The sequence below is a fragment of the Lentzea sp. NPDC006480 genome, from assembly GCF_040611995.1.
Taxonomy (GTDB): domain Bacteria; phylum Actinomycetota; class Actinomycetes; order Mycobacteriales; family Pseudonocardiaceae; genus Lentzea.
Genome location: NZ_JBEXPJ010000011.1, coordinates 1 through 55,425 on the forward strand (window position 1 = coordinate 1; position 55,425 = coordinate 55,425).

The following is a 55,425-nucleotide window of genomic DNA, read 5'->3' on the forward strand; positions in this document are numbered from 1 at the left end:
TTGAAAACTCCCCTCATCAACCGCGCAACACTCGTGGGTTCGCGGCAGCAGGTGGGGCGCGGAGTCGACTTGAGTCTGACTTGAGCGCCTTCCCCCTACGATCGTTCCATGGGGATTCGACGCTTGTTCTGCACGATCTTCGCGGTCGTCCTGATGTCGGCGGGCATCGGGACGGCGCACGCTGGGGAGCAGCAGTTGTTGTACTACAACCACGCCTGGGGCACGTTCGACCGCGCGACGGCCGACGCGGTCGAGCACTCCAGCTACCTCAAGGAGTTCGCGAACTTCGAGGTGCGCACCACGACCGGCGCCGACGGCAAGGTGTGGACCGGCCGCTACCTGCGCGGCAAGGAGACCTACCTGGAGGTCTTCGGGATCGGTGACGTGCCCGGTCAGGACGGGGAGCTCGGCTCGGCGGGCCTCGGGCTCTCGACCGAACGCGACGGTGGCATCGACGAGCTGAAGGCCAGGTTGCGCGCCGCGGGTTCGACGCCGATCGAGTTCCTGCAGACCCGCGACTTCGGGGACGGCAAGCCGGTGCCGTGGTTCGACGCGGTGTTCCTCGACGACACCTACGACCGCTTCGGCGCCTGGGCCATGGAGTACCGCGACGAGTACCTCAACGACCCGCGCAGCAAGGTGGGGCCCGCGCGGTTCCCCGGTGACGTCAGCCGGGACCGCTACCTGCCGGACACCTACCAGGACCGGCTGATGCGCAACATCTCGCTGATCCGCATTGCCGTCACCGCGGGCGACCTCGGGGACACCATGCCGCTGTTGCGGGCGGGCGGCTTCGCGGTGCGAACCGATCCGGGTGGTGTCACGGCGGCAAAGGGCGGCACGACGATCCGGTTCGACCAGGTCGCGATGGGACAGACCGGGCTCAAGCGGGTGGAGTTCGACCTGAACCACGTGGTGCGGCGGCATGTGGAGCAGCTGGGCACGTCGACGCTGGTCGTGGGCCCCGGCAAGCGCGCGGTCTGGACTTTCTGACACAGTCGGCTTCATGGCGTTGGTCGGGCGGGAACGGGACGAGGAACGACTGGCGGTCCTGGCGGCGTCCGGTGGCTGTCTGCAGGTCGTGGGTGAGCCGGGGGTCGGCAAGTCCGCGCTGCTCAGCACGCTCGACGGCCACCTGGTCGTCGGTGTCGAGGCCGAGCAGGACCTGCCCTGCGCCGGACTGCACCAGATCCTGCACCCGTTCCTCGATCTGTCCACTTTGCCCGGTGTGCGGCGCAGCGCCCTGGAGGTCGTCTTCGGACTCTCCGACGGCGCCGCGCCACCCGTGCACCTGGTCGGCCTGGCCGCGCTCGACCTGCTGAGCGGGGCCGTCGTGCTGGTCGACGACGCGCACTGGCTCGATCAGGCGAGCCAGGACGTCCTGGGTTTCGTCGCGCGCCGGTTGACCGACGGGGTGCTCGTCACGACCTCGCGGACCCCGTTGTTCGCGGGCGTGCCCACACTCTCGTTGGAACCGTTGGCACCTGATGACGCTCAAGCACTCCTCAGCTCTGTCGCGCCCGGACTGGATGCCGAACGCCGTGCGCGGGTGCTCGCCCAGGCCGCCGGAAACCCGTTGGCGCTGACCGAACTTCCCTTCGGTGGCAACTCGCTCGAAGAAGCGTTCGCCGCGCGGGTCTCGAAGTTGCCGCCCGACGAGCGGAAAGCGTTGCTGCTTCAGGCTTTGAGCGGAAGCGGCGACTTCCGGCATCCCCTGATGAGGTCGGCGGTCGTGCAGGCGGCCAGCCCGGCGGAACGTCAGGAAGCACACCGGCAGTTGGCCGCGACGGAACAGCCCGACCGCAGGGCGTGGCATCTGGCGAGCGCGGTGACCGGCACCGACGAGAAGGTGGCGTGCCTGCTGGAACAGACCGCGGACCGGGCGCTCAGGCGTGGTGGCGCGGCGGCCGCGATCAACGCGCTGGAGAAGTCAGCGGAGATAGGCGACGGCTGCCAGCAGGCCCGTCGGCTGATGCGGGCAGCCGAACTGGCAGCGGACGCAGGTCGCAAGGACGACGTCGAGCGGATCTTGCTGGAAGTGCGCGGACTGGACCTCACGCCACGGGAACGCGCGCTGGCCACGTGGTTGCCGAGCGCGTTCGACGACGGCGTGGGGGAGGGCGCGGCCGGACCGGGTGAGCTGGTCGGGCTGGCCGAGGCCGTGGTGCGCGACGGCGACGTCGAGCTGGGCATGCGGATCTTCTGGAGCGTCGCGATGCGGTGCTTCTGGGTCGAGCCGGGCACGGCGGTGCGCGAGCGGATCATCTCGGTGGCCGCCAAGCTGCGGATCGACCCGTGTGATCCGCACATGGTCGCGATGGCCGCCTATGTGAGGCCGGTCGAGCAAGGTGATTCGGTCATCGCGGCGTTCCGCGCCGGGACACCGGACGATCCGGCGACGTGCAGGTTGCTCGGCAGTGCCGCGCTGCAGGTCGGCGCGTTCGAGGATTCCGTGCGGTTTTCCGTTGCCGCACAACGAGGACTGCGCGCCCAAGGCCAGTTCGGACTGCTCGCCCGTGCCCTCGCCGTCGAAGCCTGGAGCCGCACCCGTCTCGGCGACATCGCCACCGCCGAACCCGCGGCCGCCGAAGCCGCCGAACTCGCCGAGGAAACCCGCCAGCCCTACATGCGAGGTCTGGCCGCCGCCGTCCAAGCCGAAATCGCGGCTCTCAAAGGAAACTACGAGCAAGCCGCGCAACTGGCCGCCGAAGCCGAACGAATCGGTCTGGCGGCAGGCGCTCGCCCGGTCCTGGCCACCGTTCAGCTCGCCAGAAGCCTTGCCGCGCTGGGAGAAGGCCGCTACGCCGACGCGTTCGCCGCCATCCGCCGCATCCACGACCCGGCGGACCCGGCGTACCAGCTGGCGCTCAAACGCTACGTCCTGCCCGAACTGGTCGAAGCCGCCGCGCGCAGCGGCAACTCCGACGACGCCGGCAAGATCATCGAAGAGCTCGACACCGCCACCAGCTCCCCGGCGCTGGCCGCGGGACTCCGGTACGCCCGTGCGCTGCTGGCCCGAGACGACGAGGCCGAAGCCCTTTTCACCGCAGCGCTGGAAGCCAGGAGCTCACCGTGGGACCGCGCCCGCACCCACCTGGCGTTCGGCGCGTGGCTCAGAAGGCAGCGCAAAGCCACCCAAGCCAGGCCGCACCTCAAGGCGGCAGCCGAGGCGTTCGACGCGTTCGGCACCAAGGACTGGGCGGAACGAGCGCGCGAGGAGCTGCGTGCGTCCGGTGAGTCGCGCAACGGCAACGGCGAGCTGACCGAACACGAGCTGACCATCGCGCGCATGGCCGCCGACGGCCTCACGAACAAGGAAATCGGCGAACGGCTCCATCTCTCGCACCGCACGGTCAGCACGCATCTGCACCGCATCTTCCCCAAACTGGGCGTGACGGCCCGCGCCGAGCTGAAGGAAGCGCTGATGACGTACGAGGACACCGTCACGTAACGCTCGCGAGCCCCGCCAGGCCCCAATACGGTCTGGTACATGATCAGCAGGAGGCAGTTCTCGCAGGCACTGGCCGTGGCGGGCGTGGCGGCACCCCTCGTCACCGCGACCGCGCAGGCCGCAGGGTCCAAGCCCGCGTGGGGCGCGATCAAGCAGGTCAGGGCCGGTCTGCTGGACGTCGGGTACGCCGAGATGGGCCCCGCCGACGGCCCCGTCACGATCCTCCTGCACGGCTGGCCGTACGACATCCACAGCTTCGTCGACGTGGCGCCGAAGCTCGCCGCGCAGGGCCACCGCGTGCTCATCCCGTACCTCCGCGGCTACGGCCCCACCCGGTTCCTGCACGCCCGCACCGTGCGCAACGGGCAGCCGGCCGCGGTGGCGAGCGACCTGATCGCGTTCATGGACGCTCTCAAGATCCGCAAGGCCACGCTGGCGGGCTTCGACTGGGGTGCGCGGACGGCGTGCGTGACGGCGGCGTTGTGGCCGGAGCGGGTGAAGGCGCTGGTGTCGGTCAGCGGCTACCTGATCGTCAACCTCAAGCAGAACCAGGAACCGTTGAGCCCGCAGGCCGAGCTGGGCTGGTGGTACCAGTTCTACTTCGCGACCGATCGTGGCGTGAAGGGCTACACGCAGAACACCTACGAGTTCAACAAGCTCATCTGGAAGCTCGCCTCGCCGCAGTGGAACTTCGACGAGGCGACCTACGCCCAGAGCGCCACGGCCTGGCAGAACCCGGACCACGTCGCGATCGTCATCCACAACTACCGCTGGCGGCTGCAGCTCGCGGAGGGCGAGCACCGCTACGACGGGCTGGAGCGCAAGCTGCAGACGCGGCCCGTGATCACCGTGCCGACGATCACGATCGCCAGCGACTTCGACGGCCCGAACAAGCCGGGCACCGGCTACCGCGACCGGTTCACCGGCCCATACGAGCACCGGATTCTCGACGGCATCGGCCACAACGTGCCGCAGGAGGCGCCGGAGGCGTTCACGCGCGCCGTGCTCGACGTGAACCGCTGAACGCCGCCGGCGGCTCTCAGCCGGCGGGTGGAGTCAGAATTCCGCCCGCCGTCGTGCGGATGCGAAGTGAGGAAGTCTTCGCATCACGCACGATCTGGTCCACGTCGTAGGCGACCAGCCGGCCGCCGCGCTTGACGATCCGGCCGTCCGAGAACACCGTGTCGACGTTCGCGGGAGTGGCGGCCTGCACCAGTGTCGTCTCGAACAACCCGCCCGGCGCGAGGTTGATGTCGTTGGTGCGCACCAAGATGATGTCTGCGCGCTTGCCGGCCGTGATCGACCCGGTGATGTCCCCGAGCCCCAGCGCGCGGGCGCCGTTGATCGTCGCCAGCTCCAGCGAGGTCCGGAAACCCGCTTCCGGGATGAGCCGCATCGTCTCGAACATGTCCGACGGCGCGATCGAGGTGGCGTCCGACGACAGTGAGACCACAACTCCGGCACCGAGGAATCGCAGCAGCGCCTCCTTCTGGCCCCCGGTGCCCAGCCGGTACTCCGAGTGCGGCGCCCAGCTCAACGGCGTGCCGGTGCGCGCCATGATCTGCGCATCGCTGTCGAGTGCGGTGATGTAGTGGCACAGCAACGTTTTCGGGCCGAGCCAGCCGCGTCGTTCGTAGTCGGCCGCGTCCACGATCCGCGGCGGCGCCTGGCCCGCGTGGATCGCGATCGGCAGGCCGCGCTGGAGTGCGGCCTCCATGTCCGCGAAGAACGCCGGTTCCTCGCTCTGCGACAGCCCGCGCAGGTTGATGCCGAGGTGCACGAGCCCGTCGAACGCCGTGCCACCGCTGAAATACTGCTGCCGCACGCGATCCACGTCCGCGAGGTCCATCGGCACGTCACGCGGCATCTGGTCCACGTGCCCGTAGGAGAACCGCGCGCGCAGCAACCCGTCGCGATGCGCCCGGAGCTCGGCGTCGGCGTGCGCGGGGGAGCGGGTGTTGTTCGACCAGTTGTGCACGGTGGTCACGCCCGCGTTCGCCAGCTCGGCCAGCCCGAGCAGGACGCTGCGGTAGACGTCCTTGGCCTCGTAGAGTGTTGACGTGGCCCGTTTCGCCGCGAAGTACGGGAACCCGTCGGCCACGTAGTTGCGGCCGATCGCGCTCCACATGTGGTGGTGGGTGTTGACGAAGCCGGGCATGACGATCATGTCGGTGGCGTCGATGACCTTCGCGCCGCGGGCGTTCAGGTCACGCCCGACCGCCTCGATCTTGCCGTTGTCGATCAGGACGTCCGCGCGGGGCAGTACGCCGAGCGCCTTGTCGACGGTGACGACGGCGCCACCCCGGATGAGGTGACGACGGCGTTGGGTGTCCGTGGTTTCAGCGGACGCAGCGCCGGTGGCCGAGATTGCTATTGCGGCACCAAGGGATTTTGTGAGTGTCCTTCGGTTGATCATGCGGCCTCCAAAGGCAGGGAGAGCCTGCATGCTCGCCCGGGGAGCACCCCGCTGTCATCAGCGTGCCTGGTCCAGAGGACGCAGTTGCTTGTCCGGGTTGCCGATCAGCGCGTCGATCTGCGGCCGAGCGGCCGCAAGCCGGTTGCTCTCACTGGATTGGCGGCGAATGATCTCGTCCACGTTGGACGCCTGCACCGCCAGCCCCGGCGCCACGAACCAGCCCTCTGGCAGCTTGCGGCCGTTCTTGGCGTGCTCGGCCAGCAGCCACCCGGCCACCGCGCCCTTGAGGAAGTGCTCGGCCGACACCGACGCGAACAGATGGCCTTCCTTGACGCCCTGCAACGCCTTCGGGTCGAGGCTGAACGCCCCGGCGAGCCACTTCGCGTTCTTCTGCGCATGCACGGCGGCGAGGTTGATCGCGTCGACGTCACCGGCACCCAGCAACGCCAGCGCGTCGGGGTTCGCGTCGGCGAGCCGTTGCCACGTCGCGAGGTTCGCCGGGAGGTCGCGCCCGGTGTCCAGCGGCCCGAGCACCTGCACCTTCGGCAGTCGTTGGACGAGCCGTTCGCGCAGGCCCAGAGCACGCTGGTCGAGTGCGGGCATCGCGGGGGAGTTGCTGCCGATCAGGATCTTGCCGGTGGTGTCCGCGGGCAGCTTGCCGGCCGTGACGTCCGCGAGCATCTTGCCGAGCTCGTAGTTGTCGTTCTCGATCAGCAGCTTCACCCCGGAGCCCGGCGCGACCGCTCCGCCCGCCACCGCGATCATCGGGATGCCCTGCCCGGTCACCTGCGCCATGGGTTCGGCGACCAGTTCCGGCGCCACCGCCGACAGCCCGATGCCGCCCTTGGCCTTCGGTGCGAGGTCACGCAACAACGCGGCCTGCTTGAGCCCGTCGTGCGTGTCCGGCCCGGTGACCTCGGTTTTGACACCGCCGGAGATCGCCGCGCCCGCCCGGAAGCCCTCGCTCATCTCCTTGGAGAAGTCCCGCGAGGTGTTCTGGGAGACGAATCCGATCGTGAGCGGGTCATCGGACGTCTTGTCCGCACCGCATCCACCCACCCCCGCCACGACCAGCAAAAGCGCAGGCAGGGTCACGTGGAGGCGGCGAACCATGGGAAAGCCCTATCGTTTGATCCCTACGAAGTCGACGAGGCTAGCGCACAATCGCCCGATGTGTCGGCTTGCGTGCCATCCTCTGGCTGCGTACCAATGACCGCCTGGAAAGCGAATTCCACATCGTGAGGCGCCGTAGATGCTGTCCACCTGGGTCGAGGCCCGCACCACCGCGCAGACAGCTGTCGTCAGCCTGACGATCGGCCTCGCTGCGTTGGCGGGCCTCGCGCTGTGGACGAGTCTGAGCATGCAGAACGCGGCGACGCATCTGCATTCGTTGAACGAGATCAGCGACCGCTGGGGTCTGGTCGTCCAGAACGTCGACGTGGCCGACCACGCCCTGTCGGACTACGTCCGCTCCGAGACGCCCGTGATGCGCCAGCCGGTCGCCAACGCCGCGGGCGCCGCCGACGAGAGCCTCCGGTGGCTGCGGGAGAACGGCGGGACCGCGGACGTCCGCGCGGCCACCATCGTCGGCGACCTCTACGGCGACTACACGGCCTTGTTGCGCGAGACCGTCGCGGCGGGCGATCTCGGCGACGCGAAAGCCGTGGGGCAGAAGGCCGATCAGGCCGAGCTCACGCTGGTGTCGCTGCGCAAGCAACTCTCGACGGTCGTCCAGTTCAAGCGCCTGGAGACCACTGACTACCTGCGCTCGGCCGAAGCTCAGAACAGCCGGTTGAGGCTCGCCGCCGTGATCGCGTTCGTGATCGACCTCGGCCTCGTCGGACTGTGCGGCGCGGTGTTGATGGGCCACCGCCGCAAGATCCTGCGCCAGGCCGCCAAGAGCGAGCACGAGGCGATGCACGACGCGTTGACCGGCCTGGCCAACCGCACCCTGCTGACCCAGCGCACGTCGCAGGCCATCGCACGGGCGAACCAGAACGGCGAGCCGCTCGGCCTGTTCCTGATCGACCTCAACCGCTTCAAGCCGATCAACGACACGCTCGGCCACGCGTTCGGCGACCGGCTCCTGCAACACGTGGCGAACCGGCTGACCGGTGCCGTGCGCGACGTCGACACCGTGGCCCGGCTGGGCGGTGACGAGTTCGCGGTCCTGCTCCCGTCGATCCGCACCGCCGCCAACGCGCTCATCGTCGCCGACCGCGTGCACCGCGCGTTGGACGAAGCCGTGGACCTGGACGGGCTGTCGGTCGACGTGGGCTGCAGCATCGGCATCGCGTTGTACCCCACGGATTCCACCGACGCGCACGAGCTGTTGAAGCACGCGGACATCGCGATGTACGTGGCCAAGCGGGCCCGCCTCGGCACGGCGGTCTACGAGTCCGGGCTGGACCAGCACAACGTCGCCCAGCTGACCGTGGTCAGCGACCTGCGCCGCGCGCTCGACCAGGGCGAGCTCGTCCTGCACTACCAGCCGAAAGCGGATTTGAGGACAGGCACGGTCTGCGGCGCCGAGGTCCTGTGCCGCTGGCAGCACCCGCGCCTGGGCCTGCTCGGCCCGGACAGGTTCATCCCGGCCGCCGAGGAGACCGGCCTGATCGAGCCCCTCACCCAGTACGTGCTCGACCACGCGCTGGCCCAGTGCCACACCTGGCACGCGTCCGGCTGGGACGTGCCGATCTCGGTCAACGTCGGCGCCCAGTGCCTGCACGACCTCACGTTCCCCGAGCAGGTCGAACGGCTGCTGAAGGAGCACGGACGGCCGCCGGACGTGCTGACGCTGGAGATCACCGAGTCGGCGATCATCTCCGATCCCGAACGAGCCAGCGACGTGCTGGGCCGGTTGCGGGAGCTGGGTGTCCGGCTGTCGATCGACGACTTCGGCACCGGCTACTCGTCGATCGCCTACCTGCGCACGATGCCGGTGCACGAGATGAAGATCGACCGCTCGTTCACCACGAACATGCGCTCGGACTCGTCCTCCGGGGCCATCACGCGGTCGCTGCTCGGGCTCGCGCACAACCTGGAGCTGGAGGTCGTGGCCGAGGGCGTGGAGGACGAGGAGACCTGGACCGCGCTGGCGGCGCTCGGGTGCGACATCGTGCAGGGCTACTGCCTGAGCAAACCGCTGCCCGCCGACGAGTTCGCGGCGTGGCTGCGGGACCGGATGCTGGACGAGCTGACCGCGCCCACGCCATAACCGCAGGTAACGGAGCCGCCGCCGGTAACGACGTAGTCGTCACACCGCGGGAGGTTCCGGATGACCGCAGCCAAGTGGGTGCAACAGTTGGGCTCCTTCAGCTGGGCGGCCGCGCTGGCGCTCTTCTCCGCGCTGCTGGCGATCCCGGCGTTCTTCACCGCGGGCGTCGAACGCGACGCGATCTCGGTGAACACGAGCGGCACGAGCGTTCTGAAGGAGACGTTCCTGGACTACGGGGCCGTCCGGAAGGCCTACCAGGACGAGGTGCCGCGGGCGGTGGAGCTCGCGGTCAAGGATTTCAACCAAGGGGCCACGACCGACCTGCTGAACGACACGCAGGACTACCAGACCAGGTACTCGCCGGAGGTCACCTGCGAGGAGGTCAAGGCCAGCGTGGTCGCGGTGTACGGCGACGACGCGTGCCAGAACGGTTCGCGGTTCTACCAGGTCTCCACGCAGTACGAGCGCGGGCTCATGATCATCAACAGCCGCGGCGATCCCGCGACCAGCTACACCATCACCCTGAACGGCGCTGATCTCACGCGCGCGATCGGGGTGCTCCGCAAGGCCGCGCGGGACCTGGTGGCGTGCGTCGTCAAGAGCACCTCCGACCGCCCGCTCACCGCCGAGGTGTCGCCCGCGTCCGGTTACACGGTGCAGGGCGACAAGAAGTTCACGCTGCAGCCCAAGGGGGTGCGTCGGGTGATCATCCAACCGGACGAGGGCACCGGCGGGGCGGCCATCGGTGTGGCCGGGTGCACTGTGGACTACGACCTCGCGTCGCAGGCCAAGAACCCGGCGATACCCCGGACGTTCATCACGATCGCCGGGGTGCTCGCCCTGGGGTCGTTCGGTGTTGGCCTCTGGGGCCGGTTGAAGGGGTTGAAGAAGGACGACTAGCGCTGGTACTCGGTCATCGCGTCCATCAGCCAGCGCGCCAGGTAGTCGGCGAACGACGAGCGCGGGAACAGCCGGTAGGTCTCGGCTTCCACCTGCCACAGCAGCACCGGAACCGGCCCGACCGTCGTCTGAACCGCCTTCCCCGGCCCGAACTCGCGCGGATGCAGGTCCACCGGGCAGCCCTTCTCCAGCACGTCCCGCGCGAACGGCCCGCTCAGCTCGACGATCGTGCGGTTGGCGGACACGTCGACGGCCGAACCGGGCTCGCCGCCGAGCGCCTCCACCAGTTCGGAGATCACCGCGGGCTCGTCCGCCAGCACCAGCCACTCGTCCGGCCCGAGCCAGAACACCGTGCGCGCACCGGCTTCTGACGTCTGCCCGCACTGCCTCGGAAGTGCTGCCCCCAAAGCCTTCTCGACGCGCGCGGCCGTCTCGGACGACGGGTCGACGCGCAGGTTCACCATGGTGCGGAAGGGGAGCTCGGTCAGGCCCGGCGGGAAAGTCAGGTGGGCCAGCGGACTGCGACGCAGGTCAGCCATCTCGCCTGCTCCCTTCGGGGTCGTAGAGGACGAGGTCGGCCACCTGCACCGGCACCAGCTCGGAGCCGACGTGCGCCATCAGGGTCTCACCGATTCGCGACTGCCCGCCGGCCACCAGAGCCAGCGCGAACGGGCGGCCCAGCGCTTCGCTGTGATAGCTGGAGGTCACGTGACCGAGCATCGGCACCGGGGGAGTGAGCGCGACGTCCCCGGCGATGATCTGCGTGCCCTCGGGAAGCTTCGTCGTGCCGTCCGTCGGCAGCAGGCTGATCAGCTGCTTGCGGTCGGTGCGAGCCGTGTCCGACCGGGAGAACGAGCGGTTGCCGACGAAGTCCTTCTGCTTGGAGACCGCCCAAGCCATGCCGGCGTCGTGCGGGGTGACCGTGCCGTCGGTGTCCTGGCCGACGATGACGTAACCCTTCTCGGCGCGCAGCACGTGCATGGTCTCGGTGCCGTAAGGCGTGATGTCGTAAGGCATTCCGGCCTCGTACACCTGCTCCCACACGGACAAGCCGTACCACGACGACACGTTGATCTCGTACGCCAGCTCACCGGAGAACGAGATCCGGCAGATCCGTGCGGGCACACCGGAAGCCAGAACCGTCTCGCGGAACGTCATGAACGGGAACGCTTCGGCGGACAAGTCCAGGTCTGGAGCCAGAACTGAGACCACGTCACGTGAGCGTGGCCCGACCACCGCGATCGTGGCCCACTGCTCGGTCACCGAGGTGCAGTGGACGTCGAGCGAGGGCCACTCGGTCTGCAGCCATTCCTCCAGCCAGTCCAGGACGTTCGCCGCGCCACCGGTCGTGGTGGTCAGGAAGAACCGGTTGTCGTCCAGGCGCAGCGTCACGCCGTCGTCGAAGATCATGCCGTCCGGTTTGCACATCACGCCGTACCGCGCGTGTCCGGGCTTGAGCTTCTTGAAAGCGTTGGTGTAGATGCGGTTCAGGAACTCGCCCGCGTCCGCGCCCCAGATCTCGATCTTGCCGAGGGTGGAGGCGTCCATGAATGCCACGCCGTTGCGCGCGGCCCGGCATTCGCGGGCGACGGCGGCGTCGATGTCCTCGCCGTCGCGCGGGAAGTACCACGGGCGCTTCCACTGGCCGACGTCCTCGAACAACGCGCCGTGCTCGACGTGCCACGGGTGGATCGAGGTGGTGCGCTCGGGGTCGAACAGGTCACCGCGCTCGCGTCCGGCCAGTGCGGCGAACGCGACCGGGGTGTACGGGGCGCGGTAGGTCGTGGTGCCGATCTCGCCGACCGAGCCGCCCAGCGCGTGGGCGATCACGCCGATCGCGTTGACACCAGAGGTCTTGCCCTGGTCGTTGGCGGTACCGAGGGAGGTGTAGCGCTTGACGTGCTCGACGTTCAGCATGCCCGCGCCGGTCGACCGCCACACGTCCGCGACCGTCACGTCCCGTTGCAGGTCGACGAAATGCGTGTCGTAGGAGTCGGAAGGCACGAGCCAGAGTGCCCGCGTCGCCCACAAACCCTCGCCGTTGGCCGCGCCGACGATCTCCTGGTTGCGCACCGGGCCGTGCGGGACGAACGCGGCCAACGAGTCGTCCCAGCGCAGCTTGCCCTGGCGCTGGCTGTGCAGGTGCACGACCGGGCTCCAGCCACCTGACACGGCGAGGAGATCACACTCGAACGACTCGACCGCATCGCCGTCGAGCGATCGGACGAGCACGCCCGTGATCCGGTCCTCGCCCTCGGTGTTGATCACCGCACTACCGGTCAGGATCCGCACGTCGACGTCCACGGACACCTCGGGCCGTGCGTCGACGACCGCGGCGACCTCGATTCCGGCGTCCAGCAGATCGCGGACGGTGTCGTAAGCGCTGTCGTTGTTGGTGAACACGACGACTCGCGACCCGGCCGCGACGCCGTACCGGTTGAGGTAAGTGCGCACTGCTCCGGCGAGCATCACGCCCGGCTTGTCGTTGCCCGCGAACACCAGCGGACGCTCGTGCGCACCGGTCGCGAGCACGACGCGAGCAGCCCGGATGTGCCACAACCGTTGGCGTGAAACGTTTGCGGGCGCGGCAGCACCGAGGTGGTCGGTGCGCCGCTCCAGTGCCAGCACGTAGTTGTCGTCGTACGAGCCGATCGCCGTGGTGCGGGTCAGCACGACGGTGTCCGGGGGCAGCTCTCCGTCGAGTTCCGGCTGGTCGTCGACCAGCATCACGCGAACCCCGGTCGCGGAAGCCTCGGCGGCGGCCTTGCGGCCCGCCGGTCCGCCACCCACGACCAGAACATCGGTGTGCACGAACTTCTTGTCGTACACCGCGGGATCCGGCGTCGGGTCGAGACGTCCCTTGCCGGACAACGTCGACGCGACCAGCCCGTCGTACAGCTCCACGGTCGTCGCGGGCAGCATGCCCTCGGAGCACGGCCCGGCGACCTGCAGCAACGCGTTCGGCTCCTCGACCCCGGCCGCCATGATCCCGCGCGGTCGTTCGCGGTAGATCGACGGCGCGACCTCGATGATCCCGTGCGCCAGCATCGCCGACGCCACGGTGTCGCCGGGATGCCCGGTCAGCTCACGACCGTCCACGGTGAACCGGAGAACCTCGCCGCGATCGATCCGGCCACCAGCAGGGAGCCTGCTCATCGGGGCACCTCCTCGCCGTTGCGGTAGACCGCAAGGACCTCGTAGCTGACGGTGTCGCGCAGGACGTTGAACCAGCGCCGGCACCCGATGGCGTGCATCCAGCGCTCGGCGAAGGGCCCCTTGGGGTTCTCGCGGTAGAACACGTACTCGGCCCACTGCTGGTCGTCCAGCTCGGCGGGCGTCTCGGGGTAGGCCACGTGGGCCTGGCCGCCGTAGCGGAACTCGGTCTCGTCGCGGGGCCCGCACCACGGGCAGCTGATCAGCAGCACGGTGATCCAATCAGTGGGCCACGGCGGCGGCGCCGTGCTCGTCGATGAGCGCGCCGGTCGTGAAGCGGTCGAGGGAGAAGGGGGCGTTCAACGGGTGGGGCTCGCCGGTCGCGATGGTGTGCGCGAAGGCCCAGCCCGCGGACGGCGTGGCCTTGAAACCACCGGTGCCCCAGCCGCAGTTGACGAACAGGTTCTCCACCGGCGTGGTGCCGATGATCGGCGACGCGTCCGGCGTGACGTCCACGATGCCGCCCCACGTCCGCAGCACGTGCGCGCGGGCGAAGATCGGGAACAGCTCGACCGCGGCGGCCATCTGGTGCTCGATGACGTGGAACGACCCGCGCTGGCCGTAGCCGTTGTAGGAGTCGACGCCCGCGCCCATCACCAGCTCGCCCTTGTGCGCCTGGGAAACGTAGACGTGCACGTGGTTCGACATCACCACGGTCGGGTGCACCTGCTCGTTCAGCTCGGACACCAAGGCCTGCAACGGATGCGACTGCACGGGCAACCGGAAACCGGCCTTCTCGGCCAGCACGCTGCTGTGCCCGGCCGCCGCGAGTCCGACCCGTCCGGCGAGGATCCGCCCGCGGTTGGTCTCGACGCCGACGACCCTGTTGCCGTCCTTGACGAACCCGGTGACCTCGCAGTTCTGGATCAGGTCCACGCCCAGCTCGTCAGCGCGACGGGCCAGCGCCCACGCCACGTGGTCGTGCTTCGCGATGCCCGCGCGAGGCTGGAAAGTGCCGCCCAGCACGGGATAGCGGGTCTTCGGCGACAGGTTGATGATCGGGCAGATCTCGGCGATCTCGGACGGTTCCACCCACTCCGCGTCGACGCCGTTGAGCCGGTTGGCGTTCACCCGGCGCACGCCCTCGCGGACGTCCTGCAGCGTGTGCGCGAGATTCAGCACACCACGCTGGCTGAAGAGGAAGTCGTAGCCGAGCTCCTCCGGCAGCCCTTCCCACAGCTTCAGCGCGTGCTCGTAGATCGCCGCGCTCTCGTCCCACAGGTAGTTGGAGCGGATGATCGTGGTGTTGCGGGCCATGTTGCCGCCCGCGAGCCAGCCCTTCTCCAGCACGGCGACGTTCGTGATGCCGTGCTTCGAGGCCAGGTAGTAAGCCGTGGCCAGGCCGTGCCCGCCCGCGCCGATGATGATGACGTCGTACGAGGAGCGCGGCTCGGGGTTGCGCCACAGGAAGTCCGGATGTTCGGGCAACGGGTTCACGCGGCAGCTCCCTGCAGGTGCGGGTACAGCGGAAACGCGGTCGCGAGCTTCTCGACCCGGTCACGCAGGACCTGTTCGTCGGTCAGTTCTTCTCGCAGCGCCAACGCGATGATGTCGGCCACCTCGCGGAACTCGGCCGCGCCGAACCCGCGGGTGGCCAGCGCCGGCGTGCCGATCCGCAGCCCGGACGAGACCATCGGCGGACGCGGGTCGAACGGCACGGCGTTGCGGTTCACCGTGATTCCCACGCGGTGCAACCGGTCCTCGGCCTGCTGACCGTCCAAACTGGAGTTGCGCAGGTCCACCAGCACCAGGTGCACGTCGGTTCCGCCGGTCAGCACCGTGATGTCGTTCTCTTCGAGCAGCCTTGAGGCCAGCGAACGCGCACCGGCCAGCGTGCGCTCCTGCCGTTCGCGGAACTCCTCGCTCGCCGCGACCTTGAACGCCACCGCCTTCGCCGCGATCACGTGCTCCAGCGGCCCGCCCTGCTGACCGGGGAACACCGCCGAGTTGATCTTCTTGGCGAACTCCGCGCGGCTCAGGATCACGCCACCGCGCGGCCCGCCCAGCGTCTTGTGCGTCGTGGTCGTCACGACATCCGCGTAGTGCACCGGATTCGGGTGCAGCCCGGCCGCCACCAGCCCGGCGAAGTGCGCCATGTCGACCATCAGGTACGCGCCGACCTCGGCCGCGATCTGCCGGAACCGCGCCAGGTCCAGCACTCGCGGGTACGCCGACCACCCGGCGACGATCATGCGCGGCCGGTGCTCGTGGGCGAGCTGCTCGACCTCGTCCATGTCGATGCGCATGTCCGACTCGCGCACGTGGTACGGCACGACGTTGTAGAGCTTGCCGGAGAAGTTGATCCGCATGCCGTGCGTGAGATGCCCGCCGTGCGCCAGATCGAGTCCGAGGATCGTGTCGCCGGGCTTCAGCAACGCGAACATCGCCGCCGCGTTCGCCTGCGCCCCCGAGTGCGGCTGCACGTTCGCCGCCTCAGCCCCGAACAACGCCTTCACCCGGTCGATCGCGAGCTGTTCGACGACGTCCACGTGCTCACAGCCGCCGTAATAGCGGCGGCCGGGATAACCCTCGGCGTACTTGTTCGTCAGCACCGACCCCTGTGCCTGCATGACCGCGGCCGGCGCGAAGTTCTCGGAGGCGATCATCTCGAGCGTCGACTGCTGGCGCCACAGCTCCGCGTCCACCGCGGCGGCGACTTCGGGGTCGAGTTCGTGCAGTGGCCGGGACAGTGGACTCGGTGGCATACGAGGCTCCATACTGGCGGACGACTGGTGAACAACTGATATATCAGACTCTGCGTTAAGGTATTCAAGCTCGCCGGAGAGGTCAAGGGGGCCTGATGGAGAACGTGGCCGAGCCTCTGGGCGAGGAGCTGTCCTTCGCCGAGCGGGCCTACCGCAGCATCCGCGACCAGCTGGTGATGCTGGACATCAGGCCGGGCTCGCCGATCAACGAGGACCAGCTCGCGCAGTCGCTCGGCTTCGGCCGCACTCCGGTCCGCGAGGCGTTGAAGCGCCTGCAGTACGAACGGCTGATCACGGCCTATCCGCGGCGCGGCACGTTCGCCACCGACGTCAACATCACCGACCTGGCCCACATCTCCGAGGTGCGCCAGGAGCTGGAACCGCTGGCGGCGGCCCAGGCGGCCCGCCGGGCGACGACGGCCGACCGCGAGACGTTGACGGAGCTGATCGGGGAACTGGGGAGCGCGGGGTCGTCCACCGATCTGATGCGGCTGGACCTCAAGGTGCACCGGGCGGTGTACGCGGCCACGCACAACCCGTACCTGGAGGACACGCTCGTCCGCTACGACAACCTGGCGACCCGGATCTGGTGCCTGTTCATCGACCGCCTGGCGGACATGGCGAGCCACGTCGAGGAGCACGAGCCGTTGATCGAGGCGATCGTGGCCGGCGACGCGGAGAAGGCCGCCGACCTCGCCCGCGGCCACGTCGAGGGGTTCGAGCAGGCGATCAGGTCGGCGATCTAGTTCCGCTGGGGTGGCGAGACGGCAGGCGGCCGAGCCGATCAGCTCCAGCCGAGCCCTGCAGGCGCTCCAGGCTGACGTCGTCGCGGAACCGGCTAGCCGGTTGATCCTCGGTATGCACGCCACCAGGCGGGCGTGAAGCGCGCCCTGGGAAGCAACCGTCTAGTGGCTGGCTTTCTCGGCGTGCGCCAGAACGAGGTCCTCGACCTGCCTGCGTGCGTCCGAACGGGCCCTCTCGGCGCAGTCCATCAACCGCGCGGCCAGCACGTCGGGGTCGAGATCGCGGACGGCCGGACTGAGCGCGATGCCCGTGGTCACGCCGTTCGAGTCGACGGTGACGCCGACGCCGCCCCGCATGCCGACCCCGCTGATCTCCGCCAGAGACGCGACCAGATCGAGGTAGTGCCGGCGTTCGCGCTCGGCGGCGGCCAACCGCTGCTCCTCCCACCAGGCGAGACGGCGGCGCAGCAACGCGTGCGCGGCCGCCGGGTCGCGAACCGGAACCGGCCACGCCCCGGACGCGGTGTGCAGGACCAGACCACTCGCCTCGGTGGTCACGTCCGCGATCCGGTCGAACGAGACCCCGGCGCCCGTTCGCTTCGCCGTCCAGTCGATGCGATCGGTGCCGATCACCACCCGTGCCCCCGGACCGGCCAGCACCAGCGGGAACGAGGTCGAACCGAGTTCGAGCACCGGTGCGGCGAGCAGCGCCCGCCGGGCCATCCTGGCGAGCACCCCGGACGACCCCGCGCTGAGCACTCCCAGTGCGCACAACGCTTTGACGGCCAGCGCGGCGTGCGGGCTGAGCCGCAGCGCGATCGCCGAACCAGGCAGCACACCGAGCACGAGCTGGGTGCCCGTCATCAACGCGGTGGCCGGCAGCCACGAGTGCGGGTCGCTCAACCCGTTGCGCCGCAACCAGGTCAGCAGCGCCCGGGCACACGCGACCGCCGCGACGGCCGGGATCGCCGACCACCAGATCCCCGTGATCCCGGCCAGCACCACGCAGACCAGGCCTGTCGTCAGGGGTAGCACGCCGGCGGAGAGCAGCAGCAACGTCCTCGCGCGGCGCCAGCGGGAGGCCAGCGCGCGCATGACCCGAGGATCGTCGACATGAGGAATGGCGTGAGGTAGAAGCGTCATCGGCGCACCCTCGTCCGCTCTCCGCCGTCACGCGTTGTGACGTGCGGGCCGACCAGGCTTCCCGGCGCACCTACGCATCAATATCGCGTAAATGTCCAGGCAGCACAAGCAGTCAGCGCGTCGCCGCCCTCCTGCCGAGCATGACGTCGATCACCAGGAACACCACGAGGCTGATGCCGAGCAGCGGCACGAACCAGCCCACGGCCAGCGCGCCGGCCCCGAGGGAGATCAACGCCGCGGGCGGGGCCTTGCGCCACTGGCCGCGTGGCGCCGGACGACCGAAACCGCGCGTGGGCCTGCGTTTCCACCACATCCGGTAGCCGAGCACCACCAGCGTCACGAGCCCGCCGCCGATCAGCAGCAACAGCAACTGGTTGGGCCACCCGAACAGCACGCCCATGTGCGCGTCGATGCCCCACCTGGTGAGCTTCGCGGCGAGCGGGTAGTCGGCGAACTTCACCGAGCTGACGACCTCGTCGCCGTGCACCGCGACCGAGTCGACCTGGGTCGGCCAGCCACGGCCGATCTCGGCGACCTTCCACGCACCGCCCGGCGTGGTGGGCAGGCCGATCTCGACGGGCTTGGCGTCGATGCCCGCCAGCCGCGCGATGCCGAGCACGTTGTCGACGTCGTCGTGACCGTCGGCAGCCGGAGTGCTGGAGCCGTGTTCGCTGTGTTCGCCCGCGCCGGGCATCTTCAGTTGCGGCGTGGTCCAGCTGAAGGCTTCGCGCAGCGTGGCAACGTTCTCGCCCGCGTACGCAGACCACGTGAGACCTGTAGCGGACAAGAACAACGCGCCGACGAGCACCCACACACCGATCAGGCCGTGTGTGCGGATGCGCTTGCTGTTGCGCGCCCTGCTGATCCACAGCACGAGGCCGCCCAACGCCACGACCCACAGCCACGACGCGGCGAGCTCGCTGTAGAGGCGGCCGGGTTCGCCGAGCATCAGGTTGCGGTGCAACTGATCCAGCGTGGTGCGCAACGGCAGCACACCGCTCGTTCCGTAGACGACGAGATCGCCGGTGACACGTCCGGTGCCGGGATCGACGAACACCGCGCGGCGTTCTGACTCGCCGAGTCCCTTCTCCGCGAACAGAACACGGGTCGTGTCACCGGGTTCCGGCGCCGGTCGGACGGCTACCAGCGAACCGCCGGGCGAGGTCGCGAGCGCGGCGTCGACCTGCTTGGCGAGCGGGAGTTGTTGCGCGGTAACGGGAACGTGGAGCTGATCGGAGTAGACCCAGGACTCCAGCTGCGGAGTCAGGGCGTAGAGGACGCCGGTCAGCGCGGCGACCAGGATGAACGGGCCGACGAGCACGCCGGCGTAGAAGTGCAGGCGCAGGAAGAGTCCCCGCCACGCGAACGAAGTGCGTGACGGAGCCGTTGTGGTGGACATGGCTCTCCAAATGGGCGTGAACAGGTGCAGAGCCGCCGGAAAGCGGCCCTGTGAAGGGGTTTCAGACCTGTTCAGCCGGAGGACCGCGCCACGACAGCACGTCCAGGAAGACGATCACCGCAGGAGCGATCCGCGGGGTGGCCACGACGAGCGGCGCCGTGGCGGGCAGGGGAGTGAGCCTGCGGGGGAGCACCGACGCGACGGCGCGGGCGAGCGCGAGCACCGTGCGTTCGGCGGTCGCCAGCACGACGACGGTCAGCGCGGTGGCCGCGACGTGCGCGGCGACCATGCGCGACGGGTCCGCGTGCTCGTGCCGGGATGCCGCGAGCGACATCATGAAGTGCATCGCGAGCTGGCCGGCGCCGATCAGCACCAGCATCCGGCCCGGTGTCAGCTCGCGCCGGGCGAAACCGGCACAGGCCCAGGTGAGCAGGCCGACGAGCGAGAACGCCAGACCCGCGTCGGGCAGGTGGCCGTCCGCGGTGGAGTGCGCGAGAACCGCGAGCGCTCCCGTCACCACGCCGACAGCCGCACAGCGCACACGGCGCAACGGGGCTGATGGCAGGGTCACGCGCGGAGCTTAACCGGCAGCTGGGGCGAAACCACACCCACGAAATAACCCTGTGGACGGTTCATCGCGGTCACCCGGAAAATGACCACTGTGATCTCTTACACCACGGACATCGGCGATCTCGCCGTGGACGACCTGGCCGGGTTCTTCGTCGGGTGGCCGAAGCCGCCGTCAGCCGCGCAGCACCTCGCCGTGCTGCGCGGGAGCTACCGCGTGGTCATCGCGCGCGCGGAAGGTCAGGTCGTCGGGTTCGTGAACATGATCAGCGACGGCGTGCTGACCGCGTTCATCCCGTGGCTGGAGGTGCGGCGGTCGTTCCAGGGCCAGGGGATCGGCACCGAACTGATGCGCCGGATCGTGGCCGAAGCCGCGCACCTCTACTCGATCGACCTCACGTGCGACGAGTCGCTGCGGCCGTACTACGAACGCCTCGGCATGGCCGCGCTGACCGGCATGGGACTGCGCAACCGCGCAGCGTGTGGGTGAACGTACCCAGCTGAGCGTGGGCAGGACTGGATCTGGTCGATCTCCGGCGCGCGCCAGAGGATCTGGGTCATGAAGCCTACGGTGGGGGGAACCGTTCGCGGCCGTAGCGGATCAGCTCGGAGCGCCGGTGGGTGCCGAGCTTGGCGCGGATGTTCTCCAGATGCCGGTTGATCGTGCGGACGGAGATGCCGAACTCGTCGGCGATCTCCCGGTTGTCGTACCCCTTGGTGAGAGCACGGAGGACTTCCTGCTCGCGTGGCGTGAGCTCGCCGCGCTGGAAGGCCCCGATGACGAGCGCCGCGACCTCGGGAGGCAGCACCGGCCCCGCCAGCACGGCATGCACGGCCTCTGCGACCTGATCAGCGGTCGACCCTTTGTCGAGATAACCGTGGGCACCGGCCCTGATGGCCTCGACGACGGCGCCGACCGGGGCCTGGGACATGACGATGATCCGGGTGGCGGGCGGCAGGAACGAGATCACCACCCGCCCGTCGCCGTCCTCCAGCCCCAGGTCGATCAGTGCGACGTCGGGTGCTAGCGCGGCCAGGGCCTTGGCCGCTTCAACGGATCCTGCTTCCCCCACGACTGTTGCGCGGCCATCCCGCTCGACACACGCCCTGATGCCGTCGCGGGTGACGGGGTGATCCTCGACGATGATCACTCTGGTCTGGGTATCCACATCTCCACCTCGGTGCCGCGGCCCTTGCGGGACCTGACCTGCACGCTGCCGCCGACGTTCTCGACCCTGGCCTTGACGCTCAACGCCAGCCCGAGCCGGCCACGTTCGGTCAGCGCTCGCTCGTCGAACTCGAAGCCGATCCCGTTGTCCCGCACCGTGATCAGCACGCCGTCCGCGTCCTCCAGCACCGCGATCCACACCCGGTTGGCCTGCGCGTGGTTGCGCACGTTCGTCAACGTCTCGCGCACGGCCGCCGTCACCACCGTGATGGTCTGACGCGGCATCGGCGCCCTGCCGGTCGACGCCGTGCGCACCGGCAGGTCGTCGAACTCCTCGACCAGCCGGTCCAGCTCCTCGCTGAGCGACCCGTCCTCGTCTCGCGGGCCTTCGTCGAGGTGGATGCGGCGCAGTTTGCGTTCCTGCCGCTCCAGCGCGGCCCGGAGCGCGGGATCGTCGAGGTCACGGCGGATCGCGGCGAGCCGTTGCAGCACGTCGTCGTGGATGGCGGCCGCGAGCCGTGCGCGTTCTTCGAGCCGTGCGCCGTGGTCTGCCAACGCGGTGAGCCTCAGCAGCTGCCCGGTGAGGATCCCGACGACCGCGCCGATCAGCGGATAGGACAGCATCGTGCCCAGCAGCGCCAACGTCTCCAGGTGCAGCAGACCTGTCGGCGACACACCGTTGACGTAGTACTGCACCGGTACGACCACGGCCAGCAGGGTGCCGGCGGCGAATCCGCCGCGCACGCCGTGGATGACCGCCCACGCCGCGACGGCCGCCGTCGGGTAGATGCCGGCGAACGACGGGTGCACGGTCAGCACGCGCCCCACCGGCTCGACGAACCCACCCACGACGATCACCGCCACCGCCAGTCCCAGGTCGATCGCCGCGGACCCCTTGTGCTGCGGCGACAACGTGACGATCAACGTCCAGACGAACACCGTGGCGAGCACACCCGCACCCAGTTCGGTGCGCACGATCTGGCCGCCGAACGCCGCGACGAACGCCATCCACACGAACGCGGCCCAGCGCAGCACGAGGATCAGCGTCATCGGGGCCGGGTGTCGTGCGCGCATTACCGCGATGGTCGGGGCGACGTGCCCGGTTCGGCAAGAAGAGTTCCTCACAGCGGAACACGCCATCAGCACGCGAGTTCCTCACAGCGGAACAGAAGTGGACGAACCCCGGCCCGGCGCGCTTCCCTGCCGCCATGCGACTCAGCCAGATCGTCGGCGCGCAGGTCGCGTGGTGGCAGCTCGGCTTCCGGGCCCGCCGCGCCGCCCTGAGGGAACAAGCGCCGCCGGACGTGATGGCCGTGGCCCGCGAGTGGTCGCATCAGGTGCTCGCGGCACCGTGGTGGTGGCGCCTCACCAGGGTGCTGATGCTCGGCGCTGTGGCCGTGCTGGGCCTTACGTCCGTGCTCGTCGTTGCGCTCGACGGCAAAGACGAGAGCGTGATGGCGCACTACTCATTGCTCACAGCCCTACCGGTGCTGGCCGTGTCCGCGTGGTGGCAGACGCGCTGCGCGCGCAAGCTGGCCGTGCACACCGAACCGCTACCGAGACGTTCACGCGTGTGGATGGCCGTACAGGCGTTGGCGTTCATCACGACGGCGAGCGTTCTCATCACGTTGATCGTGCGTGCGGCCGTGATCGAGTCGCAGCAACAGGTGCACTGTCCGGCCGTGACCGTCGACGAGGACGTGCGCGACTACCTAAGCGATGTTTCGGTCTGCCCGTTGGCGGACACGGCCGTTGACGTCACGGGATTCCGCCACACGCCCGTCGGCGGACGGACCGTGCGCGACCATGCCTACGCGATCCCCGAGTTGGGTCTGATGCTCATCCCGGACGAGATCGTCCGCGCGTGGCACGCCGAGCTCAAGAAGCTGGGCACGCCGATCGACTACCCGCGCAGCGACGGCCAGACGTGGTTCGTGAACTTCGAAGGCGGCCACGTCGCTGCCAGCGGGGGACGAGCGCAAGCGATCGTCGGCTACCGCTATGCCCCGGTGAGCAAGGTGGGCGAGTGCCCGATGACGGACCGCCCGTGTGTGGTGGCGGTCGAACGCACCGAGGACACCCTCACGGTCGTGTGGAGCTATCAGGACGCCGACGCGTTCAACATCCAGTGGTGGGAGGAGCGAACCCGCTCGCCCAAGGGTGTCGAGGTCGCGATCCGCCGCTACACGATCCACGGCGCCGATCCGACCCGCACCTACGGTTTCTCGGTCGAGGCGTGCCAGAAGCGGTTCCTCGGCCGCTCCACCTGCACCCCGTGGTACTCGGTGGTCTTGCCCGCCTTCAGATCCCTTCCAGGTCGAGGGTCTGCTGATGCGGGCCACCCGTGAACGAGCTCGTCAGCAACCCCGCGCTGCGGCACCGCCCGCAGGTGACCGGTGACGTCGTCGCCTTGAAGCGGGTGAAGTCCCAGCTGCCCGTGCCGACGTGGCAGCCCGGCCCCGGCACCTCCAGCCCGAGCCACCCCTGCAACCGCACGGCGTGCACCACGTCGGATCCCTCGAGGTATCCGTTGAGCCGCCCCGCGAACCGGTTCCGCGCCTCTTCCGCGGGCGCGCTCAGAGCCTCCTGCAACACCGAAATGCCGTTCATGCACTCGATTCAACCTCACGTGGACGCGTCGAGCCGGGCACCACGCCGCTCCAGCACCGTGAGGCAACGCGCACACCACCGCACGTTGTCCCGCTCGAACGACAAGCCGCGCAACAGAGTCAGGTACGGCCCGACGCGGTCCGCCTCGCTGAGGAACTCTTCTTCCGTGCGGTTGTCGAGCAGTTTGGCCTTGAGCCGCTCGTAGCGCGCGATCTTGGCCTCGGCCCACTGCTTGCGTTCTCGCAGCGACGCCTTGACCGCCTCCGCGTTGGAGTCCGCCGCCATCACCGCGACCAGCAGCTCGTCCCGGATCGCGGTCGGTTTGTGGGATGACGCCGTGAACTCCGCGAGAGCTTCCAGACCCGCGTGCGTGAGCGAGAACAGCCGCTTGTTCGGCCTGCGCTCCTGCTCCACCGTGCGCGCCACGACCAGCCCGTCGGCCTCCATCCGGTCCAGCTCGCGGTAGAGCTGCTGCGGCGTGCACATCCAGAAGTTCGCCACCGAGGCGTCGAACGCCTTGGCCAGGTCGTAGCCGGACGCCTCCCCGTCGAGCAGGGTGGCCATCACGGCGTTGCGCAGCGACATACAGGCAGGTTACGGTGCCTCGACCTAGTCAACAAGTTTAGTAGGTGGCCGTGAACGCATTCCGCAAGGCAGTAGAAGCACGCGACACCGATGCCATGGCTGCCTGCCTGGCCGACACCGTGGTGTTCACCAGCCCGGTCGCCTTCGCCCCGTACCCCGGCAAGCCCCTGACCGCCGCGATCCTGCGCGGGGTGATGCGCGTGTTCGAGAACTTCCGCTACGAGCGCGAGATCATCGACGGCCAGAACCACGCGCTGGTGTTCCGCGCCGAGGTGAACGGCAAGGAGATCCAGGGCTGCGACTTCCTGCACCTCGACGCGGACGGCCTGATCGACGAGTTCACCGTGATGGTGCGCCCGCTCTCGGCCGCGCAGGCCCTGTCGGAGGCGATGGCGGCGCAGTTCGAGCAGATCAAGGCCGAAGCACTAGAAGCGTTCAACTCCTAACGCGGCCAGCGCCAGGTCGAGGTTGGACAGGCCCTGCAGGTTGCGGCCGGTCTGCGCCTTCAGTTCCACGATCGCGACGTTGCGCTGGTCGTCGGCGGACATCTTCTTGAGGTCGGCGTCGCCGCGCAGCCCGTTCTCCCGCAGGAACACCATGACCGCGCCAACGCCGGCCAGGTCCGCGTCGTTGTAGGCCTGGTAGTTGGTCTGGTTGGAGAGCGACGTCATGACCACGATCAACGTGTTGCGCATGTCGTCGTGGGACATGGTGTTCAGCTGGTGCTGCGTCCGGAAACGCCCGGCCAGCAACACACCGCGGACGTAGAACGGGGCGGTGCCGACCCCGTGCCGGGCGAGGTCGCTGCCCAGTCCGATCTGGACCAGCTGCAGGTTCGTGTACCCCTGCAGCTCACGGCCGAGCCCGGTCTGCGCGCCGAGCTCGACGATGAGCACGTTGCGCATGTCGTCGGCGGTCATGGTCTTCAGCGCGGCGTCGTCACGGAGTCCGTTGCGGCGCAAGAAGACCAGCACCGCGCCCATACCGGCGAGCGTCTCGCTGTCGAAGCGCTGGTAGTCGTCCTGCTCGGTGCGGCCGGTCATCTCGACGATCAGCGTGTTGCGCATTTCCTCGGGCAGCATGAGGTTCAGCTGGTGCTGCGTGCGGAACCCGCCCGCGAGCAGCACGCCGCGGATCGGGAACGAGATGATCGCCCCGGCGCGCACCTCGACGTCGACGAACTCACTGCCCACACCGAGGATGCGCAACGCGAAGTCGCCCACGGCGAACGGCCGGTCGCCCACCACCAGCTTCGCCGCGCCCTCGTACCGGATCAGGCCGTCCGATCCTTTCGAGTGCACGACCACGGCCGCGTACGTGATCCCCTGGTCGTAGCCGCGTTGCTGCCGCAGCTCGACGAAGAACACGCGGCCCTTGCGCGGGAACGAGATCAGCACCGGCTTGCCCGGACCGGCGGCCATGTAGTTGAGCGCGTAAAGGCGGACGGTGGCCGGCAGGTCGCGGAGGTTGACGACGGACGAGCTGTCGCGGAACGCCTGCACCCGGTGCAGCTGGGCCGCGCACACCATCGGCCCGATGATCCGGTTCGCGGGCTCGTCGACGTACGGCCACTGCTTGTTCAGTCCGCCGTCCGGCAGCTTCGGGCTGGCCAGGCGGAGGAAGCTCGGCGGGGTGTCCCTCGCCGGGCCGTAGGTGCGCGCGCTCATCGAGGAGTACGGCGAGCCGTAGTCCGAGCCGTCGGTGCCGAGCTCGTGGGCCAGGCCGAAGCTGTGGCCGAGCTCCTCGGCGGCCACGTCGAACGGGGTGATGGAGTCGACCACCGTCACCTTGACCACTCGCTGACCACCGTCGGCGGACGGTACGAGCACGTCGTACCCGCCCCACCAGCCGGTCGGCCGGGCCATCCAGATCAGCAGGACGTCCACGAACGCGAAGTCGACCTGCACGGCGGTTTTCACCACGAGCTCGTGCAGGTCGTTCCGCTTGGCCTCGGTCGAGATCGGGCCCTGGTCGTGGATGGTGATCGGGTCGAACACCTGGCTGCTCACGTCGAAGTGCCCGCGCGAGGACCGCCACCAGAAGTCGCCCATGCTGTAGTCGATGCCGGGCCGCATCCAGTTCTCGAACTGCTCCCGCGTCCAGACGCTGTCCGTGGCCGCGTACTTCACCGGGACGACTGCGATCATGGTCGGCTCCTCTGCGTCCGCCTCGAGTGGACACAGAGGAACTCGACCGCCGGCCAAGAACGTTACGCGCCGGCCTCGTACACGCTGATGTGCCGTCTGCTGCCGGCCGTGAACTCCTCACCGTTCCAGCCACCCCAGCGATCGCGCAGCCGCAGCCCCGCGATGCGCGCCATGAGGTCGAACTCGGCCGGGTAGGTGAGCCGCTGCCGGATCGGGCCGAACCGGATGCCGTCCGCGCTGATCTCCACGTGGTTCTCGTCCAGCATCTGGGTGACCGGGTCGTAGCGGTTCACGTCGAACCCGACCCGGTCGATCTCCAAGGTCTCCACGTCGATGAACTGGTGGCGTGGCCGCGCGGCCCAGCCCGGCAGGCCGGACTCGATCACGAACACACCGCCGGGCGCGAGATGGCGTGCCGCGTTCTCGAAGCAACGCACCTGGTCGTCCTGGGTGAGCAGGTTGCAGATCGTGTTGTAGACCAGGTACACGAGGTCGTACGTGCGATCGGTGCCCACGCGGGACATGTCGCCGATCGTCACGTCGATGTCGGCGCCACCGGGTTTCTCCCGCATGCGCGCCACCATGTCCGGCGAGAGCTCGATGCCGTCGACGGCGACACCGGATTCGGTCAGTGGCAACGCGATGCGGCCGGTGCCGATCGCGAACTCCAGCGCCGACTTGCCGAACCCCGCCAGGAACCGCACGGTGTCGGCCTCGTCGCCGCGGAGCGAGTTGTCGTAGGTACGGGCTGTTTCGGGACCGAAACTCGGATTGAATCCCTTCACGAACCCCACGCTAAACCCGGCGGCCAGCGAGTTTTTCAGACGTCCCAGGTGATCGGCAGATGTTTGACACCGAAGATCGTCGACGTCGTGCGCACGTGCACGTCCTCCGGCGGAACTGCGAGCCGGATTCCGGGCAGCCTGCGCAGGAGTTCGCGGAAGCTCACGGACATCTCGATGCGCGCGAGTTCGTTGCCCAGGCACTGGTGCACGCCGTGGCCGAACGACAGGTGCCTGCCGCGGGGCCGGTCGATGCGGAACTCCTCCGGCCGCGGGCACTGGGCCGGATCGCGGTTGGCGGCGATCACCGAGCACATCACCGTGTCGCCCTCGTTGATCGTCACGTCACTGATCCGCACGTCCTCCAGTGCGTACCGGACGATCCCGGTATCCACAATGGACAGATACCGCAGCATCTCCTCGACCGCGGTCTCCATCAGCTCGCCGGGGTTGTCGCGCAACGCTTTCAGCTGCGCGGGATGGTCCAGCAACGCGAGCACGCCCAGGCCGAGCATGTTGGTCGTCGTCTCATGCCCGGCGATCAGCAGCAGGTTCGCCAGGCCGATCATCTCGTCGTCGGACATGTCGCTCGTGTGCGCGAGCTCGGACAGCAGGTCGTCCTCGCGGTTGGCGCGTTTTTGCTGCACCAGGCCCCACATGTAGCGGTGCATGCGAGTGCCGACCTCGATCAGGCCCTCCAGGTCGGTCGCCATGTCCAGCAGCTCGATCGTGTCGTCCTGGAAGTGCCCGCGGTCCTCGACCGGCACGCCGAGCAGCTCGCAGATCACCAGTGACGGGACCGGCAGCGCGAAGTCGCGGATCAGGTCCGCCGGCGGCCCCGCGGCGATCATGGCGTCGACGCGCCCCTCGACGATCTTCTCGATCTGCTCGGTGAGCGCCCGCATCCGGCGCATCGTGAACTGCCGCGCCAGCAGCCTGCGATACCGGGTGTGCTCGGGCGGGTCGGTCGTGATGAACGACCCGGCCCGGCTCTCGGCGCCGGCGAACTTGTCGCGCATCGCCGGGTCGAGCTTGTCCCGCAACCGCTTGACCTTGAACCGGTCCGCGCTCATCCGCGGATCGGACAGCAGGGCACGGGCGGCGTCCTGCCCGGTGACGAGCCAGAGCGGTTCGTCGTGGTGCTCGATCTGGTGGATCGGGCCGTCGGCACTGAGGCGGGCCAGGCGCGGCGCCGGGTCGAACGTGCTCGCGCGCTCCATCAGGTCGGCCGGCAACACGGGTCTCATCGCGTCGAGCGCGGCGTCCGGTTTCGAGGCAGTCGTCATCGCGGTCCTCTTCGGTGGAATGGTCGGTCGGCAATGCGGGGGATGTGCGAGTTCTAAACCGCCGAGAACTAAGGAAAGAACTGAACCGCGTTTCGTTCCGGAAGGGCCAAAGCTGGTTCGCATCCAGCCGATTGCGCCGAAATGGCCGCTTGAGCTGCGATAACCTCCTTGGCAGGAGAATGTCTTCCGTTGTCATCAGGAATACCTGACGCACCAGGCTGCCCTTTTGGTCGCCTGTCTCCATTGAAATTTCAAATCGGTCTTTGGGGCAAACGGACTAGCGCCCGCAGCTGCGCCATGTCGTGCAGGTCGCGCTCGCGCGGCTCGTAGCCCTGGTGGAAGCAGATCTGCTGCTCAGCGGACAGGCACGGCACGGTCGCGCCGAGGATCGTGCCGGTGACGAAGCACTCCGCCGGGTAGCGAAACGGTTCGACGGTGAGCGAGGACTGTTCGGCGCTCCCGTCGGGGGCGAAGCGGAGTGGGTGCAGGTCGATCTCGCGGCCTCCCGCGTCCGTGAGCACGAACCGCACCGGCCGCCACGAAAGCGTTTCGACGAACCCGAGCGCGGCCAGGGCGTTGAGCACCGCGGGTTCCTGCTCCTCGCGGTGCATCAGGTCGAGGTCGTCGTGGGGCCGGGTCTGCTTCCCCACCAACGCGTCGACACCCCAGCCTCCGCCGATCCAGACGTCGTTGCCGTCCAGCGCGGCCAAGATCTCCAGGACGTGCTCAGCGATCACCGAGTCAGACAATCACCGGAGCCGGAACGGGTCCAACGCATTTGGCCGGTGACCTACCTCTCCCGGCCGGTGGCGGCGTCCCACAGGCGCACCGTGCGGTCGGCGCCACCGGTGGCCACGGTCTTGCCGTCCGGGCTGAATGCGCGCACGCCGGTGGTCGAGCCGTCCAGGTGAGCGATTTCCTTGCCGGTGCCGACGTTCCGGACTTGAGCTTTGCTGCTGCCGAGGTAGGTGGTGGCGATCTTCTCGCCGTCGGGACTGAACGTCATCCGGACGAAGCGCTGCCGCGGGTCGGGGCTGATGGTCGCGGTCACCTCGGCGGTGGTGACGACCGCCCCATGGCGTTCCGGGAGCTGCTACGTTCGAGATCGTGCCGGACTTCAAGCTGCCGCTCTACGGCGCTGACACCGAACGCGGCGACCTCGCTCCCTGAGTCGCCCCGTTCCTCCCGACACCTTTCACCGTTCGTCCCAGGGAGCTTTGCCATGCGCTCGTTCATCCACGCCCTGCCCAAAGTGGAGCTGCACCTGCACCTCGTCGGCTCGGCCGGCCTCGACACCGTGCTGGAGCTGGCCCGCCGCCACCCCGAGGCCGGCGTGCCCACCGACCGCGCCGAACTGGAGCGCTTCTACACGTTCCGGGACTTCGACCACTTCCTGAAGGTCTACTGGGCCGTGCAGTCGATGCTGAAGGGCCGCGCGGACATCCACACGCTCGTCGTCGGCCTGGCCCGTGACCTGGCGGCGCAGAACGTCCGGTACGCCGAGGTGACCGTGACGCCGTACAACCACGTGCTCGACGGCATGTCCGCGGACGAGGTGTTCGCGGGCCTCGCTTCCGGCCGTGCGGAGGCTTTGCGGTTGGGCGTCGACCTGGTCTGGTGTTTCGACATTCCCGGCGAGAAGGGCCTGACCGGCGCGCGCGAGACGCTGGCGTTCGCGCTCACCGGGCGTCCGGACGGCCTGGTCTCGTTCGGGCTCGCCGGTCCAGAGGCCGGCGTCGGCCGGGCCCAGTTCGCGCCTTTCTTCGACGCGGCACGGGAAGCGGGCCTGCACTGCGTTCCGCACGCGGGGGAGACGACCGGTCCGGAGACGATCTGGTCGGCGTTGCGGGACCTGAAGGCCGAGCGGATCGGGCACGGCACGAGCTGCGTCCAGGATCCCGCGCTGGTTGAACACCTGGCGCTGAAGGGGATTCCGCTGGAAGTGTGCCCGACGTCGAACGTCCGCACCCGGCAGGTGGCGTCGATCGCGGATCATCCGGTGCGGCAGATGCTCGCCGCCGGCCTCGTCGTCACGCTGAACACCGACGACCCGCCGTTCTTCGGCGCCACGCTGGAGGGTGAGTACCTGGCGGTGGCTTCGGCACTGGAGCTGGGGCACGCGGAAGTGGCCCGGCTGGCCGAAAACGCCGTGCTGGCCTCGTTCCTGCCCAACGCGCGCAAGACGGTGCTGCTGGAAGGGATCTCTTCAGTGCTGGCCGCGAGGTGAGCCTCGGAAGATCTGCTCCGCGGGTGTGACCGTCACGGTTCCGCCGGGGTGCACGGCATTGCTGAGGATCCGGTTGTGCCTGGCGATGATCTGTTCGGCGGTGAGCCCGGCCTCGGGATCCGCGGCCGTCGAGTGCCCGTCCTCGACCAGAATAACGTCGAACCCGCGGCTGACGGCTGCCCGCACGGTCGCGTCGACGCAGTAGTCGGTACCCACTCCGGCGAGGACGATGGTGTTGATGTCGTGGAGCGCTTCGGCGAGGCCGCTGCGGTAGAAGCCGTCGGTCGCGGTCTTCTGGATCACCGTGTCCGTCTGCCGCAGCCTGAGGCGTTCGGCGAGCCGGGTGCCCGGCGCGTCACGTTCGAAATGCGGCCCGCCAACCTGCTGCAGCGCAATGACCCGCACGCCTTGCGCGCGTGCCCGGTCCGCGAGATCCGCGATCCGGTCCGCCAACTCGGTTCCTTCCCACACCATCGGGATCAGCACCTCTTGCATGTCGACGATCACCAACGCTTCCACGCTTTTCAAGCTAGCGTGGGAAGGACATCAACACTGGGGGTTTCACCGTGAAGAGAACCATTGCCGTCCTCGCGGCCGTCGTGGCCGCTCTGGGGATCGCGCCGACCGCGAACGCCGCCCGCCCGACTTCCCTTGTGCTGCTGGGCGACTCCTACGCGTCCGGCACGGGAGCCGGTGCCTATCAAGACGGCACCGCCGGCAACTGCTGGCGCAGCAACAACTCCTACGGCGAACAGGTGGCCTCCCGCCTGCGCGCCCAGGGCAGGCTCACGTCGTTGACGAACGTCACCTGCAGCGGCGCCGCCACCGCCGACCTGTCCCGCCCGTTCAAGGACCGCCCGGCCCAGCTCGACTCGCTGCGGCGCGACACCGACCTGGTGCTGCTCTCCATCGGCACCAACGACATCGACTACGCGGACTACGGCGGCACCTGCATCCAGGCCGACTGCACCGGCGCGCCAACCGAGGCGATCCTGGCGAAGCTGCCGCAGATGGGTCGCGGCGTTTCCGCGCTGCTCACCGAAATCCGCAAGCGCAGCCCGTACGCGCGGGTGATCCTGGTCGGCTACGGTCGCCAGGTGTCCACTTCGGGCAACCCTCCCGGCGCCACGCTCGACCCGATCTGCGGCGACGGCATCCTCACCACCGAGGAACGCCGTGAGGGCAACAAGGTCGCGGACGGCCTCGACGCCACGCTCCGCTCCGCCGCCGCCCACACGGGTGCGGTCTACGCCAGCCCGTTCGCCTACCCGGACAGGTTCGCCGGCCACGCTCTTTGCGAGGCGGGCACGCCGTTCCTGCGCGGGTTCGACGCGCTGGCGCCCGGTCAGGAGGGTCCGGAAGCGGTGTTCCACCCGAACCAGCAGGGTCAGGCCGCACTGGCCACGCTCGTCCGGGTCTGAGCTCGGCAGGCGGAACGCTCTGCGAAGGATCGAGGTAGCGCGTTCCGCCTGCCCGCAGCACCGTTTTCGTCAGCACGTCGTTGGCTCGCACCACGGTCCGCGCTGCTGCTCAGCTGACGACGTACGTGTCGGCGTCGTCGAACTTGAGGCCTTCCGTGCTCGCGCCGGAGCAGCTGACGGCTTCGAGCTCGCGCCGCCCGTAGCGGATCCTGAGCCTGCTCTCCAGCTAGTCGAACGAACCGGCGTCGACGAACGCACGCTGGTCCGCCACGAGCTGCGCGGACGAGCCGTAGCGGAGCCGGTGCCGGTGAACGGTTTCGGTCGCGGGCACCAACTACAGCGCGGCCAGCTCTCCCGGCGGGGTGAGGACCGGACCTCGTGGACCGTGTGGAGCGTCGTCATGTCGACCACCACGCCGTTCGGCGCCTGCGCCAGGCCCTCCAGCGAGTGCCCGGCACCGCGCGGCACGACCAGCGCGTTCTCCCGGAGCACCGCGCTGATCTCGGCGATGCCGGACGGGCCCAGCGGAGGGGGGCCTCGTCGGTGTGGAGCATGAGCCCACTGTGCGAGAGGAATGATCCGTACTGCCGATGGACACCGCCGCGCCGGGCGAGGATCGTGCAGCTTGTGGAGCAGGTCGTCGAAGTGACTGACTTGGACGCGGCACACGAGGTCCTCAGCGCGGCGTACACGCGGTTGCGCATCGACGGCGGCCGAGATCGGTCGCTGATGAGGATGACCTCGCGAATGCTCGGGCGTGTCCGGTTTGACCGGATCGGCGGCCACATCGGGCTCGAGGCGACCGGGGATCCGCTGCGCAACTACGTGTTCGGGTATGTGGAGTCCGGCTGGGTCCGGCACAGTTCGGACGGTGAGGACCGGTTGTCGCGACCAGGCGACGTGTTCCTCAGCGCGCCGCCCGACCGGCCGTTCGGGGCGGCGATCGACGATCCGAAGGCGTCGATGGTCGTGCTGAGCCAGGCCGTGCTCGACGAGGTCGCCGACGAGGTGACCTTCGCGGGCTGCCGTCCTCTCTCGCCTCAAGCTGCCGCCGCGTGGAGGTCCACCTGCGCGCACCTGCGCGACGAGGTGCTACCGGTGTTCGAGGACTCACCGCTCGTGGTGGCCAACGCGACACGTCTGCTCGTGGCCACAACACTGGCCGCTTTCCCCACCAATGCGTTCAACGAGTCCGTTGCGGATCGGCGTGATGCGCATCCTCTGACCGTACGGCGCGCGGTGGCGTACATCGAGAACAACGCCGCCGACGACATCACGGCCGCAGACATCGCCCACGCCGCACGAGTGTCCATCCGCGCGATACAGCTCGCGTTCCGCCGTCACCTCGACATGACGCCGATGGCGTACCTCCGACGCGTGCGCCTCTCGTGTGCCGATGCCGACCTGCGCGCCGCGAACGGCTCCGTCACGGCCATCGCCGCCCGTTGGGGCTACGCCCGTCCGAGTGTCTTCGCCGCTCACTACCGCTCCGCCTACGGGGTGTCGCCCTCGCAGACCCTGCGGTCACGCTGAGGATGCTTCGCTTTTTGGCCGGTGCCTTCGCTTCCGCTGCTATCGCTGGCGTTTCGGGTGCGCTGAAGTGATCCGATGACCGCCTGTGAGACGAGCCCGTTCGCCGTGCGGACGAAGCGCACGGGCACCCGGTTCGTGGCCACCTGCCGCGGCGAGGTGGACGTGACGACGTGCGACCTGTTCTTCGCCGCCGTGCTGCCCGGCATCACCGACACCGACACCAGCCGCGTGTCGATCGACCTGGGCGACGTGACGTTCCTGTCCGCGAGCGGCCTGCGCAGCCTCCTGCTCCTGCTGTGCGCCGCGCACCACAACGGCAAGTCGTTCGACCTGCACCGCACCCAGCCCCAGGTCCGCCGCGTGCTGGACCTGTTCGGCTTCACCACGTTCAAAGCGGGCCTTGTGTGGGACGCAACCATGTCGCCGACGGGTCGCTCTCACTAGCTTGACCAGCTATGTTGCTCCCGCTGGTACTAGTACTCGCGCTGACCCCGCCGACGGCCGCGGTGCACGTTCCGGGCGCCGAACATCAGCAACTGGCCCGCCTGTCCGACCTCACCACCACGGGCCTGGTCGCCACCGGCCACACCGACCCGGCCGACTGGGCGGGCCTGACGAGCGCCACGCTGCCCGTGCCCGCGGCCGTCCCGGGCATCCAGATCGACGGCTACTTCCCGGACACCTCCACTTCCAACACGAACCACGGCTGGGCGCACGACTCCCAGTTCGTGCTGCGCCTGCCAGACCACTGGAACGGCGGCCTGGTCGTCACCGGCGCCCCCGGCGTGCGCGAGCAGTACGCCAACGACCGCGCCATCTCCGACTGGGTCCTGTCCCGCGGCTACGCCTTCGCTTCCACCGACAAGGGCAACACCGGTGCCCAGTTCTACCGCGACGGCCGCGCGATGGAGGAGTGGAACCGCCGCTTCACCGAGCTCACGATGGCGGCTCGCGTGGCCGTTTCTCGACGTTACGGCCACTTTCCGCGCCGGACCATCGCCACCGGCATCTCCAACGGCGGCTACCTGGTCCGCTGGCAACTGGAGAACCGCGCCCACCTCTACGACGGCGGCGTCGACTGGGAGGGGACACTGTGGACGGTCGACGGCCCCAACCCGCTGACCTTCCTGCCTCCCGTCCTGCGTTCGTACCCTGCTCATGCCGCAGGTAGTTCGGACGCCCACGAGGCGATGGTCGCCGCAGGTTTCCCCGCCGGCACGGAATTCCTGTGGGACTACCACTACCGCTACTACTGGGACCTGACCCAGCGCATCTACCGCGAGGAGTTCGACCCCGGTTACGACGGGGCTTTGGAAGCCGGAGTTCCGTTCTGCGCTTCTGGAACACCTTCGTGCGACGCGGACTACTCCTATGCCGCCCGCCGCCGCATCGCCGGCCCCGCGATCTCTCGCATCGCCTTGGCCGGCAAGCTGAAGCGTCCGCTGCTGACCGTGCACGGCACCTACGACGTACTCCTGCCCATCAGCCAGGACTCCGACGTCTACGCGGCCATGACCCCAGACCGCCTGCACCGCTACTACCGCGTCGAGCAGGGCACTCACGTGGACGGCCTGGTGGACGCCTACCCGGACCGCCTGCGCCCTCTGGCCCCGTGCCACCGCGCGGCTTTCGTTGCGCTGGAACGCTGGCTGGACGGTGTCACGCCGCCTCCGTCCACGACCTTGCCGAGGCCTGCGGACGTGGCCACCTGCCCGCTGTCGTGATCCAATCCGGGACGTGGCCACCATCGAGTACGTCCTGGGCGACATCACCGAGCAGCACGTCGACGTGATCGTCAACGCCGCCAACTCCTCACTGCTGGGCGGCGGTGGCGTGGACGGCGCGATCCACCGCAAGGGCGGCCCGGAAATCCTCGCCGAGTGCCGCAAGCTCCGTGCGGGCCACTACGGCGGCGGCCTCAGGACGGGCCAGGCCGTGGCCACCACCGCAGGCCGCCTGCCCGCGCGGTGGGTCGTGCACACCGTCGGCCCGGTGTGGTCGGCCTCGGAGGACCGCTCGGAACTGCTGGCCGACTGCCACCGCAACTCGCTGCGGGTGGCGGCTGAGCTGGGTGCCGCGTCGGTGGCATTCCCGGCGATCTCGACCGGCATCTATCGGTGGCCGGTGGAGTCGGCGGCGCAGATCGCACGGGCTGCGGTGGCGGACGCACCGGTGGCGTTGGTCAGATTCGTGCTCTTCGACCCGGCCGCTTACGCGGCATACGTTGGCTAGCTGTACGCCGGGCTTTGTCGCAAGTTTCGAGGTGGTACGAGAAGCCGCCGCGGGCGATGCCGTAACCAACGGCATCGCCCGCCGGTACGAGTCGAACTCGCCTACCCCTGCACGACCGGGTAGATCTCGTCGGCGACGAGACCGTGCGCTTCGCGGTGCACTCTGTGCGCCGCCTCCGCGTCCGGGGCGTCCACCAGGCAGAAGACCTTGCCCGCCTGGTCGTCGACCCAGTAGCTGAGGTAGCGCACGCCGTGCTGGTCCTGGGTGCGCAGGTCGGCTTCGTGCGCCTCCGCCACGTCTTTCGCGGTGGCGCCGTCGGGCAGTTCGTTGTGGACATCCATGAACAGCATCGCGTTCCTCCTTTTTCGATGTGCGGGCCGAGGTTAGGCAGCACGGCGTTCCCCGAGCGTTCCCAGACGGGCCGACGTAAGGTCGGCCCATGCCTGCCACCTGTCAGGTGCGTGTGCTCGGCGGGTTTGGCGTCACCGTGGACGGCAGCCCCGTCCCCAGCCACGCCTGGCGCAGCCGGAGAGCAGCCGACGTGGTGAAGCTCCTGGCGATCGAGACCGGGCACCGGCTGCACCGCGAGCAGGTGATGGAGCTGCTGTGGCCGGACCTGCCCGTCGACGCGGCGGGCGCGAACCTGCGCAAGGCCGTGCACTACGCCCGCCGGGCGCTCGGCGACCCCGGCGCGATCGCCGTGGAGGGCCAGGTGCTGGCGTTGTGGCCGGGCGGATGCCTCGACTGCGACCTCGAACGGTTCAACCGGACCGCGGACGCCGCGCTGGCGTCGGGCGACCCGCGGGCGTGTGCCACGGCGGCCGCGGCCTACGGCGCCGACGTGCTGCCGGACGATCGGTACGAGTGGTGGGCGGAGGAGCCGCGGGCCAAAGCGAGGAACCGCTACCTCGCGTTGCTGCGCGCCGCCGGTGACTGGACCCGGTTGCTGGAGCTCGACGCGACCGACGAGGAAGCGCACCGGGCGATCATGCGGCGTCACCTCGCGGCCGGGCGGCGCCGCGAAGCGTTGCGCCAGTTCGAACGACTGCGGGACGCGCTGCGGGAACTCGTCGGCGTCGGACCGGACGGCGAGACGGTCGCCCTGTACGAAACCGCGCTGGCCGAGGGGACCGAGCCGCCGTCGGTGCGGCAGACGGTCGCGGTGACCCTGGCCAACGGGCTGGTCGCCTGGGGACGGCGCAACGTCGAGGAGGCCGAGCGGCTGGCGAGGAGAGCACGGGCGCTGGCGGTGGACGCCGGCCTCGGGCACGAACTGGGCGAGGCGTCGAAGCTGCTGGCGCTCGTGGCCTACGCCCGAGGCACGTGGCACGAGCAGTTCCGGCACGAGTTCGCCGACTCCGTCAGGCGGTCCGCGAGCCTGGAAGGCGCCGTGTTCGACGCGCATTTGTGCTTCCAGGAGTTCTACCTCTACGGACCGGAAGGCCACGAGGGCGCGGAGTCGTTCGGACGGGACCTGCTCGGCATCGCGACCTCCGCGGGCTCGGCGGCCGGGCGGGCGCTGGCCCACCTGCTGCTGGGCGAGTTCGCGCTGTTGTCCGGCCACCTCGACGAGGCGACCACGCACCTCCAGCAGTCACTGGCCGACGCCGAGCGCGCGGGGTGCCTTTCCGCGCAGAGCATCTCGCTCGAACGTGCCGCGGAAGCGCACGTCCGGCGCGGCGACCGGACCCTGGCCGGCGCACTGCTCGACCGTGCCATGCCACTCGCCCGCGCGGCGGGCATCCGATCCCACCTCGTCATCCGGCTCCACGGACTGCGCGTGCTCGCCGCCGACGGGCCGGTCGAGACGCTCGCTGCGGTCCGCGACGGCGAGCGCTTGATCGCCGAGGCGGCACACGTGTGCGATCCGTGCTCGATGGCGTTCCGGATCGAAGCGGCCCGCGCCTGCGCCAGGGTGAACGACCTGAGCCGGGCGCGGTGGCACCTGGCCGAGGCGGAACGGATCAGCGGGCTGTGGCAGGGCGGCCCGTGGTCGGCCGCGCTCTGGGAGGTCAGGGCCGAACTGCGCAAGGCGGCCGGGCAGGCCGCCCTGGCCGCCGCGTTGTTCCTCGAAGCGGCCGAGCTGTACCGCACCCTCCACAGACCGATCGAGGAGAACCGCTGCCGGGCCGCCGCCATGGTCGTTTGACGGAGTTACGTCCGCTGTTGCAGGTCCGCGATCTCCATGGCCCACTGGTAGACCTCATTCAGGTCGCCCAACGCGGGCAGGAGCGCGCGGTCGACCAGGCTGCCGTTCAACGCGTTCAGCAGGTCGAAGAGGCCGAGATCGCACCACTCCCACAGCCCGCTGTCGAAGTTGTACGACCGCATCAGCGGCGTGAGGCGTTCCCGGATGGCATCGATCTCGGACTGCGGGAGCCCGGCGGATCGCAGCCGGGCGTCGGTGGCCGCCTCGTGTTCCGGGCCGAACTCCGTGTCCAGGAACGGCTCGAGCAGGTTGCCCCAGACGTCGAACCGGCGCACCAGCGGGATCGAGTGGCGCAGGCAGAACTGGGCCAGGCCGGCCTTGTCCTCCCACGACACGAACAACGTCTCGCCGGCTCGCGTGCGGATCTCGGGCGGCCCGGCGTCGACCGAGGCGTCACGGATCGAGGAGGCGGTCAAAGTCCCATGTGGATGGACGCTTGCCCACGGGAAGGCGTAGGTCGTGAAGACGATGTGGTCCGGGCCGAACTTCACCGGGTCACCGTGCTTTCCCTGACCTGCAAGGAGAACGGCGTCTGCACGTCGTCCAGCTCGATGTCGGGCGAACCGGCGCGTTCGCGGAGAAGGTCGACGGCGGCACGGGCGATGGCCGCTTTGTCCGGGGCGATGGAGGTCAGGGAAGGTGAGCTGTAGGCGCTCTCGTCGTTGTTGTCGAAGCCGACGATGGCCAGGTCGCGGGGGACGCGCACGAAGCGCTCGGCGGCCGTTCGCATCGCGCCGACGGCCAGCAGGTCGTTGAAGCAGAACACCGCGTCGGGCGGGTTTCGCATGTCCAGCAAGGCCTTCATCGCGGCGGCGCCGTCCGCGCGGTGGTAGTTCAGCGCGGGCACGACCAGTGAGGAGTCGAACGGCAGACCCGCCTCGGCCAACGCCGCCCGGTAGCCCTCCAGGCGCAGGGCCGCGGTGCCGCGCTGGGGGTTCGCGCCGATCGCGGCGATTCGGCGGCGGCCCAACGAGATCAGGTGCCGGACGGCGAACGTCGCGGCGGCCACGTTGTCGATGCCCACGCGCGACAACGGGACGTCGACGGCGTGCTCGCCGAGCATCACGGCGGGTACGGAGAGCTGGAAGTCCTCCACCTGCAGTGCTTCCGGGCTCAGGATGGCGGCGTCCACCAGGTGCGGGCCCAGGGATGCGAGAGCCAGGCGTTCGCCGGACAGGGTGCCGAAGGTCTGCTCGATGAGCACGTTCCACTCGTGTTCCTGGGCGGCGGCGATGACGAGGCCGGCCAGTTCGGCGAAGTACGGGATGGAGAGCTCGGGGAGCACCAGGGCGATGAAGCCCGTGCGGCCGCGGCGGAGGTTGCGGGCGCCCAGGTTGGGGCGGTAGCCGGTGGCTTCCAGGGCGGCTTCGACGCGGGCGCGGTTGTCGGGTTTGACGAACGAGTAGCCGTTGACCACGTTCGACACGGTCTTCACCGAGACGCCCGCCAGCCGGGCGACGTCCTTGAGCGTGGCCACGCAGCCTCCTAGCCGAAGGTGACCGGCACCTGTACCGGGAAAAGTACCGGGAAGTCTCGGTCTTTACATCGTTGGAACAACGATGCAAATCTAGCGGTGAGAGCGCGACCACGCACAGTCCGGGAGCCAACGATGTCTCGCATCCTGCTCATCGCCGTTGCCGCCCTGCTCGTCACCGGCTGCACCAGCAGAGAGAGCCAACAGACCACGACCAGCGGCGGGCCCGCGGCGAGTGCGGCGCAGCAGCAAAGCGCAGGTCCCGGCTGTGCGCGGAGCAAGACCGGATACCCAGAGGTCCAGCTCAAGGGTGCGACGGTCGGGTTCAGCCAGTCGGAGAAGGAGGCGAACCCGTTCCGCACCGCCGAGACGCAGTCGATCAAGGACGAGGCCGCCAAGAGGGGTGTCGACCTGCTCTTCACCAACGCGCAAAGCGACCTCAACAAGCAGATCAGCGACATCAAGTCGTTGCTGGACCGCGGTGCGAAGCTGCTCATCGTGGCGCCGCTCAACTCGGACGGCCTGCAGCCCGCGTTCGAGGCCGCCAAGGCCAAGCAGGTCCCGGTGGTCACGATCGACCGCAAGGTGACGTCCCGGCCGTGCACGGACTACCTGACGTTCATCGGCAGTGACTTCGTCGAGCAGGGCAAACGGGCCGCGAAGCAGATGATCAAGGCGACCGGCGGCAGCGGCAAGGTCGCGATCCTGCTGGGCGCGTCGGGCAACAACGTCACGGTCGACCGCACCAAGGGCTTCAAGGACGGGATCGCCGGCAGCGGCCTGAGCGTGGTCGCGGAGCAGACCGGCGAGTTCGACAGGTCCAAGGGCCAGGCCGTGATGGAACAGCTGATCCAGAGCAACCCCGACATCACCGCGGTGTACGCCGAGAACGACGAGATGGGTGTCGGCGCTGTCACCGCACTCAAGGCCGCGGGCAAGGCGCCCGGCAAGGACATCAAGATCGTGTCGATCGACGGCACGCAGAACGCCGTGCAGCTCGTCGCGGACGGCAGCTACACCGCCGTGGTCGAGTCCAACCCGCGGTTCGGGCCGCTCGCGTTCGAGACGCTGGAGAAGTTCGCCAAGGGTGACGAGATCCCGCAGAACATCGTGATCTCCGACGACGAGTACGACAGCACCAACGCCCAGCAGAAGCTCGGCAATGCCTACTGAGCCGGTGATCGAGGTCGCCGGCGTCACCAAGACGTTCGCCGGCGTCAAAGCCCTCGACGAGGTGGACTTCACGCTCAACAGAGGCGAGATCCACGCGCTGGTCGGCGAGAACGGCGCCGGCAAGTCGACGCTGATCAAGGTGCTGACCGGGATCCACAGCCCGGACGGCGGCCGGATCACCAGGAACGGGCGGATCTCCACGATCTACCAGGAGGTCAACCTCGTCCCGCTGATGAGCGTGGCCGCCAACCTGTTCCTGGGCCGGGAACCGCGCAACCGGCTCGGCCTGATCGACCGCACGAGACGTGACGCCGAAGCCCAAGAACTACTCCAAGGCTACGGAGTCACGGCGGACGTGAGCAGTCCACTCGGGACACTCGCGGTCGGGGAGCAGCAGATGGTCGCGCTCGCCAGGGCGGTCGAGGCGGACGCGGACGTCGTGATCATGGACGAACCCACGTCGTCGCTCGAACCGCGCGAGGTCGAGACGCTGCTCGACGTGGTTCGCAAGCTGCACGAACAAGGGATCGCGATCATCTACGTCAGCCACCGGATGGACGAGCTCTACCGGATCTGCGACACCGTCACGGTGCTGAGGGACGGTGTCAGCGTTCACAGTGGGTCCCTCGAAGAACTTCCGCGCATCGAACTCGTCTCGCTGATGCTCGGCAGATCGGTGAACGAGATCCAGAAACACGGCACCACGGCGTTCGGCGAAGATCACCACGCCGACACCCAGCCGGTGCTGGAAGCGCTCGACCTGACCAGCAAGCCGCGGATCAGTGGCGTCGACGTCTCGATCAGACCGGGCGAGGTCGTCGGTCTGGCCGGACTCCTCGGCTCAGGACGCACCGAGACCGCCAAAGCGATCATCGGCGCGCTCCCGCTCGACCACGGCACGGTGCTCGTCGCGGGCAAACCCGTGCCGCACAACGTGAAGGCGGCCACCAAGGCGGGCATCAGCATGCTCGCCGAGGACCGCAAGACCGAGGGGATCATCCCGAACCTCACGGTGCGCGAGAACATCGTGCTGGCCGCGCTGCCGAGGCTCAGCCGGTTCGGCATCACCAGCAGGTCCAAACAGGACCGGATCGTCGACACGTTCATCAGACGCCTGCGCATCAAGGTGTCCAGCCCGGAGCAGAAGGTCGCGGAACTGTCCGGTGGCAACCAGCAGAAGGTGCTGCTGGCCCGCTGGCTGTGCACCGAACCCAAGATCCTGCTCCTCGACGAGCCCACGCGCGGCATCGACGTCGGCGCCAAGGCGGAGGTGCAGGCGCTGATCGACGAGCTCGCGAAGGAAGGCCTGGCAGTGCTGCTGATCAGCTCCGAGCTGGACGAGCTGCTCGACGGCGCGGACCGGCTCATCGTGCTGCGCGACGGGGAGGTCGCGGGTGAGCTGGAAGGAGCCCAGCTCACCCGCGAGCACGTGCTCAAGGCCATCGCGGCGGAGGTGATGGATGACGCTGCAAGCAACCAGAACAGCCGCTAGAACGGGTTGGCTCCAGGACAACGGTGTCTACGTCGCTGTTGTGGCGCTGCTGCTGTTCAACGCCCTGTTCACGGCCAACTTCCTCACGATCGGCAACTTCCGCACCCAGCTCGTCCAGGCCGCGCCGGTGCTGATCGTGGCTCTGGGCATGGCCCTGGTCATCGGCACGGAAGGCGTCGACCTGTCCGTCGGCGCGGTCATGGCGCTCGCCGCCGCGATCATCCCGCTCTACCTCGGCGCGGGACCACTGATGGCCATCCTGATGGCGTTGACAGTCGGCCTCGCAGCAGGAGCGTTCAACGGCTTCCTCGTCGCGAAGGTGGGCATCCAGCCGATCGTCGCCACACTCGCTCTGCTGGTGGGCGGAAGAGGCCTCGCACTGGTCATCGCGGACGGCCAGCTGGTCCAGCTGCACGACCCGGCGTTCCTCGCACTCGGCACCGACGACCTGCTCGGGATCCCGATCAGCGTGCTCATCGCAGGCCTGTCAGCGCTTACCGTCGCCGCACTCACCAACCGCACCACGTTCGGACGCCAGCTCGTCGCGATCGGCGGCAACCGCAAGGCGGCCACGCTCGCCGGCCTCCCGGTGAACCGCGTGCTGATCGGCGTCTACACCATCTGCGGCGTGCTCGCGGCGGTCTCGGGCGTGCTGGCCACGTCCAGGCTCGCCGCCAGCGACCCCGCCGACATGGGCCTGCTGATGGAACTGTCCGCCATCACCGCCGTGGTCGTCGGCGGAACTCCGCTCACCGGCGGCAAGGTGCGCGTGCTGGGCACGGTCATGGGAGTCGTGCTGATGCAGCTCGTCCGGGCCACGCTGATCAAGCACAACCTGCCCGACTCCATCGCGCAGATGATCCAGGCCGCGATCATCGTCGCCGCCGTGTACGTGGCACGGGAGCGCCGATGACCACTGTGTCCGAAACGAGCAGGCAGTACAGCGCGGGGTCGAAGATGCTGCAACGCCAGGGCGCCGCCGTCGCGCTGATCCTGATGGTCGCGGTGTCGTGGCTGGTGTTCCCGCGCTTCGGCAGCCTCGACAACCTCCGCGATCTCGCCCTGCAGGGCTCGTTCCTCGCGGTGATCGCGCTCGGCATGACGTTCGTGATCATCACCGGCGGCATCGACCTGTCCGTCGGCTCGCTCTACGCCCTCGGCGGCGTGCTGGCGGCGTGGGGCTCGCAGTACGGCTTCCTGGTAGCGCTAACACTGCCGTTGCTCGTCTGCGGCGCTGTCGGACTGGTCAACGGGCTGCTGATCGCCCGCACGAACATGGCGCCGTTCATCGTCACGCTGGCGTCGCTGCTGTTCGCCCGCGGACTCCTGCTCGCCATCACCGACGAGGGCGCCAACACCTACCAGATCGCCCCGGACTCGGCGTTCGTCGAACTCGGCCGCGGCACGGTGTTCGGCTTCGGCTACCCGATCTTCATCGCGGCCGCGCTGGCAGTCCTGGGCGGACTGATCCTGAACCGGACCACGTTCGGCCAGAACGTGTTCGCCACCGGGGGCGCCGAGCAGTCCGCCGTCCTGCTCGGCGTCCCCGTCGCCAGGACCAAGATCGGTGTCTACACGATGAGCGGCACGCTGGCAGGCCTGGCGGGAGCGCTGACCGCGGCGTATCTGCAGTCCGGCGTCACGGTCATAGGAGTTGGCACCGAGCTGGACGCCATCGCGGTGGTGGTCATCGGTGGCACTCTGTTGTCAGGGGGTATGGGGACGGTGCTCGGCACCGTGATCGGGGTCGGCCTGATCAAGGTCATCCAGAACGTGATCAACCAGATCGGCACGCTCGACAGCAACTACCAGTCGGTGGTGAGCGGGGTGTTCCTGCTCATCGTCGTTGTTCTGCAACGAATACTGCGCAGATAGGAGCATCATGACCAGACGCGTCCTGGGCGTGTTGGTCGGAATCCTCATCACAGCCACCACAGTCGTACCAACAGCACACGCCGCGGAGTGGCAACCGAAGGTTCCTCCGCTCACGACACCCTGGACCGACCAGGTGTCGCCGACGAACGCTCTGCCCGAGTACCCGCGCCCGCAGCTGGTCCGCGCCGAGTGGCAGAACCTCAACGGCGTCTGGGAGTTCTCCGGTGCACCGAACCTGAACTCCCCGCCGATCGGCAGGCCACTGGCCGAAGGCGTCCTCGTCCCGTACCCGATCGAGTCCGCGCTGTCGGGTGTCAAACGGCACGAGGACAACATGTTCTACCGCCGCACCTTCACCGTTCCGCCCACCTGGAACGGCCGGAACATCAAGCTGAACTTCGGTGCCGTCACCTGGGAGAGCAGGGTCTGGGTCAACGGCAGGCAGGTCGGCACCCACACCGGCGGCTACGACGCGTTCTCGTTCGACATCACCTCAGCGCTCCAAGCAGGCACCAACGAGATCATTGTGGGCGTCAACAGCCCGGTCGACGGCAGCCGCTATCCGATCGGCAAGCAACGCCGCAACCCCGACGGGATCTTCTACACCGCGGCCTCCGGCATCTGGCAGACGGTCTGGCTGGAACCGGTGCGCAGCGCGAACATCACCCGCCTCGACACCACCCCGAACGTCGGAGCGGGCGCGCTGGACCTGGTCGTGCAGGGCACGGCGGGGCAGTCGGTCACGGCCGAGGTGCTCAGCGGAGGACAGGTGGTCGGCAGGCAGACCGGTACGACCGGCAGCTCGCTGCGGATCCCGGTGCCGAACGCCAGGCTGTGGTCGCCCGATGACCCGTTCCTCTACGACCTGAGAGTGACGCTGGCCGACGGCGACGCCGTGACCGGCTACTTCGGCATGCGCTCGCTCGGCAAGGCGATGGTCGGCGGAGTCATGCGGCCGTTGCTGAACGGGAAGTTCGTCTTCCAGCAGGGCACGCTCGACCAGGGCTACTGGCCGGACGGCATCTACACCGCGCCGACCGACGAAGCCCTGCGCTGGGACCTCGAACGCCAGAAGGCCTTGGGGTTCAACATGGTCCGCAAGCACATCAAGGTCGAGCCGGCGCGCTGGTTCTACCACGCGGACAAGCTCGGCCTGCTGGTCTGGCAGGACATGCCGGCGGTCGACGCGGTCGGCGAGGCGCCGAACTCGCACGCCAACTACGAGTCCGAGCTGCGCAGGATCATCGACCAGCTCAAGGGCATCACGTCGATCGTGCAGTGGGTGCCGTTCAACGAGGGCTGGGGCGAGTACGACGCAGCCAGGATCGTGAACCTGGTGCGCGGCATCGACAACACCCGCCTGATCAATCACAACTCCGGCTCCAACTGCTGCCTCTCGGATCCCGATCCGGGCAACGGCGACGTGATCGACGACCACTCGTACCAGATCACGACCGGCAATCGGCTGCCGGACAACAACAGGGTGGCGATGCTCGGCGAGTTCGGCGGTCTGGGCCGCAGAGTTGTCGGCCACGAGTACGAGCCGGGCAAGGGATTCGCTTACGGCGCCCTGTATCCGGACGAGCAGTCGCTGACCAAGCGGTACGAGGAGATCGTCAAGCAGGTCGCCCGTCTGGTGCACACGCGCGGGCTGTCCGCGTCTGTCTACACCGAACCGTACGACGTCGAGAACGAGGTCAACGGCTTCTACACCTACGACCGGCGCGTGCTGAAGATGACCGAGTCCCGTGTTCGCGCTATCAACCAGAAGGTTCTCGCGATCGCGAACGGCACGGCGGTGGGGCCGGACGATGTGGTGTCGTTGCGCGTCACCACATCCGGGTACACCAACCGCTATCTGCGCCACCGCGACAGCCTCGCCCGCACCGATGTGCCCAGCTCCGATCTCGACCGCCTGGACGCCACCTTCCACGTGCGTCCCGGACTCGCGGACGCGTCCTGCCTGTCGTTCGAGTCGCGGAACTTCCCGGGAATGTTCCTGCGCCACGCGAACTCCCGGATCGGCATCGCGGCGAACCCGAACGCCGGCGATGCCACGTTCTGTGCGCGGGAAGGCTCTGGCGGCAGCGCGTTGGAGTCGTTCAGCCAGCGCGGCAGCTTCATCAGGCACTTCAACGAGAACGTGTATCTGGCGCGCAGCGGCGGCCCGAACCCCTGGGACACCCCGACGTCGTTCGCCGCTGACACCACCTGGGCGGTGAGCGTGGCGCAATGGCGCAGCGGTGCGGACCTGCCGCTGGACCAGGCCAGGTCGTTCCGCGTCACCACACCGGGCTTCACGGATCGCTACCTGCGGCACCGCGACGGCCTGGCGCGCACCGACGTCGTGACGAGCGGGAGTGACGGTCTGCTGAAGGCGGACTCGACGTTCGTGATCAGGCGCGGACTGGCCGATCCGACCTGTTACTCGCTGGAGTCCCGCAACTTTCCCGGCAGCTACCTGCGGCACGCCGACTTCCGCGTTCGCCTCAACGCAGGCGAGAACACGGACCTGTTCCGCCGCGACGCCACGTTCTGCGCCCAGCCGGGCGAGGGCGGTGTGCGGCTGGAGTCGGTCAACGAGCTCGGCACCAACATCCGGCACTACCAGGAGGAGGTCTGGGTCGCCTCGAACGGCGGCGCGCACACGTACGACAACCCTGCCTCGTACAACCAGGACGTGAGCTGGGCCGTGAGCTCGCCCTGGGCACCGTAGGAGAGAAATCATGCTGCTACGCACAGTTTCCGTGTCAGCGATCGTGTTGAGCACGATCACAATCCCCGCCGCGGCGGCTTCCGCCGACGTCGTCGACGCCATGAGCCGAGACTTCGGGATCAGCACCGCGCAGGCGCTGACCAGGATCCGCCAGGAGAAGGTGGCGCTGAAGATCGCGCCCGCCGCCCAGGAAGCCGCTGCCGACGCTTACGGCGGCAGCTGGTTCGCCGACGGCAAGCTCCAGGTCGCGGTGACCGACCCGGCGAAGCTCGACGCGGTGAAAGCCGCTGGAGCACAGCCGGTTCTGCGTACGAAGACCTTCGCCTCGTTGACCGCGTCCAAGAACAACATCGACAGACTGTCGAAGGCCGGTGCGGTGTCGAAGGACGTCGCCGGGTGGCGGGTCGACGTCCAGCGCGGCGCCGTGGTGGTCGATGCTCTGCCTGGGGCTGATCTCGCGGGTCTGCCAAAGGATGTAGTCGTTAACACCGAGGGCGTCCAGAAGCCGCAGACGTTCGCGGCCGGCACCGTGGGCGGCGACCCGTTCTACACGGGCAACGTCCGCTGCTCGATCGGGTTCTCCGTGCAGGGCGGCTACGTCACCGCCGGTCACTGCAACGTCGGCGCCTGGAACGTCTACGGCTGGGACCGTTCGTGGCAGGGTGAGTTCGTCGGCTCTTCGTTCCCCACCAACGACTACGGCTGGGTTCGCACCGGTGGCGGCTGGTGGAACGTGGCGGTCGTGCTCGGCTGGGGCCAGGTGAGCGACGCCCTGGTGCGCGGCTCGTGGGAGGCCCCGCCCGGCACGTCGGTGTGCCGTTCCGGTTCGACCTCGCACTGGCACTGCGGTGTCGTCCAGGGCCGCAACGAGACCGTGAACTACCAGCAGGGCGCGGTCTACGAGATGGTCGGCACCAGCGTGTGCGCGGAGCCGGGCGACTCGGGTGGCTCGTTCATCACCGGCGACCAGGCGCAGGGCGTGACGTCCGGCGGGTACGGCAACTGCTCGAGCGGTGGCCGTACGTGGTTCCAGCCCGTTAACGAGATTCTGCGTGTTTACGGGCTGCGGTTGCTGACCGCCTGATCGGCCGATCCCAGTCGGGACGCAGACGCGTATTTTCTTCACGTCTGCGTCCCGGTATCTTCCCGAGGTGATCACGTGCTGGCAGCAGGTCTGGTGTTCGCGATGCTGGTGAGCGGCGCTCCGCTCGATCCCCGGGAACCCGGCGAGCACTCGGTGGTCTACCGCGTCGACACGGTCATCTCAGCGCCCCAGGAGCGGATCTACGGGCTGCTGACCGACTTCCCCGGCTACGCGAGCTGGAACCCGTGGGTGACCAGGGCCGAGGGCGGTACCTCACCCGGCGACGAGGTGAAGGTCGACGTCATCCTCGGCTCGACCAAGATGGCCGCGAAGCACACCGTGCTCAACGGCGTGCCCGGCCAGCGGTTCTGCTGGAAGGACGCGGGCTGGAACGCGTGGTTCGTCTACGGCCAGCGTTGTCGGACGCTCACAACGCAGCCCGACGGCACTGTGCTCGTGTCCAACGAGCTGTTGATCGACGGCATCCTGTCCGGTGGAGCCGACCACTTCATGGGCAAGGCGATGCGTGACGGCATGCAGGCCGAGAACAACGCCTTGAAGCGCGAGGCCGAATCTAGGTGAACAGGATCCGCTTGGCCACGGCCTTGCCGACGGGCGTGCGCAGCCCTGCGAACGCCAACTCCGCGAGCTGTGGCCCGCGGACCAGCGACAACCCGCGGCGCATCGTCGACCTGACGAGGTAGCGGCGGCGCATCGCGGCAGCGTCGTAGTGCTCCAGCACGTACTTGTTGCCGCTGCGCAGGTAGTCGAACGTGACCGAGGCGGCGAGCTCGGACATCCGCATGCACGGGTCGAGCCCGCCGGCGGTGAGCGGGGAGACCGCGCCCGCCGCGTCGCCGACCAGCAGACCGTCCGGCGACACGATCCTGCGCAACAGTCCGCCGACCGGGATCGGCCCGCCGCGCCGCTTGACCGGCCCGATCGGCATGGGCGTGGGGAAGCTGTCGCGGAACCGTTGCAGCAACTGGGGGAGCGGCGCGGCGAACCGGTCGGCGCGCCCGGCCAGGCCCACGTGCGCGTGCTTGCCGTCGTCGATGACCCACGCGATGTAACCGGGTGCGAGCCGCGGGTCGACGACGCAGTGGAACGTCGGCGTCGAACCGGACCTGATCGGGTAGACCTCCTCGATCCCGGTGATCAGCTGTCGGTTGACGTCGAGGCCGAGCTGCTTGGCGACGGTCGACCGGGCGCCGTCCGCGCCGATCGTGAAGCGGGCCTTGGTCGCCTTCATCGGATAGCTCGCGTTGAGGTGGACTTCGGCGCCGGCCCGCTGAGCAGCCTCGACGGCCGCGGCGTAGATGCCCGCCATGTCGCCAACGCGAAACTCGTCGTGAGCGCTGACGAGCTCGACAGGTTCCCGCAGCGACGGCGGGTAGAGCAGCACGCGCCGGACCGCCGGGCCGAGGTGCGGCAGGTCGTAGTCGGTGAGGGTGCGCCGGACGAAGATGCCCGTCGTGCGGATGCCGCTCTCAAGGCTGGTCCGTCGTTCACACACGGCCACGTCGAGGCCTGCGTCGGCCAGCAGGCGAGCGGTGTTGAGCCCGGCCAGCCCGGCGCCCACGACGAGCACGTCCACGGTGTCCATGCCTGACCGTAGAGCTGGTTCGGGACGCTGTTCCCGTTCGGCCGCAACACCTTCACCGGATCTGCACGCATTCTCCACAAATGTGAGCCCTTGACACATCGGAGGTCTGTCGCAGATCGTGATAGGCACCGCCGCCTCGAACTTTGGTTCGAGGAGGAACCCGCATGGAATTGTTCAACCGCCGCACGGCACTGCGCGGAGCGCTCGCCGTCGCGGCGACGCCGTTCGTCGCGGGCGTCGCGTCGGCTGACATCGGAGCATTGGCGTTCGTGCAGAAATGGGCGCCGGACCCCGGCTCGGTCGGGCTGAAGGCGTTCGTGGGCATCGAGGACGACCGCTCCAACTCGCACCCGTCGGCCACGCACATCTTCGCCGAGAGCGACCAGTACCGGTTCGTGATGCACAAGTCCGATCGGGACGGTTCGGACCGGCAGCGCCAGGAGGTCCGCGCGATCCAGACCGGCAGCACGCGCCACGACATGAAGAAGGGCGAGACCTGGCGCTACAACTACCAGATGTACATCCCCAGCTCGTTGAAGGGGACGACCAGCTTCACGCACATCTTCCAGGTCAAGCACACCGGCGTGGCCTCGCCGGTCGTCACGATGTCGTTGTTCCGCAGTGGTTCCACCGAGACGGTCGAGATGCGGCTCTTCGGTGCGGGACAGGCGAAACTCGGCAGCACACCACTCGCCCCGCTGCGCAACAAGTGGATCGACGTCGAGATCGAGATCAAGGTCGCCGACTCCGGCAGCCTCCGCTTCTCGCTGAAGGACGGCGGTACCAGCGTGGTCAACGCGTCCCGCTCCGGTTTCGACACGTGGCTCGGTGGTGACCAGGCGCATCCGAAGTGGGGCATCTACCGGTCCCTCGGCGACTCCGCACAGTTGCAGGACACCTACCTGCTGCTGCGGAACATGAAGGCATACCGGAACGAATGAGGTGTTCCCTAGTGGTCGTCCAGAGGTGAGAATCACTCGCGTGGGGGACCAACACGGACGGACGTTCGAGAGCAGGGCCGGTGTCGCCGCCTTCCTGGCCGGCGTGTGGCTGATCGCCGCGCCACCGGTCCTGCACTTCAGCGCGTCCGTACACGCTTTCCGGCCGTACTGGTGGTCGATGGGGCTGGCCGTCGTCGTCATGCTGCTCGGCATGGTGCGGGCGATGGCGCCGCTCGACGTGCCGCTGGCGCAGCCGATCACCATCGCTTTGGCCCTGTGGCTGGTGATCGTCGCGTTGCGCGCGGCGGACGACGGTGTTTGGGCCGTTTGGCTCAACCAGCTCGTGGTGTCGGCTCTGATCGCGCTGTCGGCAGGGCTGGCCTTGTTCGTCAGCATGCGCCGATGAGCAGGTGGCACCCGCCGTCGGACAACTGCCTGATCTGCCACGGGGAACAGGAAGTCGTCGTCGGCGTCCGCGAGCGCGGGCCGTACGAGCGCATGCACGACTACTGCCGGGTGCTGTTCTGCGCGGCCTGCGACGTCGGCGAGGTTCGCACGTTCAGCTACGACGACTTCGTGGTGTTCGGCGAAGAGGACGACGTGATGGTGTGGTCGGGTGTGCTCGCCACGGCGGACGTCGAGCGGCTGCGCGCCGAGTTCGCGTGCTCCACACCGCTCGATCACTCGTGCACCTGCGCGCAGCACACTCGGGCCTATGACACGAATGTTCGCGCGAACAAGACCTTGCTGGCGGAGTACGGGCCCGCCCGGCACAGTCCGGACGGGCGCACCACCGTGACGGTCAGGGTGACCGATGGCCTTGCGGAGTTCTGCTGATCAGCAGCGCTCGCTGGTCTTGGCGAACAGGAAGTAGCTGCTGCCGTCGACCTCGCCGTGCGCGCGCGTGCAGTCGTTGATCGTGTCCGCGGGACCGCCCCACAGCTCCCGCTGTCCCCGCGCACCCGTCTTGTACCCGTGGGAGTTGTTGTCGCGGGTCACGATGTGCGTGCGGAGGGTGAAGTCCCTGCCGGTACGAGCGATCCACGAGTCCCACACGTAGATGTAGGAGAAGTTCTTGCCGCAGCCCTTGAACTGCTTCACCGACGCCACGGTCTCGTCGTAGTTCTTCACGTAGGCCGTCGACCCGATCTGCGTGACGCTGCCGCAGTACTGGTTCGACTCGGCCTGAGCCGTGCCGGTGAGCGTCACGGCGACTGCCGCCGAAACGGCTGCCGCGGCCAGGATCTTGCGCATGGTGCTCCTCTCGATTTACGTGAGGAGCGTGCGCTGCTGTGGTTAGCCGCCGGTAAATCAGATCACCGCGGTGGCCTCGACCTCGACCAGGTGCTCGGGGATGTCGAGCGCGGCCACTCCGATGAGCGTGGCGGGAGGTTTCGCGGTCTCGCCTGTGCGGGTCATCGCGTTCTCGATGCCCTTGAGCAGCTCAGGCATCAAGTCCTGCGTCCAGTCCACGGCGTAGACCCGGACGTGCACGAGATCCTTGAAGGAGGCGTTGGCGGCCTTGAGCGCGGTGTGAACGTTCACATAGGCGTTCTCGACCTGCTTGGCGAAGTCCGGATCCCCGCTCCAGTCGACCTGCCCGGCCAGGTGGATCGACTTCGTTCCGGTCGCGACGGCCACGTGGTGGTAGACGTCGATCTCGGGCAGGCCTGCGGGGTTGATCAAGGTGACAGCCACTTGCTCTTCCTCTCTTGTGGTTACTGGGTAACCGTAGGAGAGTGAGCGCCGACCTGGAAGAACGCACTTTTTCGTGAGTGGGGAACCAAAAGGTGAGCAAGCAGCTCAGCGGCGACATCGGTCGTGCGGACTCGTTGGCGCGCGAGATCTTCTCGGACATCGCGAACAAGTGGGCGCTGCTGATCATCGAGACGATCGGGGACACCACGAAGCGCTTCACCGAGCTGAAGGTCGAGGTCGACGGCATCAGCCACAAGATGCTCACGCAGAACCTGCGGCTGCTGGAGCGCAACGGGCTGGTGACCCGCGTCGTGCACCCGACCGTGCCGCCGCGGGTCGACTACACGCTCACCGAACCTGGCCGTGAGCTGCGTAAAACGGTCGACGCGATGTGCGACTGGACCACCCGGTACCTGAGCGAGATCGAGGAGGCGCGGAGTCGCTTTGCTCACTCAAGATGATAGTCACTGATTGGTGGCGATGTAGTTCGGGCACGACCGGGAGGAAGATCGTGGCTGTGGTGGGCGCTGTTGCCCGCTTGGCTGAAGGCGTCGCCGCTGCCCGCGAACCGGCCCGCCGAGCGTCCGGGTTCATGGCCAAGGTCTTCAGGTCGACCGGCTAGTCCTGATAGCGCGGTCCGGGTGGGCGGCCGTTGCCGACTCAGGCCGAGGTCGTCGGCACCGTCTCGGCGGGTTGGGCGGTCGCGGCCGCGCCTGCAGATCCCGATCCGGCCAACCACGACGATGCCGGGCTTGGGATCGGGAACCGCACATCATTTGCCGATAGAGCAGGCGGCTGTCGATGTAGTCGTGGAGTGAGTCGCCGGCACAGGGCGGTGCGGTGGTGGAATCTTCAGGCGTGGACTTGGCGGCGTGCTCGCCACCAAGTCCAGTGCGGATGGCGGGTTTCGTTCCGCCGGCGGCGGGCCGCCAGGATGAACAGGTGCTTGACCTCAGCGAATACGTGTCGTCGAGCCAGGATCTCTCAGCGGGTGGCGTTGAGGTGGACGAACCACGTGGTGTGATAGGTCATGCCCTGGCAGCGGAAGTCGGTGTCGGCCTTGAGTTTCACGGCGTCGATCATTTTGTACGGGTGGTTGGTTTCGTGCTTCGTGAGGGTGGGCAGGTGGGTGTCCGCGCCGACGGTGGACAGTTCGATCTGGCCGTGGCAATAGGGCTTGTCGGCCGGGTTCGCGACGGTGTCGATGACGACGTCACCGGCGGAGATCGGCTGCAGTTTCGCTTTCACGTCGGCGTACGGGTTGGTCAGGGTGAGAACGACGTTCGCGGTCTCACCGGGCAGCAGGACACCGATCTGTGTACCGGGAACCGTGGCGTGGGTGACGGACTCCGCCGATCCGGCCGCGCCGTTCGCGGTGTTGTACTGGACGAACGCGGCGATCGCGACCGCGCCGGCGGCCACCACAACGCCCACGGCGAGGTGGACGAGCCGCAGGGGTATGCCCTTCCTGTTGCTGTGCATGGACTTTCTCCTTTCTCGTGTCCAGCGGGGTTGCCGCGATGGCCACGAGACCTCCAGCCTCGTGGCCGTCGCGGTGACTTCTGCTCGGTCGTTGGATCACCAGAGGTTGGTCCCCAGGCCTAGCGGACGGCCTGGAACTGGGCGGTCCAGGTGGTGTGGTAGGTCATGGCCTGGCAGCGGATGTCGGTGTCGTCCTTGAGTTTCACCGCATCGGTCAGCTTGTAGGGGAAGTTCGCCTCACTCACGGCCAGCGTCGGCAGGAGGGGGTCCGCGCCGACGGTGGACAGTTCGATCTGGCCGTGGCAGTAGGCCGTGTCGGCGGGGTTGGTGACGCTGTCGATCACGACGTCGCCAGGGGTCACGCTCATCAGCTTGATCTTCACGTTGGCGTTCGGGTTGGACAGGGTGAGGGTGACGTAGGCCTTCTCGCCGGGCAGGAGCGTGCCGGTCTGCGCGCCGGTCACGGTGGCGGGGACCATCGCCTCAGCGGAGCCGGACACGCCGTCCGCGGTGCTCTGCTGGACGAACGCGGCAATGGCCAGGCCACTGACGCCCAGGATCGTGCCGGTAGCGGCGATGATGAGCACGGACTTGGCTTTCTTGCTGACGTGCATGGCGATTCTCCTCATGTGGGACAGAAACCTGGTGGCCGGAAGGCCGTTGGGGTGGTCGTAGCAGCGCCGGTCGTGAGCCGGGGTGGTGCGCGGACGTCGCAGCGGTCAGGGAGTCGTGGACTGCGGCTCGCTGGAGCTGGATGGCGCATCGCCGGGTGCGGTACCGGCCGGTGCGGGTGTCGTCTCGGAGGTGGACGGTGTGGTCGGGGCGATCGGCTGGTCTGGAGGCGGATCGGTTGGTGCCACCGGGGTGTGGACGGTGGTACCCGTGGTCGCCGGTGCGGCGGTGCTGGACTGAGTGGATGCGGGTGCCCAGGTGCCGATGACACCGTCGATCGAGACGGTCACCGTCGAGGCCATACCGGTTCCGGCGGACGCCGCCACACCGATCACGAGTCCCGTGCAGCCCAGCTCGGCGGCAGCGATCAGGGCGATGATCACGCCACGTCGGACGGTGCGTCGGCGGGCACAGCCCTTCACCGTCTGATCCCCGCAGGCTTCCGCCGTCCGGGGAGTGGTCCATCGCCGTGCAGACCCGGTTTACCCTTCATGACTACTCTTCCTGTGCACAATTTTCAGATGGATCAAAGATGTTGCCTTCCGAAATGCGTGAAATCCGCGACCGCAAGCGATGAAGCATCAGACCAGGCGGCGGCGATGGGGTGCAGGTGCGCACCCAGGGGCGCTGGAGCTGGCAACTTACGCTCGGCACCTCTGCCTTGTTCAAGCAGGTGAACGCAGTCTCACCACCCTGAACGTCGGACGTGTGCTCCGCCTTGTTACACATCATTGGTTCACGTGTTCAAACGTTATGAATAGCCGAAGACCGACGGGGTGCAGGCGTAGACTGTTTTCCCCTGGGTTTTTCGTGACCCACAGGTGAGGCCCGGCAGCGGCGCTGACGTTGAAATGCGCTCCGGAGCGGAGAAGCGTCGGCGGAAAGAGTGGAAGAAAGAAATCAAGAATCGAAAGAAAAGGTGTCCAGGGCCGCCGTGTCGACCGTTGGGGTGCCAGAGCCTTCCAGTACTACGCGGCGCTCCCCGAGCACGTCCTGAGCCGCCGCGACGCCGCGCTGACCCACGAGATCGTGCCGACCTGGTTGACGCTCAAGGACTTCCTCGCCGCCCACCGCGAGGAGATCACGGTCGGGTGGTGATCTCCGCGAACACTTCCTTGAACGCGGCGAACCGCTCGGCGCCGACCCGGCGGGCGAACCCGGCCTCGATGTCGGAGATGATCCGCTTGGCCTGGACCATCTGGTCACGACCCAGTTCGGTGGGCACGACCAGCTTCGCCCGCCGGTCGGCCGGGTCCGG

57 protein-coding genes (1 of these 57 only partly in view) are annotated in these 55,425 nt (G+C 68.5%); 27 read left to right on the top strand and 30 right to left on the bottom strand.

Annotation, left to right across the window (positions count from 1 at the left end; genetic code table 11):
• Window positions 1-108: 108 nt before the first annotated feature.
• From ABZX92_RS06765 to ABZX92_RS06775, 3 genes are read left to right on the top strand one after another with little or no spacing between them, the layout of a single operon-like run.
• On the top strand, window positions 109-993 hold the full coding sequence (locus ABZX92_RS06765) for a DUF5829 family protein (protein WP_355554825.1): 885 nt from the start codon (window positions 109-111) through the stop codon (window positions 991-993).
• A gap of 13 nt (window positions 994-1,006) precedes the next feature.
• On the top strand, window positions 1,007-3,451 hold the full coding sequence (locus ABZX92_RS06770; RefSeq protein ID WP_355554827.1) for a LuxR C-terminal-related transcriptional regulator: 2,445 nt from the start codon (window positions 1,007-1,009) through the stop codon (window positions 3,449-3,451).
• A gap of 39 nt (window positions 3,452-3,490) precedes the next feature.
• Window positions 3,491-4,474: an alpha/beta hydrolase gene (locus tag ABZX92_RS06775; RefSeq protein WP_355554829.1), complete on the top strand. Its 984-nt coding sequence runs from the start codon at window positions 3,491-3,493 to the stop codon at window positions 4,472-4,474.
• Between the two features lie 16 nt (window positions 4,475-4,490).
• Here ABZX92_RS06775 and ABZX92_RS06780 read toward each other — a convergent pair whose 3' ends face one another.
• Window positions 4,491-5,867: an amidohydrolase family protein gene (locus tag ABZX92_RS06780; protein WP_355554831.1), complete on the bottom strand. Its 1,377-nt coding sequence runs from the start codon at window positions 5,865-5,867 to the stop codon at window positions 4,491-4,493.
• A gap of 57 nt (window positions 5,868-5,924) precedes the next feature.
• On the bottom strand, window positions 5,925-6,980 hold the full coding sequence (locus ABZX92_RS06785; RefSeq protein WP_355554833.1) for a sugar ABC transporter substrate-binding protein: 1,056 nt from the start codon (window positions 6,978-6,980) through the stop codon (window positions 5,925-5,927).
• Window positions 6,981-7,119: 139 nt separating this feature from the next.
• Between ABZX92_RS06785 and ABZX92_RS06790 the strand changes: the two genes are divergently transcribed.
• On the top strand, window positions 7,120-9,084 hold the full coding sequence (locus tag ABZX92_RS06790; RefSeq protein WP_355554835.1) for a bifunctional diguanylate cyclase/phosphodiesterase: 1,965 nt from the start codon (window positions 7,120-7,122) through the stop codon (window positions 9,082-9,084).
• A 60-nt stretch (window positions 9,085-9,144) separates the two neighbouring features.
• The gene (locus ABZX92_RS06795) at window positions 9,145-9,984 is read left to right on the top strand and encodes a hypothetical protein (protein WP_355554837.1); all 840 of its coding nucleotides are present in this window, start codon (window positions 9,145-9,147) and stop codon (window positions 9,982-9,984) included.
• Here the strand turns inward: ABZX92_RS06795 and soxG are convergent.
• From soxG to glyA, 5 genes are read right to left on the bottom strand one after another with little or no spacing between them, the layout of a single operon-like run.
• Entirely contained in the window at window positions 9,981-10,523 is a 543-nt protein-coding gene (soxG, locus tag ABZX92_RS06800; protein WP_355554839.1) for a sarcosine oxidase subunit gamma family protein, read from the bottom strand. The genes ABZX92_RS06795 and soxG overlap by 4 nt on opposite strands.
• Window positions 10,516-13,140 (bottom strand): 2Fe-2S iron-sulfur cluster-binding protein, encoded by a 2,625-nt coding sequence (locus ABZX92_RS06805; RefSeq protein WP_355554841.1) that lies wholly within the window; start codon window positions 13,138-13,140, stop codon window positions 10,516-10,518. Before ABZX92_RS06805 ends, soxG begins: the two co-directional genes overlap by 8 nt.
• A complete protein-coding gene (locus ABZX92_RS06810) occupies window positions 13,137-13,409 on the bottom strand; it encodes a sarcosine oxidase subunit delta (RefSeq protein ID WP_355554843.1) in 273 nt (90 codons plus the stop codon). Before ABZX92_RS06810 ends, ABZX92_RS06805 begins: the two co-directional genes overlap by 4 nt.
• Window positions 13,410-13,419: 10 nt before the next feature.
• Window positions 13,420-14,634, bottom strand: a complete 1,215-nt coding sequence (locus ABZX92_RS06815) for a sarcosine oxidase subunit beta family protein (RefSeq protein WP_355554845.1) — start codon at window positions 14,632-14,634, stop codon at window positions 13,420-13,422.
• Window positions 14,631-15,902, bottom strand: a complete 1,272-nt coding sequence (glyA, locus tag ABZX92_RS06820; RefSeq protein WP_355554847.1) for a serine hydroxymethyltransferase — start codon at window positions 15,900-15,902, stop codon at window positions 14,631-14,633. The genes ABZX92_RS06815 and glyA overlap by 4 nt, the downstream gene beginning before the upstream one ends.
• A gap of 95 nt (window positions 15,903-15,997) precedes the next feature.
• On the opposite strand from glyA, the gene ABZX92_RS06825 reads away from it, so the two are divergent.
• Window positions 15,998-16,648 carry a GntR family transcriptional regulator gene (locus tag ABZX92_RS06825; RefSeq protein WP_355554849.1) on the top strand — a complete coding sequence of 217 codons (651 nt, stop codon included), beginning with the start codon at window positions 15,998-16,000 and terminating at the stop codon, window positions 16,646-16,648.
• A gap of 159 nt (window positions 16,649-16,807) precedes the next feature.
• Here ABZX92_RS06825 and ABZX92_RS06830 read toward each other — a convergent pair whose 3' ends face one another.
• The 3 genes from ABZX92_RS06830 to ABZX92_RS06840 all read right to left on the bottom strand — a co-directional run bounded on the left by ABZX92_RS06830 (window position 16,808) and on the right by ABZX92_RS06840 (window position 19,758).
• A complete protein-coding gene (locus ABZX92_RS06830) occupies window positions 16,808-17,788 on the bottom strand; it encodes a hypothetical protein (protein ID WP_355554851.1) in 981 nt (326 codons plus the stop codon).
• 112 nt (window positions 17,789-17,900) lie between these two features.
• Window positions 17,901-19,187, bottom strand: a complete 1,287-nt coding sequence (locus tag ABZX92_RS06835) for a PepSY domain-containing protein (protein ID WP_355554852.1) — start codon at window positions 19,185-19,187, stop codon at window positions 17,901-17,903.
• 61 nt (window positions 19,188-19,248) lie between these two features.
• Window positions 19,249-19,758: a hypothetical protein gene (locus tag ABZX92_RS06840; protein WP_355554854.1), complete on the bottom strand. Its 510-nt coding sequence runs from the start codon at window positions 19,756-19,758 to the stop codon at window positions 19,249-19,251.
• A gap of 90 nt (window positions 19,759-19,848) precedes the next feature.
• On the opposite strand from ABZX92_RS06840, the gene ABZX92_RS06845 reads away from it, so the two are divergent.
• Window positions 19,849-20,244 (top strand): GNAT family N-acetyltransferase, encoded by a 396-nt coding sequence (locus ABZX92_RS06845; RefSeq protein ID WP_355554856.1) that lies wholly within the window; start codon window positions 19,849-19,851, stop codon window positions 20,242-20,244.
• A gap of 76 nt (window positions 20,245-20,320) precedes the next feature.
• Here the strand turns inward: ABZX92_RS06845 and ABZX92_RS06850 are convergent, their stop codons facing one another.
• Both ABZX92_RS06850 and ABZX92_RS06855 read right to left on the bottom strand, forming a co-directional pair.
• Window positions 20,321-20,905 carry a response regulator transcription factor gene (locus tag ABZX92_RS06850; RefSeq protein ID WP_355554858.1) on the bottom strand — a complete coding sequence of 195 codons (585 nt, stop codon included), beginning with the start codon at window positions 20,903-20,905 and terminating at the stop codon, window positions 20,321-20,323.
• Window positions 20,902-21,996 carry an ATP-binding protein gene (locus ABZX92_RS06855; protein WP_355554860.1) on the bottom strand — a complete coding sequence of 365 codons (1,095 nt, stop codon included), beginning with the start codon at window positions 21,994-21,996 and terminating at the stop codon, window positions 20,902-20,904. Before ABZX92_RS06855 ends, ABZX92_RS06850 begins: the two co-directional genes overlap by 4 nt.
• 134 nt (window positions 21,997-22,130) lie before the next feature.
• Between ABZX92_RS06855 and ABZX92_RS06860 the strand changes: the two genes are divergently transcribed.
• Window positions 22,131-23,270 (top strand): hypothetical protein, encoded by a 1,140-nt coding sequence (locus ABZX92_RS06860; RefSeq protein WP_355554862.1) that lies wholly within the window; start codon window positions 22,131-22,133, stop codon window positions 23,268-23,270.
• Here ABZX92_RS06860 and ABZX92_RS06865 read toward each other — a convergent pair.
• Window positions 23,224-23,532, bottom strand: coding sequence for a hypothetical protein (locus tag ABZX92_RS06865; protein ID WP_045313487.1), 309 nt, complete (start codon window positions 23,530-23,532; stop codon window positions 23,224-23,226). The genes ABZX92_RS06860 and ABZX92_RS06865 overlap by 47 nt on opposite strands.
• Before the next feature lie 15 nt (window positions 23,533-23,547).
• Window positions 23,548-24,117 (bottom strand): PadR family transcriptional regulator, encoded by a 570-nt coding sequence (locus ABZX92_RS06870; RefSeq protein WP_355554864.1) that lies wholly within the window; start codon window positions 24,115-24,117, stop codon window positions 23,548-23,550.
• Window positions 24,118-24,167: 50 nt separating this feature from the next.
• Between ABZX92_RS06870 and ABZX92_RS06875 the strand changes: the two genes are divergently transcribed.
• The gene (locus ABZX92_RS06875; protein WP_355555010.1) at window positions 24,168-24,563 is read left to right on the top strand and encodes a nuclear transport factor 2 family protein; all 396 of its coding nucleotides are present in this window, start codon (window positions 24,168-24,170) and stop codon (window positions 24,561-24,563) included.
• On the opposite strand, the gene ABZX92_RS06880 is transcribed toward ABZX92_RS06875, so the two are convergent.
• The 5 genes from ABZX92_RS06880 to ABZX92_RS06900 all read right to left on the bottom strand — a co-directional run bounded on the left by ABZX92_RS06880 (window position 24,543) and on the right by ABZX92_RS06900 (window position 29,383).
• Window positions 24,543-26,264, bottom strand: a complete 1,722-nt coding sequence (locus ABZX92_RS06880) for a hypothetical protein (protein ID WP_355554866.1) — start codon at window positions 26,262-26,264, stop codon at window positions 24,543-24,545. The two genes, ABZX92_RS06875 and ABZX92_RS06880, sit on opposite strands and share 21 nt — an antisense overlap.
• A 62-nt stretch (window positions 26,265-26,326) precedes the next feature.
• Complete coding sequence (locus tag ABZX92_RS06885; protein WP_355554868.1) at window positions 26,327-27,049, bottom strand: class I SAM-dependent methyltransferase; 723 nt, start codon at window positions 27,047-27,049, stop codon at window positions 26,327-26,329.
• A gap of 35 nt (window positions 27,050-27,084) precedes the next feature.
• The gene (locus ABZX92_RS06890; protein ID WP_355554870.1) at window positions 27,085-28,332 is read right to left on the bottom strand and encodes a cytochrome P450; all 1,248 of its coding nucleotides are present in this window, start codon (window positions 28,330-28,332) and stop codon (window positions 27,085-27,087) included.
• A gap of 251 nt (window positions 28,333-28,583) precedes the next feature.
• Window positions 28,584-29,069, bottom strand: coding sequence for a hypothetical protein (locus ABZX92_RS06895; RefSeq protein ID WP_355554871.1), 486 nt, complete (start codon window positions 29,067-29,069; stop codon window positions 28,584-28,586).
• A gap of 53 nt (window positions 29,070-29,122) precedes the next feature.
• Window positions 29,123-29,383, bottom strand: coding sequence for a hypothetical protein (locus ABZX92_RS06900; protein WP_355554873.1), 261 nt, complete (start codon window positions 29,381-29,383; stop codon window positions 29,123-29,125).
• 171 nt (window positions 29,384-29,554) lie between these two features.
• Here ABZX92_RS06900 and add point away from each other — a divergent pair, with 171 nt between their 5' ends.
• Window positions 29,555-30,559, top strand: a complete 1,005-nt coding sequence (gene add, locus ABZX92_RS06905) for an adenosine deaminase (protein WP_355554875.1) — start codon at window positions 29,555-29,557, stop codon at window positions 30,557-30,559.
• Here add and ABZX92_RS06910 read toward each other — a convergent pair.
• Window positions 30,539-31,078: an isochorismatase family protein gene (locus ABZX92_RS06910; protein ID WP_355554876.1), complete on the bottom strand. Its 540-nt coding sequence runs from the start codon at window positions 31,076-31,078 to the stop codon at window positions 30,539-30,541. The genes add and ABZX92_RS06910 overlap by 21 nt on opposite strands.
• A 47-nt stretch (window positions 31,079-31,125) precedes the next feature.
• Here ABZX92_RS06910 and ABZX92_RS06915 point away from each other — a divergent pair, with 47 nt between their 5' ends.
• The 5 genes from ABZX92_RS06915 (at window position 31,126) to ABZX92_RS06935 (ending at window position 35,745) form a co-directional block, all read left to right on the top strand.
• The gene (locus ABZX92_RS06915; protein WP_355554878.1) at window positions 31,126-31,980 is read left to right on the top strand and encodes an SGNH/GDSL hydrolase family protein; all 855 of its coding nucleotides are present in this window, start codon (window positions 31,126-31,128) and stop codon (window positions 31,978-31,980) included.
• A 645-nt stretch (window positions 31,981-32,625) separates the two neighbouring features.
• On the top strand, window positions 32,626-33,513 hold the full coding sequence (locus ABZX92_RS06920; RefSeq protein ID WP_355554880.1) for an AraC family transcriptional regulator: 888 nt from the start codon (window positions 32,626-32,628) through the stop codon (window positions 33,511-33,513).
• 75 nt (window positions 33,514-33,588) lie between these two features.
• Complete coding sequence (locus ABZX92_RS06925; protein WP_355554882.1) at window positions 33,589-33,957, top strand: STAS domain-containing protein; 369 nt, start codon at window positions 33,589-33,591, stop codon at window positions 33,955-33,957.
• An 11-nt stretch (window positions 33,958-33,968) separates the two neighbouring features.
• Window positions 33,969-35,237 (top strand): tannase/feruloyl esterase family alpha/beta hydrolase, encoded by a 1,269-nt coding sequence (locus tag ABZX92_RS06930; protein ID WP_355554884.1) that lies wholly within the window; start codon window positions 33,969-33,971, stop codon window positions 35,235-35,237.
• 4 nt (window positions 35,238-35,241) lie between these two features.
• Window positions 35,242-35,745, top strand: a complete 504-nt coding sequence (locus tag ABZX92_RS06935; RefSeq protein ID WP_355555012.1) for an O-acetyl-ADP-ribose deacetylase — start codon at window positions 35,242-35,244, stop codon at window positions 35,743-35,745.
• A gap of 101 nt (window positions 35,746-35,846) precedes the next feature.
• Here ABZX92_RS06935 and ABZX92_RS06940 read toward each other — a convergent pair whose 3' ends face one another.
• Window positions 35,847-36,095, bottom strand: a complete 249-nt coding sequence (locus ABZX92_RS06940; RefSeq protein WP_355554886.1) for a DUF4242 domain-containing protein — start codon at window positions 36,093-36,095, stop codon at window positions 35,847-35,849.
• 89 nt (window positions 36,096-36,184) lie between these two features.
• Here ABZX92_RS06940 and ABZX92_RS06945 point away from each other — a divergent pair, with 89 nt between their 5' ends.
• Window positions 36,185-37,894, top strand: coding sequence for a BTAD domain-containing putative transcriptional regulator (locus ABZX92_RS06945; protein WP_355554888.1), 1,710 nt, complete (start codon window positions 36,185-36,187; stop codon window positions 37,892-37,894).
• Between the two features lie 5 nt (window positions 37,895-37,899).
• Here the strand turns inward: ABZX92_RS06945 and ABZX92_RS06950 are convergent, their stop codons facing one another.
• Window positions 37,900-38,445 (bottom strand): hypothetical protein, encoded by a 546-nt coding sequence (locus ABZX92_RS06950; protein ID WP_355554890.1) that lies wholly within the window; start codon window positions 38,443-38,445, stop codon window positions 37,900-37,902.
• Window positions 38,442-39,431, bottom strand: coding sequence for a LacI family DNA-binding transcriptional regulator (locus ABZX92_RS06955; RefSeq protein WP_355554892.1), 990 nt, complete (start codon window positions 39,429-39,431; stop codon window positions 38,442-38,444). Before ABZX92_RS06955 ends, ABZX92_RS06950 begins: the two co-directional genes overlap by 4 nt.
• 132 nt (window positions 39,432-39,563) lie before the next feature.
• Here ABZX92_RS06955 and ABZX92_RS06960 point away from each other — a divergent pair, with 132 nt between their 5' ends.
• From ABZX92_RS06960 to ABZX92_RS06990, 7 genes are all read left to right on the top strand, one after another.
• A complete protein-coding gene (locus ABZX92_RS06960; RefSeq protein WP_355554894.1) occupies window positions 39,564-40,601 on the top strand; it encodes an ABC transporter substrate-binding protein in 1,038 nt (345 codons plus the stop codon).
• Window positions 40,591-42,093 (top strand): sugar ABC transporter ATP-binding protein, encoded by a 1,503-nt coding sequence (locus ABZX92_RS06965; protein WP_355554896.1) that lies wholly within the window; start codon window positions 40,591-40,593, stop codon window positions 42,091-42,093. The genes ABZX92_RS06960 and ABZX92_RS06965 overlap by 11 nt, the downstream gene beginning before the upstream one ends.
• Window positions 42,062-43,006, top strand: coding sequence for an ABC transporter permease (locus tag ABZX92_RS06970; RefSeq protein ID WP_355554898.1), 945 nt, complete (start codon window positions 42,062-42,064; stop codon window positions 43,004-43,006). The genes ABZX92_RS06965 and ABZX92_RS06970 overlap by 32 nt, the downstream gene beginning before the upstream one ends.
• On the top strand, window positions 43,003-43,968 hold the full coding sequence (locus ABZX92_RS06975) for an ABC transporter permease (protein WP_355554900.1): 966 nt from the start codon (window positions 43,003-43,005) through the stop codon (window positions 43,966-43,968). The genes ABZX92_RS06970 and ABZX92_RS06975 overlap by 4 nt, the downstream gene beginning before the upstream one ends.
• A gap of 7 nt (window positions 43,969-43,975) precedes the next feature.
• Window positions 43,976-46,684, top strand: coding sequence for an AbfB domain-containing protein (locus ABZX92_RS06980; protein WP_355554902.1), 2,709 nt, complete (start codon window positions 43,976-43,978; stop codon window positions 46,682-46,684).
• 10 nt (window positions 46,685-46,694) lie between these two features.
• The gene (locus ABZX92_RS06985) at window positions 46,695-47,768 is read left to right on the top strand and encodes a S1 family peptidase (RefSeq protein ID WP_355554904.1); all 1,074 of its coding nucleotides are present in this window, start codon (window positions 46,695-46,697) and stop codon (window positions 47,766-47,768) included.
• A 75-nt stretch (window positions 47,769-47,843) separates the two neighbouring features.
• Window positions 47,844-48,350, top strand: coding sequence for an SRPBCC domain-containing protein (locus ABZX92_RS06990; protein ID WP_355554905.1), 507 nt, complete (start codon window positions 47,844-47,846; stop codon window positions 48,348-48,350).
• On the opposite strand, the gene ABZX92_RS06995 is transcribed toward ABZX92_RS06990, so the two are convergent.
• Window positions 48,343-49,374 (bottom strand): NAD(P)/FAD-dependent oxidoreductase, encoded by a 1,032-nt coding sequence (locus tag ABZX92_RS06995; RefSeq protein WP_355554907.1) that lies wholly within the window; start codon window positions 49,372-49,374, stop codon window positions 48,343-48,345. The genes ABZX92_RS06990 and ABZX92_RS06995 overlap by 8 nt on opposite strands.
• 164 nt (window positions 49,375-49,538) lie before the next feature.
• Between ABZX92_RS06995 and ABZX92_RS07000 the strand changes: the two genes are divergently transcribed.
• From ABZX92_RS07000 to ABZX92_RS07010, 3 genes are read left to right on the top strand one after another with little or no spacing between them, the layout of a single operon-like run.
• Window positions 49,539-50,315 carry a heparin lyase I family protein gene (locus ABZX92_RS07000; RefSeq protein WP_355554909.1) on the top strand — a complete coding sequence of 259 codons (777 nt, stop codon included), beginning with the start codon at window positions 49,539-49,541 and terminating at the stop codon, window positions 50,313-50,315.
• A 40-nt stretch (window positions 50,316-50,355) separates the two neighbouring features.
• Entirely contained in the window at window positions 50,356-50,721 is a 366-nt protein-coding gene (locus ABZX92_RS07005; RefSeq protein ID WP_355554910.1) for a hypothetical protein, read from the top strand.
• Window positions 50,718-51,152: a hypothetical protein gene (locus ABZX92_RS07010; protein WP_355554912.1), complete on the top strand. Its 435-nt coding sequence runs from the start codon at window positions 50,718-50,720 to the stop codon at window positions 51,150-51,152. The genes ABZX92_RS07005 and ABZX92_RS07010 overlap by 4 nt, the downstream gene beginning before the upstream one ends.
• Here the strand turns inward: ABZX92_RS07010 and ABZX92_RS07015 are convergent, their stop codons facing one another.
• Window positions 51,153-51,569: a hypothetical protein gene (locus tag ABZX92_RS07015; RefSeq protein WP_355554913.1), complete on the bottom strand. Its 417-nt coding sequence runs from the start codon at window positions 51,567-51,569 to the stop codon at window positions 51,153-51,155.
• A gap of 57 nt (window positions 51,570-51,626) precedes the next feature.
• A complete protein-coding gene (locus ABZX92_RS07020) occupies window positions 51,627-52,013 on the bottom strand; it encodes a RidA family protein (RefSeq protein WP_355554915.1) in 387 nt (128 codons plus the stop codon).
• A gap of 92 nt (window positions 52,014-52,105) precedes the next feature.
• Here ABZX92_RS07020 and ABZX92_RS07025 point away from each other — a divergent pair, with 92 nt between their 5' ends.
• On the top strand, window positions 52,106-52,474 hold the full coding sequence (locus tag ABZX92_RS07025; RefSeq protein ID WP_355554917.1) for a helix-turn-helix domain-containing protein: 369 nt from the start codon (window positions 52,106-52,108) through the stop codon (window positions 52,472-52,474).
• A gap of 523 nt (window positions 52,475-52,997) precedes the next feature.
• On the opposite strand, the gene ABZX92_RS07030 is transcribed toward ABZX92_RS07025, so the two are convergent.
• From ABZX92_RS07030 to ABZX92_RS07045, 4 genes are all read right to left on the bottom strand, one after another.
• Window positions 52,998-53,495: a hypothetical protein gene (locus tag ABZX92_RS07030; RefSeq protein ID WP_355554918.1), complete on the bottom strand. Its 498-nt coding sequence runs from the start codon at window positions 53,493-53,495 to the stop codon at window positions 52,998-53,000.
• A gap of 119 nt (window positions 53,496-53,614) precedes the next feature.
• Entirely contained in the window at window positions 53,615-54,109 is a 495-nt protein-coding gene (locus tag ABZX92_RS07035) for a hypothetical protein (RefSeq protein ID WP_355554919.1), read from the bottom strand.
• A gap of 105 nt (window positions 54,110-54,214) precedes the next feature.
• On the bottom strand, window positions 54,215-54,550 hold the full coding sequence (locus ABZX92_RS07040) for a hypothetical protein (RefSeq protein WP_355554921.1): 336 nt from the start codon (window positions 54,548-54,550) through the stop codon (window positions 54,215-54,217).
• Between the two features lie 698 nt (window positions 54,551-55,248).
• Window positions 55,249-55,425, bottom strand: the 3' end of a protein-coding gene (locus ABZX92_RS07045) for a MarR family winged helix-turn-helix transcriptional regulator (RefSeq protein WP_355554923.1). The gene runs 237 nt beyond the window's last position; only the last 177 of its 414 coding nucleotides appear in the window; the start codon falls outside the window, past its right edge — the gene reads right to left on this strand; its stop codon occupies window positions 55,249-55,251.

What these genes read in the sequence shown, in the direction of transcription:
- ABZX92_RS06930 (WP_355554884.1), top strand. Translation starts at nt 33,969, where the DNA reads ATGTTGCTCCCGCTGGTACTAGTACTCGCGCTGACCCCGCCGACGGCC.
- ABZX92_RS06870 (WP_355554864.1), bottom strand. Translation starts at nt 24,117, where the DNA reads ATGTCGCTGCGCAACGCCGTGATGGCCACCCTGCTCGACGGGGAGGCG.
- ABZX92_RS06970 (WP_355554898.1), top strand. Translation starts at nt 42,062, where the DNA reads ATGACGCTGCAAGCAACCAGAACAGCCGCTAGAACGGGTTGGCTCCAG.
- ABZX92_RS06780 (WP_355554831.1), bottom strand. Translation starts at nt 5,867, where the DNA reads ATGATCAACCGAAGGACACTCACAAAATCCCTTGGTGCCGCAATAGCA.
- ABZX92_RS07030 (WP_355554918.1), bottom strand. Translation starts at nt 53,495, where the DNA reads ATGCACAGCAACAGGAAGGGCATACCCCTGCGGCTCGTCCACCTCGCC.
- ABZX92_RS06980 (WP_355554902.1), top strand. Translation starts at nt 43,976, where the DNA reads ATGACCAGACGCGTCCTGGGCGTGTTGGTCGGAATCCTCATCACAGCC.
- ABZX92_RS07000 (WP_355554909.1), top strand. Translation starts at nt 49,539, where the DNA reads ATGGAATTGTTCAACCGCCGCACGGCACTGCGCGGAGCGCTCGCCGTC.
- ABZX92_RS07015 (WP_355554913.1), bottom strand. Translation starts at nt 51,569, where the DNA reads ATGCGCAAGATCCTGGCCGCGGCAGCCGTTTCGGCGGCAGTCGCCGTG.
- ABZX92_RS06925 (WP_355554882.1), top strand. Translation starts at nt 33,589, where the DNA reads ATGACCGCCTGTGAGACGAGCCCGTTCGCCGTGCGGACGAAGCGCACG.
- ABZX92_RS06890 (WP_355554870.1), bottom strand. Translation starts at nt 28,332, where the DNA reads ATGACGACTGCCTCGAAACCGGACGCCGCGCTCGACGCGATGAGACCC.
- ABZX92_RS07035 (WP_355554919.1), bottom strand. Translation starts at nt 54,109, where the DNA reads ATGCACGTCAGCAAGAAAGCCAAGTCCGTGCTCATCATCGCCGCTACC.
- ABZX92_RS06790 (WP_355554835.1), top strand. Translation starts at nt 7,120, where the DNA reads ATGCTGTCCACCTGGGTCGAGGCCCGCACCACCGCGCAGACAGCTGTC.
- ABZX92_RS06825 (WP_355554849.1), top strand. Translation starts at nt 15,998, where the DNA reads ATGGAGAACGTGGCCGAGCCTCTGGGCGAGGAGCTGTCCTTCGCCGAG.
- ABZX92_RS06835 (WP_355554852.1), bottom strand. Translation starts at nt 19,187, where the DNA reads ATGTCCACCACAACGGCTCCGTCACGCACTTCGTTCGCGTGGCGGGGA.
- ABZX92_RS06855 (WP_355554860.1), bottom strand. Translation starts at nt 21,996, where the DNA reads ATGCGCGCACGACACCCGGCCCCGATGACGCTGATCCTCGTGCTGCGC.
- ABZX92_RS06880 (WP_355554866.1), bottom strand. Translation starts at nt 26,264, where the DNA reads ATGATCGCAGTCGTCCCGGTGAAGTACGCGGCCACGGACAGCGTCTGG.
- ABZX92_RS06940 (WP_355554886.1), bottom strand. Translation starts at nt 36,095, where the DNA reads ATGCTGTTCATGGATGTCCACAACGAACTGCCCGACGGCGCCACCGCG.
- ABZX92_RS06805 (WP_355554841.1), bottom strand. Translation starts at nt 13,140, where the DNA reads ATGAGCAGGCTCCCTGCTGGTGGCCGGATCGATCGCGGCGAGGTTCTC.
- ABZX92_RS06830 (WP_355554851.1), bottom strand. Translation starts at nt 17,788, where the DNA reads ATGACGCTTCTACCTCACGCCATTCCTCATGTCGACGATCCTCGGGTC.
- glyA (WP_355554847.1), bottom strand. Translation starts at nt 15,902, where the DNA reads ATGCCACCGAGTCCACTGTCCCGGCCACTGCACGAACTCGACCCCGAA.
- ABZX92_RS06775 (WP_355554829.1), top strand. Translation starts at nt 3,491, where the DNA reads ATGATCAGCAGGAGGCAGTTCTCGCAGGCACTGGCCGTGGCGGGCGTG.
- ABZX92_RS06995 (WP_355554907.1), bottom strand. Translation starts at nt 49,374, where the DNA reads ATGGACACCGTGGACGTGCTCGTCGTGGGCGCCGGGCTGGCCGGGCTC.
- ABZX92_RS06975 (WP_355554900.1), top strand. Translation starts at nt 43,003, where the DNA reads ATGACCACTGTGTCCGAAACGAGCAGGCAGTACAGCGCGGGGTCGAAG.
- ABZX92_RS07010 (WP_355554912.1), top strand. Translation starts at nt 50,718, where the DNA reads ATGAGCAGGTGGCACCCGCCGTCGGACAACTGCCTGATCTGCCACGGG.
- ABZX92_RS06965 (WP_355554896.1), top strand. Translation starts at nt 40,591, where the DNA reads ATGCCTACTGAGCCGGTGATCGAGGTCGCCGGCGTCACCAAGACGTTC.
- ABZX92_RS06795 (WP_355554837.1), top strand. Translation starts at nt 9,145, where the DNA reads ATGACCGCAGCCAAGTGGGTGCAACAGTTGGGCTCCTTCAGCTGGGCG.
- ABZX92_RS06785 (WP_355554833.1), bottom strand. Translation starts at nt 6,980, where the DNA reads ATGGTTCGCCGCCTCCACGTGACCCTGCCTGCGCTTTTGCTGGTCGTG.
- ABZX92_RS06960 (WP_355554894.1), top strand. Translation starts at nt 39,564, where the DNA reads ATGTCTCGCATCCTGCTCATCGCCGTTGCCGCCCTGCTCGTCACCGGC.
- ABZX92_RS06770 (WP_355554827.1), top strand. Translation starts at nt 1,007, where the DNA reads ATGGCGTTGGTCGGGCGGGAACGGGACGAGGAACGACTGGCGGTCCTG.
- add (WP_355554875.1), top strand. Translation starts at nt 29,555, where the DNA reads ATGCGCTCGTTCATCCACGCCCTGCCCAAAGTGGAGCTGCACCTGCAC.
- ABZX92_RS06945 (WP_355554888.1), top strand. Translation starts at nt 36,185, where the DNA reads ATGCCTGCCACCTGTCAGGTGCGTGTGCTCGGCGGGTTTGGCGTCACC.
- ABZX92_RS06860 (WP_355554862.1), top strand. Translation starts at nt 22,131, where the DNA reads ATGCGACTCAGCCAGATCGTCGGCGCGCAGGTCGCGTGGTGGCAGCTC.
- ABZX92_RS06985 (WP_355554904.1), top strand. Translation starts at nt 46,695, where the DNA reads ATGCTGCTACGCACAGTTTCCGTGTCAGCGATCGTGTTGAGCACGATC.
- soxG (WP_355554839.1), bottom strand. Translation starts at nt 10,523, where the DNA reads ATGGCTGACCTGCGTCGCAGTCCGCTGGCCCACCTGACTTTCCCGCCG.
- ABZX92_RS06765 (WP_355554825.1), top strand. Translation starts at nt 109, where the DNA reads ATGGGGATTCGACGCTTGTTCTGCACGATCTTCGCGGTCGTCCTGATG.
- ABZX92_RS06865 (WP_045313487.1), bottom strand. Translation starts at nt 23,532, where the DNA reads ATGAACGGCATTTCGGTGTTGCAGGAGGCTCTGAGCGCGCCCGCGGAA.